The organism is uncultured Desulfosarcina sp. (assembly GCF_963664155.2).
Classification (GTDB): Bacteria; Desulfobacterota; Desulfobacteria; order Desulfobacterales; family Desulfosarcinaceae; genus Desulfosarcina.
On the sequence record NZ_CAXXXH010000001.1, the window covers coordinates 5,242,574 to 5,292,597 of the forward strand.

The 50,024-nt window shown below is 49.8% G+C and carries 45 protein-coding genes and 2 pseudogenes; 40 read left to right on the forward strand and 7 right to left on the reverse strand.

Going from position 1 to position 50,024, the window contains the following annotated elements:
• The first annotated feature begins 57 nt into the window (after window positions 1-57).
• The 6 genes from ACHZBS_RS23960 to ACHZBS_RS23985 all read left to right on the forward strand — a co-directional run bounded on the left by ACHZBS_RS23960 (window position 58) and on the right by ACHZBS_RS23985 (window position 5,150).
• Window positions 58-423: a four helix bundle protein gene (locus tag ACHZBS_RS23960; protein WP_319409011.1), complete on the forward strand. Its 366-nt coding sequence runs from the start codon at window positions 58-60 to the stop codon at window positions 421-423.
• Between the two features lie 246 nt (window positions 424-669).
• On the forward strand, window positions 670-1,215 hold the full coding sequence (gene rfbC, locus ACHZBS_RS23965) for a dTDP-4-dehydrorhamnose 3,5-epimerase (RefSeq protein ID WP_319409012.1): 546 nt from the start codon (window positions 670-672) through the stop codon (window positions 1,213-1,215).
• Window positions 1,212-2,099 carry a dTDP-4-dehydrorhamnose reductase gene (gene rfbD / locus ACHZBS_RS23970; protein ID WP_319409013.1) on the forward strand — a complete coding sequence of 296 codons (888 nt, stop codon included), beginning with the start codon at window positions 1,212-1,214 and terminating at the stop codon, window positions 2,097-2,099. The genes rfbC and rfbD overlap by 4 nt, the downstream gene beginning before the upstream one ends.
• Before the next feature lie 222 nt (window positions 2,100-2,321).
• Window positions 2,322-3,668 (forward strand): UDP-glucose/GDP-mannose dehydrogenase family protein, encoded by a 1,347-nt coding sequence (locus tag ACHZBS_RS23975; RefSeq protein WP_319409014.1) that lies wholly within the window; start codon window positions 2,322-2,324, stop codon window positions 3,666-3,668.
• An 844-nt stretch (window positions 3,669-4,512) separates the two neighbouring features.
• Window positions 4,513-4,743 (forward strand): type II toxin-antitoxin system VapB family antitoxin, encoded by a 231-nt coding sequence (locus tag ACHZBS_RS23980; protein WP_319409015.1) that lies wholly within the window; start codon window positions 4,513-4,515, stop codon window positions 4,741-4,743.
• Window positions 4,740-5,150 carry a type II toxin-antitoxin system VapC family toxin gene (locus tag ACHZBS_RS23985; RefSeq protein ID WP_319409016.1) on the forward strand — a complete coding sequence of 137 codons (411 nt, stop codon included), beginning with the start codon at window positions 4,740-4,742 and terminating at the stop codon, window positions 5,148-5,150. Before ACHZBS_RS23980 ends, ACHZBS_RS23985 begins: the two co-directional genes overlap by 4 nt.
• 300 nt (window positions 5,151-5,450) lie before the next feature.
• Here the strand turns inward: ACHZBS_RS23985 and ACHZBS_RS23990 are convergent, their stop codons facing one another.
• Entirely contained in the window at window positions 5,451-5,828 is a 378-nt protein-coding gene (locus ACHZBS_RS23990) for a PIN domain-containing protein (protein WP_319409017.1), read from the reverse strand.
• Window positions 5,825-6,022, reverse strand: coding sequence for a type II toxin-antitoxin system VapB family antitoxin (locus ACHZBS_RS23995; RefSeq protein WP_319409018.1), 198 nt, complete (start codon window positions 6,020-6,022; stop codon window positions 5,825-5,827). Before ACHZBS_RS23995 ends, ACHZBS_RS23990 begins: the two co-directional genes overlap by 4 nt.
• A gap of 255 nt (window positions 6,023-6,277) precedes the next feature.
• Between ACHZBS_RS23995 and ACHZBS_RS24000 the strand changes: the two genes are divergently transcribed.
• The 3 genes from ACHZBS_RS24000 (at window position 6,278) to ACHZBS_RS24010 (ending at window position 9,846) form a co-directional block, all read left to right on the forward strand.
• Window positions 6,278-7,600 (forward strand): MBL fold metallo-hydrolase, encoded by a 1,323-nt coding sequence (locus ACHZBS_RS24000; protein ID WP_319409019.1) that lies wholly within the window; start codon window positions 6,278-6,280, stop codon window positions 7,598-7,600.
• Window positions 7,601-7,842: 242 nt separating this feature from the next.
• On the forward strand, window positions 7,843-9,495 hold the full coding sequence (locus ACHZBS_RS24005) for a UDP binding domain-containing protein (protein WP_319409020.1): 1,653 nt from the start codon (window positions 7,843-7,845) through the stop codon (window positions 9,493-9,495).
• Window positions 9,496-9,633: 138 nt separating this feature from the next.
• Window positions 9,634-9,846: a four helix bundle protein gene (locus ACHZBS_RS24010; protein WP_319409021.1), complete on the forward strand. Its 213-nt coding sequence runs from the start codon at window positions 9,634-9,636 to the stop codon at window positions 9,844-9,846.
• Window positions 9,847-9,898: 52 nt separating this feature from the next.
• On the opposite strand, the gene ACHZBS_RS24015 is transcribed toward ACHZBS_RS24010, so the two are convergent.
• Entirely contained in the window at window positions 9,899-10,948 is a 1,050-nt protein-coding gene (locus tag ACHZBS_RS24015) for an IS481 family transposase (RefSeq protein WP_319408448.1), read from the reverse strand.
• A gap of 455 nt (window positions 10,949-11,403) precedes the next feature.
• Between ACHZBS_RS24015 and ACHZBS_RS24020 the strand changes: the two genes are divergently transcribed.
• From ACHZBS_RS24020 to ACHZBS_RS24125, 22 genes are all read left to right on the forward strand, one after another.
• Window positions 11,404-12,819, forward strand: a complete 1,416-nt coding sequence (locus ACHZBS_RS24020) for a sugar transferase (protein WP_319409022.1) — start codon at window positions 11,404-11,406, stop codon at window positions 12,817-12,819.
• A 238-nt stretch (window positions 12,820-13,057) separates the two neighbouring features.
• Entirely contained in the window at window positions 13,058-14,392 is a 1,335-nt protein-coding gene (locus tag ACHZBS_RS24025) for an IS5 family transposase (protein WP_319407203.1), read from the forward strand.
• Window positions 14,393-14,414: 22 nt separating this feature from the next.
• Window positions 14,415-14,804 carry a four helix bundle protein gene (locus tag ACHZBS_RS24030; RefSeq protein WP_319409023.1) on the forward strand — a complete coding sequence of 130 codons (390 nt, stop codon included), beginning with the start codon at window positions 14,415-14,417 and terminating at the stop codon, window positions 14,802-14,804.
• A gap of 123 nt (window positions 14,805-14,927) precedes the next feature.
• On the forward strand, window positions 14,928-15,233 hold the full coding sequence (locus ACHZBS_RS24035) for a transposase (protein WP_319409024.1): 306 nt from the start codon (window positions 14,928-14,930) through the stop codon (window positions 15,231-15,233).
• Window positions 15,230-16,087: an IS3 family transposase gene (locus ACHZBS_RS24040; RefSeq protein ID WP_319409115.1), complete on the forward strand. Its 858-nt coding sequence runs from the start codon at window positions 15,230-15,232 to the stop codon at window positions 16,085-16,087. The genes ACHZBS_RS24035 and ACHZBS_RS24040 overlap by 4 nt, the downstream gene beginning before the upstream one ends.
• Window positions 16,088-16,247: 160 nt before the next feature.
• Window positions 16,248-16,673, forward strand: coding sequence for a nucleotidyltransferase domain-containing protein (locus tag ACHZBS_RS24045; RefSeq protein ID WP_319409025.1), 426 nt, complete (start codon window positions 16,248-16,250; stop codon window positions 16,671-16,673).
• Window positions 16,663-17,091, forward strand: a complete 429-nt coding sequence (locus ACHZBS_RS24050; RefSeq protein WP_319409026.1) for a DUF86 domain-containing protein — start codon at window positions 16,663-16,665, stop codon at window positions 17,089-17,091. The genes ACHZBS_RS24045 and ACHZBS_RS24050 overlap by 11 nt, the downstream gene beginning before the upstream one ends.
• 236 nt (window positions 17,092-17,327) lie before the next feature.
• The gene (locus ACHZBS_RS24055) at window positions 17,328-18,020 is read left to right on the forward strand and encodes a WecB/TagA/CpsF family glycosyltransferase (protein ID WP_319409027.1); all 693 of its coding nucleotides are present in this window, start codon (window positions 17,328-17,330) and stop codon (window positions 18,018-18,020) included.
• Between the two features lie 61 nt (window positions 18,021-18,081).
• Complete coding sequence (locus ACHZBS_RS24060; protein ID WP_319409028.1) at window positions 18,082-19,503, forward strand: hypothetical protein; 1,422 nt, start codon at window positions 18,082-18,084, stop codon at window positions 19,501-19,503.
• The gene (locus tag ACHZBS_RS24065) at window positions 19,478-20,446 is read left to right on the forward strand and encodes a glycosyltransferase family 2 protein (protein WP_319409029.1); all 969 of its coding nucleotides are present in this window, start codon (window positions 19,478-19,480) and stop codon (window positions 20,444-20,446) included. Before ACHZBS_RS24060 ends, ACHZBS_RS24065 begins: the two co-directional genes overlap by 26 nt.
• Before the next feature lie 58 nt (window positions 20,447-20,504).
• Window positions 20,505-21,527, forward strand: a complete 1,023-nt coding sequence (locus ACHZBS_RS24070; protein ID WP_319409030.1) for a glycosyltransferase family A protein — start codon at window positions 20,505-20,507, stop codon at window positions 21,525-21,527.
• Entirely contained in the window at window positions 21,524-22,039 is a 516-nt protein-coding gene (locus ACHZBS_RS24075) for a hypothetical protein (RefSeq protein WP_319409031.1), read from the forward strand. Before ACHZBS_RS24070 ends, ACHZBS_RS24075 begins: the two co-directional genes overlap by 4 nt.
• A 130-nt stretch (window positions 22,040-22,169) precedes the next feature.
• Window positions 22,170-23,225 carry a hypothetical protein gene (locus tag ACHZBS_RS24080; protein ID WP_319409032.1) on the forward strand — a complete coding sequence of 352 codons (1,056 nt, stop codon included), beginning with the start codon at window positions 22,170-22,172 and terminating at the stop codon, window positions 23,223-23,225.
• A 623-nt stretch (window positions 23,226-23,848) separates the two neighbouring features.
• Window positions 23,849-24,070, forward strand: a complete 222-nt coding sequence (locus ACHZBS_RS24085) for a hypothetical protein (protein WP_394708054.1) — start codon at window positions 23,849-23,851, stop codon at window positions 24,068-24,070.
• Window positions 24,071-24,258: 188 nt separating this feature from the next.
• On the forward strand, window positions 24,259-25,221 hold the full coding sequence (locus tag ACHZBS_RS24090; RefSeq protein WP_319409033.1) for a hypothetical protein: 963 nt from the start codon (window positions 24,259-24,261) through the stop codon (window positions 25,219-25,221).
• Window positions 25,222-25,350: 129 nt separating this feature from the next.
• Complete coding sequence (locus tag ACHZBS_RS24095) at window positions 25,351-26,322, forward strand: UDP-glucuronic acid decarboxylase family protein (RefSeq protein WP_319409034.1); 972 nt, start codon at window positions 25,351-25,353, stop codon at window positions 26,320-26,322.
• Between the two features lie 254 nt (window positions 26,323-26,576).
• A complete protein-coding gene (asnB, locus tag ACHZBS_RS24100; RefSeq protein WP_319409035.1) occupies window positions 26,577-28,454 on the forward strand; it encodes an asparagine synthase (glutamine-hydrolyzing) in 1,878 nt (625 codons plus the stop codon).
• Entirely contained in the window at window positions 28,451-29,626 is a 1,176-nt protein-coding gene (locus ACHZBS_RS24105) for a glycosyltransferase family 4 protein (protein ID WP_319409036.1), read from the forward strand. The genes asnB and ACHZBS_RS24105 overlap by 4 nt, the downstream gene beginning before the upstream one ends.
• Window positions 29,623-31,167, forward strand: a complete 1,545-nt coding sequence (locus ACHZBS_RS24110) for an oligosaccharide flippase family protein (RefSeq protein WP_319409037.1) — start codon at window positions 29,623-29,625, stop codon at window positions 31,165-31,167. The genes ACHZBS_RS24105 and ACHZBS_RS24110 overlap by 4 nt, the downstream gene beginning before the upstream one ends.
• Entirely contained in the window at window positions 31,164-31,718 is a 555-nt protein-coding gene (locus ACHZBS_RS24115) for an acyltransferase (RefSeq protein WP_319409038.1), read from the forward strand. The genes ACHZBS_RS24110 and ACHZBS_RS24115 overlap by 4 nt, the downstream gene beginning before the upstream one ends.
• 158 nt (window positions 31,719-31,876) lie before the next feature.
• Window positions 31,877-33,010: a glycosyltransferase gene (locus tag ACHZBS_RS24120; protein ID WP_319409039.1), complete on the forward strand. Its 1,134-nt coding sequence runs from the start codon at window positions 31,877-31,879 to the stop codon at window positions 33,008-33,010.
• Complete coding sequence (locus tag ACHZBS_RS24125; RefSeq protein WP_394708024.1) at window positions 33,010-34,308, forward strand: glycosyltransferase family 4 protein; 1,299 nt, start codon at window positions 33,010-33,012, stop codon at window positions 34,306-34,308. The genes ACHZBS_RS24120 and ACHZBS_RS24125 overlap by 1 nt, the downstream gene beginning before the upstream one ends.
• A 168-nt stretch (window positions 34,309-34,476) precedes the next feature.
• On the opposite strand, the gene ACHZBS_RS24130 is transcribed toward ACHZBS_RS24125, so the two are convergent.
• A protein-coding gene (locus ACHZBS_RS24130; RefSeq protein ID WP_394708025.1) for an IS5 family transposase occupies window positions 34,477-35,314 on the reverse strand; the annotation gives its coding sequence in 2 pieces (ribosomal slippage) (window positions 34,477-34,903 and window positions 34,902-35,314; 840 coding nt in all).
• Window positions 35,315-35,668: 354 nt separating this feature from the next.
• Here ACHZBS_RS24130 and ACHZBS_RS24135 point away from each other — a divergent pair.
• Window positions 35,669-37,426: a hypothetical protein gene (locus ACHZBS_RS24135; RefSeq protein ID WP_319409042.1), complete on the forward strand. Its 1,758-nt coding sequence runs from the start codon at window positions 35,669-35,671 to the stop codon at window positions 37,424-37,426.
• 184 nt (window positions 37,427-37,610) lie between these two features.
• Here the strand turns inward: ACHZBS_RS24135 and ACHZBS_RS24140 are convergent.
• A protein-coding gene (locus ACHZBS_RS24140; RefSeq protein ID WP_319405970.1) for an IS3 family transposase occupies window positions 37,611-38,746 on the reverse strand; the annotation gives its coding sequence in 2 pieces (ribosomal slippage) (window positions 37,611-38,467 and window positions 38,467-38,746; 1,137 coding nt in all).
• A gap of 234 nt (window positions 38,747-38,980) precedes the next feature.
• Window positions 38,981-40,032 (reverse strand): annotated as a pseudogene (locus ACHZBS_RS24145) (IS481 family transposase).
• A 249-nt stretch (window positions 40,033-40,281) separates the two neighbouring features.
• Here ACHZBS_RS24145 and ACHZBS_RS24150 point away from each other — a divergent pair.
• The 7 genes from ACHZBS_RS24150 to ACHZBS_RS24180 all read left to right on the forward strand — a co-directional run bounded on the left by ACHZBS_RS24150 (window position 40,282) and on the right by ACHZBS_RS24180 (window position 48,008).
• Complete coding sequence (locus tag ACHZBS_RS24150; RefSeq protein WP_319409043.1) at window positions 40,282-41,232, forward strand: glycosyltransferase family A protein; 951 nt, start codon at window positions 40,282-40,284, stop codon at window positions 41,230-41,232.
• The gene (locus ACHZBS_RS24155) at window positions 41,229-42,476 is read left to right on the forward strand and encodes a glycosyltransferase family 4 protein (protein WP_319409044.1); all 1,248 of its coding nucleotides are present in this window, start codon (window positions 41,229-41,231) and stop codon (window positions 42,474-42,476) included. The genes ACHZBS_RS24150 and ACHZBS_RS24155 overlap by 4 nt, the downstream gene beginning before the upstream one ends.
• A 143-nt stretch (window positions 42,477-42,619) precedes the next feature.
• Window positions 42,620-43,755 (forward strand): IS3 family transposase gene (locus ACHZBS_RS24160; protein ID WP_319405970.1). Its coding sequence is split into 2 segments (ribosomal slippage): window positions 42,620-42,899 and window positions 42,899-43,755, totalling 1,137 coding nucleotides; the frame shifts between segments, so codons are not numbered across the junction.
• A 191-nt stretch (window positions 43,756-43,946) separates the two neighbouring features.
• Complete coding sequence (locus ACHZBS_RS24165) at window positions 43,947-44,918, forward strand: acyltransferase (protein WP_319409045.1); 972 nt, start codon at window positions 43,947-43,949, stop codon at window positions 44,916-44,918.
• 95 nt (window positions 44,919-45,013) lie between these two features.
• Window positions 45,014-46,264, forward strand: a complete 1,251-nt coding sequence (locus ACHZBS_RS24170; protein WP_319407407.1) for an IS256 family transposase — start codon at window positions 45,014-45,016, stop codon at window positions 46,262-46,264.
• A gap of 263 nt (window positions 46,265-46,527) precedes the next feature.
• Window positions 46,528-47,385, forward strand: a complete 858-nt coding sequence (locus ACHZBS_RS24175; RefSeq protein ID WP_319409046.1) for an exosortase/archaeosortase family protein — start codon at window positions 46,528-46,530, stop codon at window positions 47,383-47,385.
• Window positions 47,358-48,008: an exosortase C-terminal domain/associated protein EpsI gene (locus ACHZBS_RS24180; protein ID WP_319409047.1), complete on the forward strand. Its 651-nt coding sequence runs from the start codon at window positions 47,358-47,360 to the stop codon at window positions 48,006-48,008. The genes ACHZBS_RS24175 and ACHZBS_RS24180 overlap by 28 nt, the downstream gene beginning before the upstream one ends.
• A 256-nt stretch (window positions 48,009-48,264) precedes the next feature.
• On the opposite strand, the pseudogene ACHZBS_RS24185 reads toward ACHZBS_RS24180, so the two are convergent.
• A pseudogene (locus ACHZBS_RS24185) lies at window positions 48,265-48,780 on the reverse strand (integrase core domain-containing protein); the annotation flags it as partial.
• Between the two features lie 71 nt (window positions 48,781-48,851).
• On the opposite strand from ACHZBS_RS24185, the gene ACHZBS_RS24190 reads away from it, so the two are divergent.
• Window positions 48,852-49,987 (forward strand): IS3 family transposase gene (locus ACHZBS_RS24190; protein ID WP_319405970.1). Its coding sequence is split into 2 segments (ribosomal slippage): window positions 48,852-49,131 and window positions 49,131-49,987, totalling 1,137 coding nucleotides; the frame shifts between segments, so codons are not numbered across the junction.
• The last annotated feature ends 37 nt before the right edge of the window (window positions 49,988-50,024 follow it).

A 50,024-nucleotide genomic window follows, 5' to 3' on the forward strand; every position in this document is an offset into this window, starting at 1 on the left:
TAAAAAAGATGAACGTCGAACATCGAACGTCCAACGTCGAATGGTGAATGTTAAAAGATGAAGAAGCCGGCATATGATCTGGAGGAAAGACTTCTCGAATATTCGGTGAAAATAATAAAGATCGTTGAACAACTCCCAAAAACCAGGACTGGCAACCATGTCGCCGGGCAATTGTTAAGATCGGGAACGTCGGCCTATCCAAACCATGGAGAGGCCCAGGCCGCCGAGTCACCCAAAGATTTTATCCATAAACTGCGTATCTCATTAAAGGAACTTCGGGAAACCCAAAGGTGGTTGAGATTGGTCCAGCGTGTGCCGCTGATTAAAAATCCTGAATTTTCAGTTGGAATTGTTATGGAAACAGAGGAATTGATAAAGATTTTTGTAGCCAGCATCAAAACAGCCGAGATGAAAAAGAAATAGCAGTTGTGTTGAGCGGTTTTTTTATTTGGTGTTCGCTTTTTAATTGGTCCTTGATTCGATTTTCCATGTTGGAAGTTCATCATTTTCAAGCGGTTGCTCTTTCATTCGATGTTCGATGTTGGACGTTCGATGTTCGACGTTCGTCTTTACTAAAACGTTCGATGTTCGATGTTCGATGCTCTTCCTACATTCCACAGCCTAACCCCCCACAGCCAAACTAATCGAACCAACCAAACTAACGACGCTATGAAAATCACACCCACAGCGATTCCGGATGTCCTCCTCATCGAGCCAACCGTCTTCGGTGACAGCCGGGGCTTTTTTTTCGAAAGCTACAATCAAAAAAAGTTTGTGGAGATGACCGGATTGCCGGTCGCTTTTGTTCAGGACAATCATTCACGATCCCAAAAGCACGTGCTTCGCGGCCTTCACTATCAGATCCGGCAGCCCCAGGGAAAACTGGTGCGCGTCATCAGCGGCGAAGTCTTCGATGTGGCCGTCGATATCCGCCGGTCATCGCCGACCTTCGGAATATGGGTCGGCGACTATTTGACGGCTGAAAACAAAAAACAGATGTGGGTGCCCCATGGATTCGCCCACGGGTTTCTCGTTTTAAGTGATGTGGCCGAGTTTTTATATAAAACCACGGATTACTGGGCGCCTGAGCACGAACGGTGCATTCGCTGGAACGATTCCGCGTTGAACGTCCGGTGGCCGCTAAAAGGCAGCCCGCTGGTTTCCGAAAAGGATGCGAATGGGGTTTTATTCCAGGATGCCGAGGTATTCCCATGAAGGCACTGATCATCGGTGGTAAAGGGCAGTTGGGCACCACCCTCACGCAAACGGTTCCCCAATCCATTGCCTGCCGGTCGCTCGATCTGCCGGAAATTGACATTACGGATGCGAACGCGGTCGAGGCCGTCGTCACAGACGAAAAACCCGATGTGATCATCAACGCCTCGGCCTATACGGCCGTGGACCGGGCAGAAGAAGAGGTTGACCTTGCCTTTGCCGTCAATGCGACCGGGCCTAAAAACATTGCCCGGGCGGCCAGGCAAACCGGCGCTCGCCTGATTCATGTGTCCACGGATTACGTGTTCGACGGGACCGCCTGCACCCCCTACCCGCCGGAGGCGCCCTGCAGCCCGCTAGGCGTTTACGGCAAATCCAAACACCAGGGCGAGATCGCCGTCCTGGATGTCATCGACGATCCCGTTATTATCCGGACATCCTGGCTTTACAGCCGATACGGAAATAATTTTGTTCTCACCATGCTCCGCTTCATGAACGATCGGGACGAACTGCGGGTGGTGGCCGACCAGGTCGGCGCCCCGACCTGGGCCTCGACCCTGGCTGAGGCCATCTGGGCAGCGGTCGGTAAGGAGAATTTAAAAGGAATTTTTCATTGGTCGGACGCGGGTGTGACAAGCTGGTACGATTTTGCCGTTGCCATCCAGGAGGAGGCGCTGGCCCGCGGAATGGTGAACCGCAGCATCCCCATCCATCCCATCACGACCGCCGACTATCCCACGCTGACCACGCGACCGCCATACAGCGTGCTGAATTGCACCGCCTCGTGGCGTGACTTTGATGTCGCCCCGCTGCAATGGCGCGTCGCCCTGCGGCAGATGCTGGATCAGGGGGTTGGACTGAAGGCTTTAGGCTGTGGGCGATGATGAAGGGACGAACATTGAACATCGAACGTCCAACGTCGAATGGTGAACGGGAAAAACCGATGACAATGGGCGAGGGGAAAAAACTTGTTTAGTTGGTTCGATTTGTTTTGTTGGTTTTATTGGTTGGAACAGATGATTTCACCGAACCAACCAAACCAACAAAACTAATTCAACCAATCTAACTAATCAAACCAATCCAACCAACCAACAAAGGAACTAATTTTGAACATTTGCATTATCGGAACCGGATACGTCGGCCTCGTGGCCGCCGCCTGCCTGGCGGAAATGGGCAACGATGTCGTCTGCATCGATGTCAACCCAAAGATCATCGACCGGCTCAAAGCGGGCAAGGTGCACATCTTCGAACCGGGCCTGGAATCGCTGGTCACCCGCAACATCGCCGAAGGCCGCCTGACTTTCAGCACCGATCTGGCCGAAGGCATGCAGGACGCCTTGTTCGTCTTCAGCTGCGTGGGCACGCCGTCGCTGCCGGACGGGTCGTGCGACCTCTCCTATGTGGACCAAGTGGCCGCTCAGATCGGCCGAATCATCGACGACTACAAGATCATCGTCAACAAGTCCACCGTCCCCGTGGGTACGGCCGATCGGGTCAAGGGGATCATCGCCGAGGAGCTAAAGGCAAGGGGCGTGTCGGTGGAGTTCGACGTGGTTTCCAACCCGGAATTTCTCAAGGAGGGCGACGCGGTCAACGATTTTCTGAAGCCCGACCGCGTGATCGTGGGCACGGACAACGTGCGCACGGCCAAACTGCTGGAAACCCTCTACGCTCCCTTTGCCCGCAGCCGGGACAAGATGATCGTCATGGGGGTTCGCAGCGCTGAGATGACCAAGTATGCGGCCAACTGCATGCTGGCCACCAAGATATCCTTCATGAACGAAGTGGCCAATATCTGCGAGACGGTGGGCGCGGACGTGCGCGAAGTCCGGGCCGGCATCGGTTCCGACCGGCGCATCGGCTATCACTTCATTTACCCGGGAGTGGGCTACGGCGGGTCGTGCTTTCCCAAGGATGTGCGCGCACTGATCAACACGGCCCGGGAATACGGCTGCACCCCCACTCTCGTGGAGGCCGTGGACGCGGTCAACAACCGCCAGAAAGGCATGCTGGCGGAAAAGATCAAGCGATACTTCAAGGAGAAGGGCGGCATCCAAGGCAGGACGCTGGCCCTGTGGGGTCTGGCCTTCAAGGCCAACACCGATGACATGCGCGAATCCGCGGCCCTGGACACGATCCGGTCGCTCACCGACGCCGGCATGACCGTCCGGGCCTATGACCCCGTGGCCGGTGACAATGCCCGGAGCATTCTGCGGGACAACGCGTCGGTCACGGTGATGGACAACCAGTACGACCCCGTCGACGGCGCCGACGCCCTGGCCGTGGTCACCGACTGGAACCAGTTCCGCAACCCGGACTTCACCCGCATCAAAAAGATGCTGCGCCACGCGGTGGTCTTCGACGGCCGGAATCTCTTCTCCCGGTCCTTCATGAAGGAGATGGGCTTTTCCTACATCAGTGTGGGGCGGCAGCCGATCATCGCTGAGAGCTGACAGCGATGAAAATTATAAATTTTGAATTGTTAATTTTGATGGACCCGCGAAAAGTCGAATTCTTCTCTTTAGGGTCATCCCCGCGCAGGCGGGGATCCACAAGTTTTAGGTAAATACAGACTCCCGCCTTCGCGGGAGTGGCACGGATTGAGACTTGTTACTGGACCATCAATTTTAATTTGCCACCCAGAATTAAAAAATCAGACAGCACTTTAACCCATTCAGGTCATTTTTCTGACATAATGAATAACCCCGAACAGCAAAATCACCGATAAAAAATCTTAACCTTACATAAACACAAGGTATTTAAATATATTAAAAACGGCACACCACATGCAGTCAGCATCTTCGAACACGGAAAAACCTCACCCTTTAAAGCCCTTGTACTTGGCAATGCGGAGCTATGGGTTATAGGCGATGGGCGAGGGGCGAGGGGAAGCTGCGAAGAGCGGCAGTCGGGAAGCGATGAACATCGGGTTAGGAACAGAAGTCAGAAGTCAGGAGTCAGAAGCCAGAATGAAAAAACGAACGCCGAATGATGTGTTCGCTCCGCTCCGCCTGAAAATACTTTAAAATATTTAACTACCTTAATTAACAATTTAAAATTCAACATTTTTAACCAGTGAAATTTCTGAAAGGAAGAAGCATAGCGAATTTCACCAGGTCAAAATTACTTTTCAGTCTCTCGCAGAGTCGCAGAGAACGCAGAGAGACCCATGTTTGACGGGCTTCGCCCGGGAACTGGCAATAAACACGGTTAAGCATCCCCTTTAAGTTGACAATAAAAATAAAATATATACATATATGTATATACATAAACGATATGCAATCATGTGAGGAACATATGGATACCGCAAAAATATTTAAGAGCGGCAATTCCCAAGCGGTGCGATTGCCCAAGGCCTATCAGTTTGATACGACGGAGGTACAGATTTTCCGCCGGGGTGATGAAATCATTTTAAAACGCAAGCCTCAGAATTTGGCAAAAGCCTTCGAACTGTTGACCGGAATGTCTGACGATTTCATGCAGGGTGGTCGCTGCCAGCCATCTATCCAGGACCGGGAACCGCTATGACGGTCATGCTGGACACGGATATCTGCATCTATACAATCAAGCGCAAGCCGATCCGTGTGTTGAAACGGCTAGAAACCTACCAACCCGGCATGGTGGTCATGTCCGTCATCACGTTTGCTGAATTAATTAATGGAGCTAAAAAAAGCCAGTACGTGGAAGAAAACCTCAGGCGGCTAAACGCATTGAGCGATCTTATCGACGTTCTTCCTTTTGAAAAGGATGCGGCCATGGCATACGGTGATATCCGTTCAGACTTGGAGAAGCGGGGGCTGATAATTGGTGGCAATGATCTGCTCATAGCCGCCCATGCACTGAGCTTGAACATCACGCTGGTGACCAACAACCTAAAGGAGTTCGGCCGGGTGAATGGATTAATGATTGAAAATTGGGCGGAAGGGGAAGGGTGAAAAAAACGAACGTCGAACATCGAACGTCCAATGTCGAATGATGGGATCGCTTGGCTTCATCGTTTGATAAAAAACAATCTCTCGCAGAGCCGCAGAGAACGCAGAGAGGAAGATCAGGGTATAGTGGGCTTCGCCCAATAATGAGGAACAAATCGTTTAAATATCTTTCATTTGATTTCCCTCTCAGAAACCAAACCCCTCCGCGTCTCTGTGTTCTCGAGCGCAGCGGGCGTGAGAAAAAACATTGACCGATGGTGGACGTTTGACGCTTGCTTCAACCCACAACATACACTCCACGACCTAATACAGTTTGATGTGGACGATTTTCTGGATCAACGCAAAATGGCGATCCAGTGAATAAAGCAGGCAGCGGCGCTGCACTGCATTTTGGGCGATGATTAAATCCGGGATGCCGATACCATTCAGGCCTTGCTTCAAGCATTGGTATTGCCAATCGATGAGTTGATCCCAATGAATTGTCAATTCGGTTCTCTCAATGGCATTGAGCAGCTCAATAATTCTGGATTGATTGCGCAATTTAAGGAAGGGGACGAGTTCGCAAAGGATCGGATCGTTGATCACGACGATGTTTTCATCGATCAACCCGTCTAGCCTGTCATCGTCCCTTCCTGTTCGAAAATAGTCTATCCAAACCGAAGAATCGACCAAAACCTTCATGAACGGCCTCTTAACACGTCCAGATCAATATCCAGATCATCCACGGTACCTTTGAACTGTTTTAATTCGACGATTTTCGATTTGCGAATCAATTCCTCCAAAGCAGTAATGATGACCTTGGTCTTGGTGCGGATATGGGTCACTTTCATGGCCTCGGTTACTAAGTCTTCGGGTAAATCAAGGGTTGTCCTCATGATGGCCTCCTTTTATGCATTATTCTAACAATCGATGCATAAATATGTCAAGCGCAGCCCCGCAATGCGGGATAAGCTGGGCGAGAGAGAAGGGCAATGTTAAATGGTGAATGGTGAATTTTGAATAAATGGTCTGAAATCGTTCTAAATTAAGAATTTAAAACTAAAAATTCAAAATTATTCTTTTTTGTCCGTGAATGTTCGTGTGCGTCTGTGGCTAATTCAAAAATTAATAATCATTACAAAATAACCCACTTGGGTGCCGAAAACAGCGTCACCGGTTCCTGCCATTTGCTGCAGGCCGGTGGGCTGACCATCATGGTCGACTGCGGTCTGGCCCAGGGGGGCGACACCGTTGCGGCCATGGACGACTGGCCGGTATCGCCGCCCACGATCGATTACCTGTTTTTGACCCATGCCCACATCGACCACATCGGGCGTGTGCCCGAACTGATCCGGAAGGGCTTCAACGGTGAGATCATCTGCTCGCACCCGACCAAGGCCCTGCTGGTTCCCATGCTGGCCGATGCCATGAAATTTTCGGGTCTGCCCAAACCGGAGGCCGCCCGCCTCCAGAAGCAGGTCGACGATCTCTCCTGGGGCTTTGAATTCGGCCAGTCCTTCGATCTGCAAAAGGGCGTATCCTTCAAGATGGGACGGGCAGGGCACATTTTAGGATCGGCCTTCGTGCGCTTCGAGGACGCCGGCAGCGGCGCGTCGGTACTTTTTTCCGGGGATCTCGGCGCGGCGGACACGCCCATCCTCCGTGATCCCGAGGCACCGGACACGGCCGACCTGGTGGTCATGGAATCGACCTACGGCGACCGGCTTCACGATCCCAGGGACCAGCGGATCCGGCAGCTGGGAGAAATTCTCACCCGCGCCCTGGCCGACAACGGCAAGGTGTTCATTCCGGCCTTTTCTCTGGGACGCACCCAGGAGCTGATCTATGAAATCGACCGCATCTTTTCCGATCCCGGCTATCGCGGCATGTTTCCTCGTCTTCAGGGCAACAAGCGCCCGCCGGTCTTCGTCGATTCGCCGTTGGGGTTGACGATCACCCGGATTTATGCCGGCCTGTCCGCATACTGGGACCAAGAGGCCCGCGCCTTGAATGAACGCGGCGACCACCCCCTCGACTTCAAGGGGTTGATTGCGATGGAGGACCACCGTGATCACCTGAAGGTTTGCGATATGAACGGCCCGGCCATTATCCTGGCCGGCAGCGGCATGTGCACCGGCGGCCGCATTGTCGACCACCTGCAAAAGGGCATCGACGATCCCAGGAACGACGTTCTCTTCGTCGGCTACCAGGCCCAGGGTACGCCCGGCCGGGCCATCCAGAAATATTGCCGGCGTCCCGGCGGTTATATCGATCTTGACGGTGTGCGCAAAACCATCAAGGCCCGGGTCCACACCCTGTCCGGCTACTCCGCCCACGCCGACCAACAGGGCCTGGTCGATTGGATCGAATCCATGCCTGCCAAGCCCGGCGCCGTCAAGCTGGTGCATGGGGAAACAACCGCGCGAACCACGTTGGCAGAGATTCTGGAAAAAAGGGGATACGAGGTAGGGTAGGCTATGGGCTATAGGCTGTGGGAGGAGATTTGGGGGATCATTCGTAATTGAAAGCGTTTACACTGGCAGAAATAGACATGAAATTTTATGACAAGTCGACTAAGTCACCAAAAGACCACAGCCTGTAGCCTAAACAACCTGAATCAGCGCTTCTGAAAGATTAAGTTCCAACGCCCGGCAATCAACCCACGACAACCGACGACCATTTTCCGATTCACTCTTTTCTTAAAAAGGAACCCTTTATGTCTGAAGCCACCGAAAACTATTCACACAGCCCGAACGGCGAGTCCTTTTTACTTCCATCTCCAGCGGATTACGAACAGGAGTGGTCGAGGCTCAAACAGCTTGCCCAAATCCATCGGGAACGTGGCAGGGAAATCGTAGTGGTTATGGGGGTCGGGTTTGTAGGGGCGGTGATGGCAGGTGTCGTTGCTGACTCGACGAACGAAACAGGCAGCCCGGGAAAGTTCGTCATCGGCATGCAACGCCCATCGACGCGATCGTATTGGAAGATCCCCTATCTTAACCGGGGAGTGGCCCCGGTGGAGGCCGAAGATCCCGAAGTGGCCCCGATGATCAAGCGCTGCGTCCTCGATAAAAAGACGCTGACCGCCACATTCAGCTACGATGCCTTGTCCCTGGCCGATGTCGTCGTGGTGGACGTTCAATGCGATTATCATAAAGAGACCCTCGGTGATGTGAGAAAAGGGCATGCGGCCATTGGTGCCCTGGAAAAGAGCCTGAAGGTGATCGGAGAAAAGATCGATCCCCGTTGCCTGGTCCTGATCGAAACCACCGTGCCCCCGGGCACCACGGAATACGTTGCTTTTCCCATCGTTAAAAAAGCCTTTGAGCAACGGGGCCTCGATGATGCAGAGCCGCTGCTCGCCCATTCATTTGAACGGGTGATGCCGGGGCGCAACTATGTCTCTTCCATCAGGGATTTCTGGCGCGTTTGCAGCGGGATAAACGATGTCGCCCGTGATAAAGTGGTCAAATTTCTCTCCGAGATCCTGAATGTTAAAAAATTTCCACTGACCGTCCTCGACCGGCCCATCGAGAGCGAAACCTGCAAGATCGTCGAGAATTCCTACCGTGCCGCCACATTGGCCTTTCTGGACGAGTGGAGCGTTTTCGCCGAACGCAACGGCGTCGACATCACCAAGGTGGTCGAGGCCATCAAGATCCGGCCGACGCATTCCAACATGATTTTTCCCGGACCGGGTATCGGGGGCTATTGTCTGCCCAAAGATGGCGGACTTGGCGTGTGGGCCTACCAGACACTCATGGGCTTCGATGACGACCTGTTCAAAATCACCCCCATGTCCATTGACATCAATGACACGCGGGCGCTGCGGCCGCCCCAGTTGGTCCGGGACGCCCTGCGCAACATGGGCAAAATCGTTCCGGTGTCCAGGATCGCCGTCCTGGGGGTATCCTACCGCCAGGATGTCGGCGACACGCGCTACTCCGGGTCGGAGATCATCGTGCGTAAACTGGTTGAAATGGGCGGAGAAGTTGTCGTCCACGACCCCTATGTCAAGCACTGGTGGGAATTCGAGAAGCAGGACACCTATCCTGCCCCGGGACACTCCTGGAAGCGTTTTTTCAGGAACCAGGACGATCTCGTCGACCTGCGCGTCGAAACCGATCTTGCCGTTGCCCTGGAGGCAGTGGATGCGGTGGTGCTGGCGGTCAGGCACAGCGCTTACCTGAATTTGAACCCGGACGAGGTCGTCGGGATGACCGGTCGGCCGGTGGCCGTCATCGACTGTTTCGGTATTCTCAACGACGACCAGATCAGCCGTTATTTCGAACTGGGTTGTGAGGTCAAGGGGCTTGGCCGCGGGCATGTGAAGAGGCTGAAAGATAAGGTCAGGTCACAGGTTAAGTGAAGCGAAAGGCGAGGGGCGAGGGGCGATAGGCTATGGGCTGTAGGCTATGGGCGATGGGCGAGAGAATGGTAGATAGAATTCAGGAGCCAGGAGCCAGGAGTCAGAATTAAAAGGCAGCCAGCGAGATGCTTTCAAGACTTGATCGTATGGCAGAAGGCGCATCAATTCGTCTTGTCGGTGTATCGCTATACGGCCGCCTTTCCTAAAACAGAAATATATGGGCTCACGTCACAATTTCGAAGAGCTGCGGTTTCAATCCCTGCAAATATAGCAGAGGGGTTTAAGAAAAGAACAAAACCCGACAAAGCCAAGTTTCTTAACATTGCCCAAGGATCCAATGAAGTGTCCTGAACGGAACTTGAGTTGACAGTGGTCAGAAACCTTCTGGATGTGTCAACGACAGTTATGCAGCATTTATTTTTTCCAGATTCTTTTCTTTATATCGCTGCTTGCCTTCAATGAATGTTTCCATTGGCGTACGACCTTTGCAGCGTTTTCCCTGATGGGTTCGTTTTGTATTATACTCGTCCATATACTCATCCAGGTCGATCTGTAAAGTCTCAAGATCACGATACAGCTTCTTTCGAAATGCCACACGGTAGAACTCATTCAGCACGGTTTGGTGGAAACGCTCGCAAATACCATTGGTTTGAGGGCTTCTGACCTTAGTTTTGGTATGGTCGATTTCGTTGAGTTGCAGGAACAACTCGTAAGGGTGTTTATCCAGGCTGCCACAAAACTCGGTTCCCCGATCCGTCAATACCCGCAATACAGGGACATTGTGTTCCTCAAAGAAAGGCAACACACGGTCATTGAGCGTATCGGCAGCGGTGACGGGGATCTTGGCCGTATACAGCTTGGCAAAGGCCACCGACGAATAGGTATCGACCACCGTTTGCTGATAGATCCGGCCGACACCTTTCAGATACCCGACATAAAAGGTATCCTGGCTGATCAGATAACCCGAATGTTGGGTTTCGATTTCATCCGGGTGAGATTCCCGACTGCGCTTGGCTGTTTCCAACGCCGTCAATTGGGCCTCGGTGTAAACAATGCCTTCTTTGGCTGCCCGCTCTTCAAGCGATGCCAGACGTTTTTTGAAAGTTTCCAGATCGTGCCGAATCCAGATGCTTCGAACACCGCCGGATGACACCAGAATGCCCTCTTTACGCAGTTCATTGGCAGCTCGTGCCTGACCATAAGCCGGATATTCAAATGCCATTTTGATCACGGCCGCTTCAATTTCAGGAGCAACCCGATTTTTGATACACGGCTTGCGCCGGCTTTTATCCTTGAGGCCTTCAAGGCCGTGCTCTTCATACGCTTTTTTAATGTCGTAGAAATGTTGGCGGGAAACGCCGTTGATGCGGCAGGCCTGGGAAACATTCTTGAGGTATTCGGCCAGTTCCAGTATGCTGAGTTTAGCTCTTGCGATTTTGTCTTGGGTGGTCATGATGTGCCTCCTGTTTTAGATTGTTTGGCGACAATCCAGAAGGTATCTGACCACCCATTTTTTAGCAAGGTGTCAAGTCAAGTCCGTCCTCATACAAATGAAGAATGTCGGTATTACCTAATCCTTTCAAATGATTTAGCATATGGTGATAGTTCGCCTTTAATTAAACAACACGAAGAAGTCAGCAAGCTGCTCGAATCGTACTTATCTTCGCTCCTGAATTCTGACTCCTGAATTCTGACTCCTGACTCCTGAATTCTGGCTCCTGACTCCTGAATTCTGGCTCCTGACTCCTGAATTCTGGCTCCTGGCTCCTGACTCCTGCATTCTGACTCCTGACTCCTGAATTCTGGCTCCTGACTCCTGACCTCAATAACATTTTTTCTTTAAAACTATCCCCAATCTGAACAGCTAAGTTCGCATAGCATCATTTCTGATTAATGAGGAAAACCCCCATGTACGACGACAGAACAGTAGAACTCGGTCGCACACTCTTTCTACTCGACATCCTGTTGACCACCGGTGCCTTCATCATGGCGGTCTGGATTCGCGTGTACTGGATGGCGGACGGAGGAGACGTTGACTTCTATTCGCACCTCTATTTCATCCCGCTGCTGCTGGCCCTGGTAGTCGGCTTTTTGTCCTATTTCGACGCCTATAAGGGGCCGTCGGAAATGCGGGCCTTGAAATACATCTGGGCGGTGTTCCGCGGGGTGGCCCTGTCCATCGGCGTGCTGCTGGCCCTTTTGTTTTTACTGCGTATCCACTACGTCAGCCGGGCCGTCATCATCGGTTTCTCCGGGTTGGCCTTCGTGGCTCTGGCCGGTGTGCGTGTCGTTGTGCGGCGCTACTTCGTTCGATCCATCAAATCCGGGGCCACCTCCATCCGGGCCATCATCATCGGTACCGGCGAACGGGCCAAAGAGCTTTCGCTGAAGCTGCGCGAACAGGCCGAGTGGGGCATCAAGATCATTGGGCACCTGGACCCGGATCCGCAGCGGGTGGGCTGGGAGATCCTGGGTGCGCCGGTGATCGGCACTATCGACGACATCCACCGGATCCTCAAAGAGCATGTGGTCGATGAGATCATCATCGCCATTCCCCGCTCCCTGCTGGCCGATGCCGAGCCCATCGCCTATGCCTGCGAAGAGGAGGGCATCAAGCTGCGTTTCATGGCCGACGTGTTCAGCCTGAACGTGGCCCGTGTGCGCCTGACCCAGGCCGGCGACCTGCCGCTGCTGAACCTGGAACCCGTGGCCCAGGACGAGGGGGCCCTGTTGTTCAAGCGTTGCTTCGACTTGGTCGTTACCTTATTGTCCATGCCGGTCGTGCTGCCGATCATGGGGATCGTCGCCCTGGCCATCAAGTTGGATTCCCCGGGTCCGGTTTTGTTCATCCAGCAGCGCGTCGGCCTGAAGAAACGCCTTTTTCCCATGATGAAGTTCCGCTCCATGTGCGACCGGGCCGAGGACAAGCTGTGCGAGATCGAGCATCTGAACCAGGCCGAGGGGCCCATCTTCAAGATCACCGATGATCCGCGCATCACCCGCGTGGGCCGTTTCATCCGCAAGACCAGCCTGGACGAACTGCCCCAGCTGTTCAACGTCATCCGCGGCGAGATGAGCCTGGTCGGCCCGCGGCCCATGTCCATCCGCGATGTGGACCTGTTCGACAAGGGCATCCAGCGCAAACGCTTTTCCGTCAAACCCGGTCTGACCTGCATCTGGCAGATCTCCGGGCGCAGCAACCTGCCCTTTGACAAGTGGCTGGAGCTGGACCTCCAATACATTGAAACCTGGTGCCTATGGCTGGATTTCAAGATTCTCTTCAAGACCATCCCGGCGGTGCTGTTTCCAAAGGGGGCGTGGTGACAAGCAACTGAAGGTTGCTTGTCCGTTGGTTGAGTTAATTGAGTTCGTTGTGTTCCTTGAGTTCATCGGATTGACAACCCAACAAACCCAAATAGCCCAAGAAACCCGATAAACCCTATATAGTCGGTCCTGAAAAAGCATTTATCCACCAGAAAACATTAGAAAAATTACCTATTTTGTGCTATGTTATTTGCAAGATTACAATCCTTTATCCACTCTTTTCTTGCAAATTTCTGCCATGAAACCCAAGCAATCTGCACACAAAAACAGGCAAAGGGATCTGTTCCGACCTGAGCTCACGAAAATCATCGATCCCGGACATGGGCTAGTAAAACTAGCAAAAGTGGTCAATTGGGATCGCATGGACGAGGTGTTCGGACAAACCTACTGCCCGGACAACGGTCGGCCAGGTGTCAGCACCCGGTTGATGGTATCGTTGCACTACCTGAAGTTCTCATACAACCTCAGTGACGACGATGTCGTTTCCGGATGGGTAGAAAACCCCTACTGGCAGTATCTGAGCGGCATGCAGTTTTTCGAGCACGATCCGCCGATCGATCCGTCCAGCATGTCCCGATGGCGCAAACGCATCGGCGAAGCAGGAGCCGAAGAACTGCTCAAAGAGACCATTGCCGCCGGGTTAAAGATCAAAGCGGTCAAGCCCCACCAGCTCAAACGGGTCAACGTGGACACGACCGTGCAGGAAAAAGATATTCGTTTTCCCACCGACGCCCGCCTGTATGATCGCGCCAGACAAAAATTGGTTGATGCCGCCAAGCAGCGTGGCATTGCGCTTCGCCAAAACTACAATCGCAACGCCAAGCAGTTTTTAGCCCAGCAAAGCCGCTATGCGCATGCCCGCCAGATGAAACGGGCCAGACGGTGTACCCGGAAACTAAAAACCTATCTGGGCCGGGTGATCAGAGACATTGAAAGAAAATCCCAGCATCCGGATGAAGCGTTAAAATCACTGCTTACCATCGGCACCCGCATTTTCCACCAGCAGCGCAAAGACAAGAATAAGATCTACAGTGTTCATGAGCCGGCGGTAGAATGCATTAGCAAAGGTAAAGCGCACAAGCGCTACGAGTTCGGCTGCAAAATCAGTGTAGCGGCCACCAGCCGTGGCGGTTGGTTCGTCGGTGCCAAGGCGGTTCACGGCAATCCTTATGACGGCCACACGTTAAAAGATGCCCTCAAGCAGGTCGAACAGATTGCCCACCCCCCCGAGCATGTGTTCGTGGACATGGGCTACCGCGGTCACGGATACTCAGGCAAGGTTGATGTGCATGTCGACAAACGACGACGAGGAAGAACAGCCAAGAGCCTGTGGCGCTGGATGAAGCGTCGGGCGGCCGTTGAGCCTGGCATTGGACACCTGAAACAAGAACATCGAATGGATCGATGTCGCCTGAAAGGAACCCTTGGCGACTGCATCAATGCGATCTTAAGCGCAGCCGGAATGAACTTTAGGAAACTGCTGCGCTGGGCAGCAGATTTTTTGTACCAGTTTTACTTCCGACTTCTATTTTATCAAAGATCAGATACCTTAACCGGTATAGTCATAAAATGACTTTTTCAAGATCGACTATATAATGAAAATCAACCGTTTTGAAGATATTGATGCCTGGAAGGAATCAAGAAAGCTGGTTAATAGTGTCTACGAAGCCATTAACCATAGTCCCCGGTTCAATAAAGATTTCAGGCTAACCAATCAGATTCAAGGCGCAGCAGTTTCCGTCATGAGCAATATAGCCGAGGGCTTCTCCCGCAGGAGTAATAAGGAGTTCATACAATTTCTATTCATTTCAAAAAGTTCGGCGGCTGAAGTCCAAAGCCAAATATACGTTGCATTGGACCAGAATTACATAACCCAGGATGTCTTCGACAAAATATACAATCAAGCCGAACTGATCTCAAAAATGGAATCAGGGTTCATTAAATATCTGTATAGCCAATTCAAAAAACCCAAAAAGTCAAAGTAACCCAACAAACCCAACAAACTCCATGAACCCAACGAACCCAACGAACCCAACAAACTGGCTCTTCTCAAAATAGTGGACACACCGAACAGCCAAGTTGTATGAGGCTACAGGAGGTGTTCCACCATGGGGAAAAAACGTATCGATAAAGAATTCAAAATTGAAGCTGTAAGACTGGCGTCGGAACCGGGCAACACGCAGTCTGGAATCGAACGTGATCTGGGCATCAGCCAGGGAATCATAAGCCGCTGGAAGCGTGAGCTGTTTAGAGACGGGGACCAGGCCTTTCCGGGAAAAGGCCGCCTGAAACCCGATGACGATGAGCTACGGCGTCTCAAGCGTGAAAATGAACGGCTTCGCAGGGAGCGTGATATCTTAAAAAAAGCCGTGGCCATCTTCTCGGAAGATCCGAACAGGTATTCGGATTCATAGACGAGCACCGCACGCGATGGCGTGTGGAGGAGATGTGCCGGGTCTTTGCTGTGTCTCGCAGTGGCTACTACCGGTGGCACGGTCGTCCCGAAAGCCGCCGGTCGATCGAAAACAGACGTCTGGATGCCCACATCAAGGCGATCTACATGAAAAGCAAGCGGCGCTATGGCAGCCCAAAGATCACGGATGATCTCAACGAAATGGGATTCCCGGTCAGCAAGAATCGTGTCGCCCGAAGGATGAAAGCCGCTGGTCTTCGCTCTATCGTTCGGCGCAAGTACCGGGCGACCACCGATTCGAAGCATTCCCATCCGGTCGCGGACAACCTTTTGCGGCGGAATTTTACGACCGATGGACCGGACAAGGTGTGGGTGTCGGACATCACGTACTTGGCCACAGCTCGCGGCTGGCTTTACCTGACGGTCTTTATCGACTTGTTCTCGCGCATGGTGGTCGGCTGGGCGCTGAGCGGTTCGTTGAGCACCGAAATGGTGCTTACGGCCCTTAAGCGAGGCCTCCGTAGCCGTCGCCCGGGTGCCGGGCTGGTCATCCACTCGGATCGCGGTGTTCAGTATGCCAGCAGGGATTTTCGAAAGGTATTGAAGAAGCATCATTTTGTTCAAAGTATGAGCCGTAAGGGTGACTGCTGGGATAATGCCGTAGCCGAATCGTTTTTCGGAATCATCAAATCGGAACTGATTAACCACGAGCGTTTCAAGGGCCCTCAGGACACCCTGAAGGCGATATTCGAGTACATCGAGATCTTTTACAATCGAAAACGCAAACATTCGACCTTGGGCTACAAAACGCCTGCCGGATTTGAACAGGCTAAGAAGTCAGCAGTTTGCTTTTAACCGTGTCTACTTTTTTGGGGAAAATTCAAACTCAACAAACTCAACAAACTCAACAAACTCAACAAACTCAACAAACCCAACAAACCCAACAAACTCCATGACCCCAACAAACCCAACGAACCCAACGAACCCAACAAACCCAACGAACCCAACGAACTCCATGACCCCAACAAACCCAACAACAACCATCGGCAACTATTTCAAAGACCGCAAGGAGGTCGTGGCAGCCTATCTTTTCGGATCCCATGCGGCGGGAAAGGAGCGGCCGTTCAGCGACGTGGATGTCGGCGTTGTGCTAACCCATCAGGATCAAGCTGAAGCCTTTCAGCTGCAAAGCCAATACACGGTTGCGATGGGAAGGAAGCTTCGCAAGGACATTCATGTGGTGGTCATGAATACGGCCGGTGAAACCCTGCTTAAACAGATCTTTCAAAAGGGCGTCTGTGTTTGCGTGAACAATCCATCCGTTCTTGCCCGGTTCAAGATGATCCGTTTTTCGATGATCGGCGAGTTCGGCTACTACCTGGACATGACCCAGGCCGGTTTCCGTCGAAAATTGATAGGAGGAAAGTCGCATGGTCGATAGAGATTTGATCATGGCCAAGGCCGGTTCAGTCAGGCGGCATTGCCAGAGAATTCGTGATAAAGCCAATGTCGATATCGAGGTGTTCAATACTGACCTCGAACGGCAGGAAAGCATCATGTTCAACCTTCAGATGGCCGTCCGGAATTGCATTGACCTTGCCGCGCACATCGTCAGTGAAGAGGGGTATGGCGTGCCCGGAAGCAGCAATGAGATGTTTTACATGCTGGAAGAAAATCACCTGATCGATCGCCCGTTAACCGAAAAAATGGTCAAGGCGGTGGGCCTGCGCAATCTGATGGTTCATGAATACGCCAAGATCGATTTGAATAAGATTTTTCATGTCGTCCAAACGGAAATCAACGATCTGGAGGAATACATCAAAGAACTTATCGTGAAGACCGCTTCCAGTCCGCACTGAGCTGCTTTAACTCAACAAACTCAACAAACTCAACAAACTTTAGCCAGTGAAACTTTTTATCCCGTGAAATCGCGCAGCGAGCATCAGCATTTCACCTGGGACCCGAAGGTGACAGCGCAGCGAATTTCACCGGGCCAACAAACTCCATGAACCCAACGAACTCAACAAACCTATTTAACCCCCTAACCCAAAAACCCCGTTACCCCCTCTTCGATCTTCCCGTGGACGACCTCACCATGGAAGAGACAAAGCAGTTGATCCGTAATAGGGCAGGGGAAAAGCGCAGCCTGGTGATGTCGACGATCAACGTCAATTGGGTGGTTGAAGCCTCGCGTAATCCATCGTTTCGTCAAGCCATTTTAAATAGCGACATCGTCGTTTTGGATGGCAAGCCACTGCTTTGGTTGTCGAAGCGGAAAGGCCATCCGATAAAGGAGGTTGTGGCTGGTTCTTCCCTGATTCAAGAGCTACTTGTGGACAAAAATACGAAAAACCCTTTGACGATATTCTTATTTGGCGGGGAGGGTGACATAGCCCAACAGGCCATGGATCGTATTAACAGCATACATGGCGGATTTAGGGCTGTGGGTGCCTTGAATCCTGGTTATGGTTCGGTTGAGAAAATGTGTTCGGATGAAATTATTGATGCCATTAACCAAACAGAACCGGACATCCTTCTGGTGGCCTTGGGGGCCAAAAAAGGCACCCAGTGGATCGAGCACAACCGGCAACGATTGAATGCCGGGGTTGTCAGTCATCTCGGCGCCACGATTAATTTTATGGCCGGAACAGTTCAGCGTGCCCCTTTTTTAATGAGAAAGTTGAGCATGGAGTGGGTCTGGCGAATATTTCAGGAGCCAAAGTTGTTTAGTCGGTATGCGGGGGATGGGTTGATTTTATTGCGGTTGTTGATTGGGCGGTCATATTGATGGCATCCTATGATTTTATATTTTTAGTAGGATCGAACATCGATAGGGGCCCAATCGACAAATGAATACGACGATGCTCGTTCCCTTGATGCTGTTTGGATGGGTCCCTTTTACAATTTTCCTTTTTTTTCGCTTGGAACCACATCGTGCTGTTCTTTTTTCGGTGATCGGCGGATGGTTGTTTCTGCCAACGACCGGGTACGACCTTCAAGGCTTGCCCGCCTATTCAAAAAGCATGGCCATTGCACTGGGGCTTGTGCTTGGCGGGCGGCTGTCCGGCCAACGCCGTGTTGCCTCATTTAAATGGACGATCTACGATCTTCCCATGATTCTTTGGTGCCTTTGCCCGATTCCATCATCGTTGACCAATCAGCTTGGTTTATACGATGGATTATCAGGAGTGCTCAACCACATTATCGTTTGGGGCGTACCTTATTTTGCAGGGCGAATCTACTTTAACAATATGGATACCTTGAAGGACCTGTGTTTGGGGATCGTCATTGGCGGCCTGCTGTATGTGCCGTTGTGCCTTTACGAAATCAGGATGAGCCCGCAGTTGAACAATATATTTTATGGTTTTTTCCAGCACGAATGGGTGCAGCACAAAAGATACGGCGGATGGCGGCCCATCGTATTCATGCAACATGGACTGATGGTGTCTCTTTGGATGGCGATTTCATCCACTGCAGCTTTTTGGCTGGGACGAATCGGGGTAGTCAAACACATCAAAGGAATTTCAATCACAGTCTTGTCGATTGCACTGATTATCACGACGATCCTGTGTAAATCAGCCAACGGTTGGGCCATGTTGGTCCTTGGCTGTGGCGGCTATTTAGCATTCTTACATTTTAAATCCGGAAAGCCATTTCAAATATTTCTTCTACTGGTGCCGCTTTACATTTTCCTTCGGATTTCAGGTGGTGTCAGCGGCGCGCAGGTTCTTTCTCTGGTAGATCCCGTTTTTGACTTGGACCGTACCAGTTCTCTTGGAATACGCTTGGTTCAGGAGGATCTGTTTGTCGACAAAACCATGGAACACCCCCTGTTCGGTTGGGGGCGGATGGGGAGAGGCTGGCCAAGGATCGAGTGGTCCGGCAGCAAAGCGGTAAAAATGATCGATGCCCTCTGGCTTATCGTATTCAATTTAAATGGTTTCGTCGGTATTCTCTCATGGATCTCGATGATGCTGATCGGCCCCTGGATGGTTTTACATGCTTTCAGGAAACAACAGTTCGACACAGCTTTTTCTCATTCGGGGCCAATTCTGCTCAGCCTCATCTCCATCATGTTTATGATAGACAGTCTGGCGAACGGGATGATTAATCCGGTTTACATGATTGCTTCCGGGGGGCTTCTGGGATCGTATCTGAATCAAGGCCTTTTTCATGAGACCAGAAGGATCAAACCCACCAATCGAGTCCCAAAGAACAAAGAAAAGTGCATTTCAGGTGATATAAGTGGGTTTGGCCGTCATAATCGTTAATTATCGTACGCCAAAGCTGGTTCGCGATTGCCTTGAAAGTATAATGGATGAAATAGAAGATCTTCAGGGTGTTGCGGTGGTTGTGGATAATAACTCCGGAGATGGGTCGGCCGAATACCTGTCGGAAACTATAAAAAAAAATCGTTGGGAGAAACGTGCGACTCTGTTACCCCAGGAAAGAAACCTTGGTTTTGCTGCCGGCAACAATGCCGCCATAAGGCATCTTTCTGCCATCGGTAAGTTACCCGATCACTTGATGCTTTTGAACCCTGACACTGTTGTTCAAGAGGGTGCAATCAATAAATTGGTCCGTTTTCTCAACAAAAAACCCAAAGTGGGTATCGTCGGTGCCCAATTGGAAAACAATAACCGGGTACCTGAATCCTCTGCACGCCGGTTCCCGTCAGTATGGAGCGAACTGGAAAGCGGGGCGCGACTTGGGGTGTTGTCCCAATTGTTGACAAATTATAGAGTCGCTCTTCCTATCATGGGCTGGCCTTTTCGCTGTGATTGGGTTTCCGGGGCCGCTATGGTTGTTCGTCGGCAGGTTTTTGAGAGAATCGGTCTAATGGATGAAGGCTTTTTCCTTTATTTTGAAGAACTCGATTTTTGCCATCGGGCTCACAATGCAGGATGGCAAATTTGGCTTGAACCTGTATCAAGAATTGTCCACCTGGAAGGGCAGGCCACCGGCATCCAAAAAAAACGCAGCCGCCGGGGTAAGTATTGGTATGATTCTCGTCGGCGCTATTGGATGAAACATCACGGATTGTTGATCCTAATCTTGGCTGATTTGTTGTGGGGAATAGGCCGCCTAAGTTTGTTGATGCGTGTAAAGCTTGGCTTGGGTGGGGATGTCTCGTGTGACCCACTTCATTTTTTTCGAGACCTTATTGTCGGTGATGTGCGAGCGCTTATGAATGGTACTGGTAGAACAATATGAAATCCGGCTCTGGGGATTTTAATCCATTCGCCGGATTACACTAAACAGGCTTAGAAACGTGGAATCGACAGGGATTGTAATCATTGGGCGCAATGAGGGTGAGCGACTCAGACGCTGCCTTCTTTCGGTTGTTAACCGGAAGGGCCTCATGGTGTATGTTGACTCCGGGTCTACTGACGGCAGTGCGCGATTGGCAAAAGAGATCGGTATTAATGTTGTCGAGCTTGATGATCGTGCGCCGTTTACCGCCGCCAGGGGACGCAATAAAGGTTTTGCATACTTAATGACGGTTTCACCAGATATTGAATATGTTCAGTTTATTGATGGTGATTGCGAGTTGATAAACGGTTGGCTTGAATCCGCCCAAGAATTTTTAGAACAGAACAAAAATCACGCTATAGTTTGCGGACGTTTACAAGAACAACACCCCGAAAAATCCGTTTATAATCGCCTGTGCGATATGGAATGGAACGGGCCGGTTGGTGACATTGGCCATTGTGGCGGTATTTTCATGATAAGAAAAGATGCTTTCCAAGGTTCGGGAGGGTTTAACACAGAGCTAATTTCTGGTGAAGAGCCCGAGCTATGCTACAGGCTAAGAGCTGAAGGATGGAAAATACATAGATTAGAAAAGTTAATGGCCTTGCATGATTCCGCAATCATGAACTTCTCTCAATGGTGGAAGCGGATGATACGTGGAGGCTATGGTGCCATCGATGTTGTCCACCGTTTGAAACAGTCCGGTAATTTAAAAGAAAGAATTCCATTTGCCCGTCAAACCCAAAGTGCAAGAATATGGACATGGGGTTGGCTTGCCGCATCATTTTTTTTGATATTATCTGGAATTATGCTCGCCGGTATGGTGGGAGGTATGATCGGCATGGCGGCAGGAATTGGACTCTGGTTATGTCAGTGCGTTCGCACAGCGCGCAGACCTCGCGCACTGGGGGCATCTTGGCCAGATGCGCTGCTTTATGGAGTGCTTACCATGGTCGCAAAGTGGCCGCAAATAATTGGACATCGGCACTATTTTCATAACGTGAAAAATAAAGCTAAGAGTGAGAATATCGAATACAAATGAATCCCGCTTCTCCTATTTCAAACTTCAGAGCAGATCGTGACCGGTACCCAATACATGCTTTTTTAAGAGAACAGTCAATTTGGGCTATCGCTATTTATCGATTCGGCCGATGGAGCGATGCACGAACAGGCGGTCCGATCCGCTGGATGTATAACCGGATCTATTGGTTTCTCTATCGTATCGTGGAAACGCTCACTGGGATAAGCTTCATAAAAACTTGCGAGATCGGCCCTGGTTTGCGCATTCACCATTTTGGGAACATTTTCATTCATCCTGATGTAAAAATCGGCGCCCAATGTACACTTAGACACGGTGTTACCATAGGAAACCGAATCGAAGGCGGCCCTGTACCGGTGATTGGTGATTCCGTGGATATTGGCGCCTACGCTCAAATATTAGGAGGCATCAAAATTGGGAGTGGTGCGAAAATTGGAGCCATGAGTGTTGTTTTAAACGATGTCCCGGCGAAGGCCACTGCTGTAGGCATTCCAGCACGAATTTTGCGCAAGTGATTATTCTGATGGATAATTCAAAGTATCAAGCGATAGGGAATATTTAGCCGACTTATTACTTCATCCACGAAACAGGAATAGGCATAAAAATATTGGCGTCCTCTCTTCGGATATACTTTAAGGATAAAAAATGAGGTCCAAAAAAGATATTTTGCGTAACCTAATCGGCCGTGAAAGCATCAAATTGCTCCTACGGCCGATGCTCAGATGGAAATCTCTCGATGACCCCATTGAAGGATACTCCATAATGTTGGGTGTGCCGTGGGCATTGCGGCACTTGCTCAAGGTGAATTTGGATTTTATATCCCGCACCGATTTAACTCATTGCCATCGAATTTGCATTGCTTTCGATCGAAGGAGGCAACCCGGGTATCTTGAAATTATCAGTGAAACTCGGAATGCCTTTCCGGAGTTGCCACTATCATTCAATCATTATGCCGCATTGCCTGGATTTGTAGTGGAGAAGGTCAACGTTTCAACGTTTTACAATTCGTTGAATTGTGCCACTTTATTGCCAAATATTGAGACCCGCTATGCAATTCTGCATGATTTTGACCTTTATCCGATTGTCCCGGAATACTTTGAATCCGTTTATCGTAGTATCAGGACACACCAGTGGCATTTTTGCGGATTAGAAAAAACAAGATTCGACGGTTTAACCGATCAGGATAATGTGTTTGGTACCTGGTGCTTAGGAATGGATGTAAAATGGTTAAGGTCAAAATTCCATCCCATCGACATATTCCATAGGGTAAAGGACTTAGAGGGGAGACAGATTTCACTCGATCCATTTTCCGCCATAGAATTAGGCACATCTCGGCGAGGCCCGATAGATCATCTGGATGGGGGAGCTTGCTGTCATGTCAAAAATCTTTGCAGCACTTATTTGCGGTTTACCACCGGAAGACCTGCGGTTATTGTTTGGCGCCTTCATTATCTATGGTATCTCGAATTTCTCAGCGGTGAACCCCAAAACCTTTTATCTGCAATTGAGGCAATGGAGAACGCAAAGTCATCGCTGCTTCAAATAGGTGATTATCGCGCTGATTTTTCAGATGCTGATCCAACTTGTGCTAATGTGCTCCGCAATGAATTGATGCATATGGAGACCGCATTGCACGGCGCCATGAGACCTGAAATCAATCGATATATTGTTGCTTTTGAAAAATTTTTAAATAATAGCTGAAAATGATTGGCATGGCGGCACGACTAATGTGGTCCGCTCCCTTTGGGGGAAGGGCCTTGTCCCCTTTGGAGGGAATAAAGCCGCGAGTTGCGCTCTTAGGATGCGGATTCTTTTATTTTCCAGGATCAGGCACAGACCAACTGTTGGCTCGCGCCGAATTTTCATTGGTCGAGCATGGGTTGGATGACTCGAAGGTGTAGCAGTAATTGACTTTCAACATAAGGAAAACAGAGATGAGTCGCCACGCGGAATTGATAACTGAGCATGCTCCAGGTTCTGCTCCTGTTACAGGCTCAACAAACCGCAACCCTCCAGAACTGTCCCTTTGGTCACTGCTGTTAGAGGATTTGCGCACACATGATAACAATCCATTTGAACAAGGATTTTGGGCCATAGCCTTGCACCGGCTTTGCAACTGGCGTATGAACATTCGACCAAAAATTCTGCGAGCTCCATTTTCACTGCTTTACCGCATCGCTTTCAAGTGGGTCGAATGGACCTGCGGGATCAGTCTATCTTACACGGTAAAGTTGGGGCGTCGAGTTCGGATCTGGCACCATAGTGGCATTATTGTCAATACCAAATCGATTGGAAATGATGTACATATAAGACAAAACACGACTATGGGCGTTACCAGTCGCCATCGGCTTGGCGTCCTACCGACAATAGGAGACCGCGTCGATATCGGATGCAATGTATGTATATTGGGACCCGTTACGATTGGGCCGGACGCAATCATCGGGGCTGGAGCGGTTGCTATCCAAGATGTCCCTGCCGGCGCAACAGTCGTCGGCTTTCCCGCTCATGTCGTTGGTCAGCCTTCCGCTCCTTCCTCGCATAATTAAACATAGCAACCATAACCTAAAATTCCTTTCACTCATGATAGGCATGATATCAGATGAAACGATTCCCCTTCGTTAATTCAGGCAACAGCGACGTAGCGGATAATCCATCTCGCCCCCCTATATACTTCGTGGCCCACCATCTCCGCCGTCGTTGGCCGGAATTGAAAAGCCCGACTTCTTGGATGAGAATGGAAGATGTCCCGGCACCGCGATGGGCACCTCTTGAAAATATCTGGATAGTTTCTACATACCTGAGACTGCGAAAAGCAGGTCAGGATGTCCGAATCATTGACCGGCCTGTTGCGGACGCTATCAACGTCTGTTGTGACGAGAAGGCTGGAGTCCAAGATAGGACAGGTCGGGCGTTTCTGGTTCTAACACAGGGTGATCGCGATCCATTGCCATGGGCGGATTATCGCTTCATCCAAAGCCCTGAGCAACAGATGGATGGTAATTCTAAATTAATCAAACATTGGCCCCAACCGGGATTGTTGGGGCGGGATTCCAATCGGGGCAATCGCCTTGACCGGGTGGGATACATCGGACCTGTAGAAAATCTTGCTGGTCCTTTTCGGACCGAGGCTTTCCGGGACCAACTGCGAAATCTTGGTGTGGAATTCGTAATTAGGGACAAACCTGCCCACTGGCATGATTTCACCGACTTTGACGCTTACCTTGCAGTAAGGGATTGGCCATGGCGTCTGATCCGCACTAAACCGTGCACAAAATTAGTTCATGCGTGGTTGACCGGGGTCGTAGGATTAATGGGGCCTGAGCCAAGCTATCAGTACTGGGGCCGTGATGGGGAAGACTTTTTTCAAGTGAAATCTCCTGATCAGGCAGTCGCAGTGATCCGTCACTTAAAGAGTGATCCTGAACTTTATGCCGCGGTTCAAAAGCGTGGTTTTATCAAGGGTCAGGATCACAACGAGCATGCAGTAATCCAGCAATGGATTGAGGTCTTGAATGGCCCAGTGCGAGAGGCTTTTGCGCAATGGCAAAAGGTGGGACCCTGTGCCTGGCAAGCACGACGGATAAAACGGCAATGGCATCGTTTGATGGCACCACTGGACCAGAAGATTTTCACCCTCAAGAGCCGTGGAATGCGGGCGGTCGAACGAAAACTTGGTTTGGGCCAGGCGGGACGGTAATCATTTTGCCATTGATCTCCAGCAATATAAGAAAAATTTATGGATCTGCCGGTCAGGAAGAAGCATGCGTATGTGCATAGCTACTAAGCACTATTGAAGGAACTAAAAAGTCAAAAAAGGAGCTCTTAATTGAAAAATCCTCTAAGAAAGCAAATCCTGATTACGGGCGGGGCTGGCTTTATCGGTTCTCATCTATGCGAACGGCTATTGGCTGATGGACATGACGTTATCTGTCTTGACAACTTCTTTACCGGTGCAAAGGACAACATCGTCCATCTGCTTGACAACCCCCATTTTGAGCTGTTGCGTCACGATATCACCTTCCCGCTTTATATCGAGGTGGACCAAATTTTCAATCTTGCCTGCCCCGCCTCACCCATTCATTATCAGTTCGATCCGGTTCAGACCACGAAAACCAGTGTCCATGGCGCCATCAACATGCTGGGGCTGGCCAAGCGGGTCAAAGCCAGGATTTTTCAGGCTTCAACTAGCGAGGTGTATGGCGACCCTCAAGTCCATCCCCAGCCGGAAAGCTACTGTGGCCATGTGAACCCCATCGGCCCGCGCTCCTGCTATGATGAAGGCAAACGCTGCGCCGAAACGCTCTTTTTCGATTATCATCGCCAGCACCAGTTGGAAATCAAGGTGGCTCGCATTTTCAACACGTACGGGCCGCGAATGCATCCCAATGACGGACGGGTTGTTTCAAACTTCGTCGTCCAGGCACTGTTAGGAAAACCGATTACCATTTACGGTGATGGCAGCCAGACTCGCTCTTTCTGCTATGTGGATGACCTGGTGGAAGGTTTTGTCAGGCTGATGAACAGTCCAGCGGATCTCACCGGTCCCGTTAACCTGGGTAATCCCGGAGAATTCACAATCCGCGAATTGGCCGAAAAGGTGGTGGCGATGACCGGATCCAAATCCGAACTGATTTTCCAACCATTACCGATGGATGATCCGAAACAGCGCCGACCGGATATCGGCCTGGCTCAGCAGGCCTTGGGGTGGAAGCCGCAAATAGCGCTGGACGAGGGCTTACAAAAAACAATAGCCTACTTTGCCGACCTTTTAGAAAGAGGAATAATCAGGTCCTTTTAATTAATACCATGTTTTTTCACACCCCGAAAAGCTATTACTTATCACTACCGCGTGTCGAGCCAATTTTTAGGTCAAGATGGATAATATTGGGAAGATTAGATACATAGACAAGCTGATACACAGCTACCGGGGAAGCAGAGTTGTCACCCCGACAATCTGGAGTTCTTTTCCGGAGAAACCGAACGGTCATAGGACATCGACCGGATTATATACCACCGTCTATAATAACGCGAAAATCGAAAGAATCATTGCTTATGTGCGGTATCTGTGGATTTACTTGGCGAGATGATGAGAAACTGAATTCCATGGTTGCGACGCTTCGTCACCGTGGACCGGACGAAACAGGAACGTTTGTCGATGAGGAGGTGTCCATTGGGCATGCACGGCTAAGTATCATCGATTTGACAAAAACCGGATGTCAGCCGATGGCGAGTGATGACGGGAATATGATCCTTTCCTACAATGGTGAGATCTATAACTTTAAGGATCTACGGCATGAGTTGAAATCCCTCGGGCACAAGTTTTCTGGTACATCTGACTCAGAGGTATTCCTTTACAGTTACCTTGAGTGGGGTGTAGGTGCATTCAACCGCTTCAATGGGATGTGGGCAGCATGTATTTACGACATGCGCGAGAACTGTCTAATTTTGTCCCGCGATCGAATCGGGGTAAAGCCTTTATATTATTGCCTAACCCAAGAAGGCTTACTTTTTGCGAGTGAGCTGAAGGCTCTTCTACGTCATAACTTACGATTGTCTTACAACAGGGATGCTGTAGATATTCTATTATCGACTCAATTTATTCCTAGCCCTTTGACGATTTTTGAGGGAATCTTCAAAGTAGAACCACGTCAGTTCCTCCGGTGGGATATAAAGAAATGCACGCTCACGAAAGACTACTATTACAATGTCCCAAAATATGATCCGCTCCATGATTATAATCGGCTGATCGAGATGGGACGAGATCTTCTCGACGACGCGATTCAGATTCGAACTGTTGCCGATGTGCCAGTAGGTGCGTTTCTTTCAGGAGGTATTGATAGCTCCGTGGTGGTATCGCGGATGCGCGAGAGGATCACCGGTGACAGGCTTCATACCGTCTCGGTTGGCTTCGATCTACCCGGCCTGGATGAGAGCGAATACATAAACCTCGCAAAGGATACATACGAAACAAACCACCACCATGTACAGTTCAAATGTTGCGACATTGACAATTTGGGAGATTTGGTTGCGTCGATTTATGATGAACCTGTGGCTGATCCATCAACGTTTCCAACGCTTTGTCTTTGCCAAGAGACGCGGCGGTGGATGACTGTGGCATTAAGCGGAGATGGAGGAGATGAGGTATTTGGCGGCTATGACGGGCGACGGATAGTTGCGCAGTTTGTTGCTCTTCGTCGTATTCCACGAATAATCAGAGCTTTTTTGCACGGCATGCTCAAGGGCCTGCATGGTTACCGCATAACCAAATTAGGTCGTCTTGCCGAAGCTTTACGTGTGAGTTTACTTGACCCATCGGAGTATTGTGCTGAGATTGGTGCAACGCTCGTATATCGACCTACAGCATTCAAAAAGTGGGCGCGTGAAAAACTGAGAGAGCTATTGCCATTATCCCGTGGGAATCTGGTCGAGGCGGTAATGAAATTTGACATTTTCTACAATCGGTTAGGTGACAATTATGCCGCAAAAGTAGATCGGATATCGATGTCTCAGTCGCTCGAAGTGCGATCGCCGTTTTTGGACTACCGATTTATGGAGTATGCATCGCGGATCCCAGTGGAGTGGAAGGTTACGGCACGACGTAACCGTGTCCTGATGAAAGATCTGCTTCGGGGCTGGATTCCTGATCGAATTATCGATCGAAAAAAACATGGGTTTGCCGCCCCACTGGGACCTTGGGTTGAATCGCACGAAGACGAGTTGCGCGAAGCCGTTGACGAGCTTTTCGAAGCCGGCGTGCTGGATGCGAAGTGGGTCCAGTTCTTTAAGACGCGTGTTTTCGAACATAATCATACGATATATCGTGAATATAAGAAGCGATTATACTTCCTATGGAAATGGTATCGTGTATGGGGGAGCGTCATCCCGCAGAGGGGTGCGGGTGCCTGTGTGTCGGAAGAGGCGCTTGTATGAGGACAAGCGGTTCCAACTTGTATTTCGCTGAGATCATTGGCAACTTTAACCAGGGTGGAGACGGGCGAGTAGCGAATCATCTTGCATGTGGGCTTGAGCACGCTGGCGCACGAGCGACTTGTATATCCCTACGTCGGGGAGGTAACGCAAGGAACGAAGACGGCCCTCAGGAGTCATTAGACTTGGGATCGCGGCGAAGAATAGTCGGGAGTTTAATCGCATTTGGACGATTAGTTCGTTTCATTCGGCGAGCCCGGCCATCGGTTTTACACGTTCACGGGCAACAAAGTCTCGTTGTCGCTGCGCTCGCGATCATTGGCTTACGGAACAGACCGCAGTTCTGGTTCACCTGGCACAATTCCGAAGGCGTGTTTGACGCAATGGGGTTACGAGGCTGGCTGATGCGGTGGGCGGTGCGGCGTTGCGATATGATCTTTGGTGCCTCGCGGAGTATCGTCGATCGTATGCGAGCGACGCTGGGCAATTTTCCTCGGATCGAGGTCTTCCGCAACGGGGTTCCAGTCATGGAGCCGACAACAGGCATGCAGGCGGATGAGCCGGTAATCTGTTGGTGCGGTCGCATCGTCCCGTCTAAGGATCCCCGGGCGTTTATTCGGGCGGCAGCTGTGCTCAATCGTGAAGGCTTGCGGTTTCATGCGGTGCTGGCGGGCGATTCGCCGGCGCATCTTGGCTGGTTCATGGATGAGACCCGGGCGCTGGCGGCGGAGCTCGGTTTGGCGGATATCGTGGAATTTCCCGGGTGGGTGGATGATGTGGCGGCTTTGATCAGGCGCAGCGCCATTGGCGTGCAGACCTCGCATACCGAAGGGTTGAGTATGACGCTGTTGGAGCAAATGATGGCCGGTTTGGCGGTGGTGGCGACGGATGTGGGGGATACCTCTATAGCGGTGGAGGACGGCAAGAGCGGGTATGTGATACCAGCAAAAGACGACACGGCACTTGTGGATCGGCTGCGGAGGCTTCTCGAGGATCCACGACATCGAACGCAAATTGGCGCCGCAGCGCGGCAACGGGCGATCGCCGAGTTCAGCCTCGCGAGCATGGCGCGGCAGGCGAGGGAGGCTTACCAAGTGATAGCGGTACAACGGAAACAGGCGGGCGAGGCGCAGCCGCCGGGGCCAGGGCAGCACGTGGCGGGGGAGCAAGGGTGAGCGCAATCGAGCCGGCGGTCGAACCATCGGTCAAACCACCGATCGGGCAGGCCGGGCAAACAGCGCCGGGTGATTCGTTGCGCAAGCGGGCGCTTCGGGCCTCGGTATGGATGCTGGCCGCCAGGCCCGTGGGCATGAGCGTTCAGCTCGTGCGCAGCCTGATTCTTACGCGGTTACTGTTTCCCGAGGCATTCGGTCTGATGGCGATTGTCGGAGCGGTGACCCAGGCGGTAAACATGTGCTCGGATATGGGGTTGGGCCCGAGCATCATCCAGAACCCGCGGGGGAAGGAAGAGCGATTCTTATGCACCGCCTGGACGATCCAGGTCCTTCGCGGCGTAGTGCTCTGGCTGTTATGCGTGACGCTGGCGTGGCCGCTATCGTGGATTTACGGCGAACCGATGCTCAAGTGGCTTCTGCCGGTGGCGGGACTGTCGGTATTCATTGGCGGTTTCAATACGACGGCCTGGCAGACGGCCAATCGAGATCTGGCCATCGGCCGAGTGACGTTACTGGCGCACGGCATCGATATCACGACCACGGCGATTTTGATCGGCATCGCATGGTGGTTGCGCAGCGTCTGGGCGCTGGTGATCTCCTCGCTGGTTTCCGGGCTTCTGCATGTCGTCCTCGGCCATCTGATTCTGCCGGGTGTGCGGCATCGCTTCGCATGGGATCGGGCGGCCGCGCGCGAACTGGTGGGCTTCGGCAAATGGGTGTTTGTGAGCACACTGCTTACTTTGCTGGCCATGCAGAGCGACAAGTTGATGCTCGGCGGGCTGATTACTACGAAGGTGCTCGGCATCTACAGTATTGCCCTGGTTCTCGCTGCTCTGCCGCGGACGTTGGTGCAGCAGTTCAGCGGCACGGTTCTTTTCCCCGCCCTTTCCGAGCGCTATCGCCAGGATCCGCGGCGAATGCACGTGCAGGTCAAGCGGGCCCGCGGCGTGCTGCTGCGCATCGGACTGTTGTTGACTCTGGGTGCGGCGGCAATAGGCCCTGCCTTTTTCCACTATCTCTACGACCCGCGGTATTGGGCCGCGGGTTGGATGGTGCAATTTCTGGCATTTTCTATGTGGATGACCATGCTAAATACCACCACGGGCTACAGCTTGCTATCGTTGGGCGACAGTCGGGGGGTGGCGATAGGCAACGCGGTAAACGTCGTGGTTACGGTGGCAGCGGCGCTGCTGGGTCATTTCTGGTTCGGCTTGTCCGGCTTCATTGTGGGGTACGGGCTGGGCACGGGCGCCGGCGAGGTTTACCAGGGGGTGGTGTTGCGTCGCCGAGGTATAGGCGTGTTGCGGCAGGACCTGAAATTTACCTGCGTGGCCGCCGCCGGCGGGGCGGGTCTGTTGGCGGTGTATCTGGCCGAGCGCGGTGAGAACTGGACGAGCATGCCGTGGGTTAGCGGTGTGCTCGGGTTGGCGGTATGGGCGGTTGTGGCTGGGGTGTTCTGGCCGAGCCTGCGCCGTGAACTGCCGGAAAGAATGCACTTATCCAAGTGGCTTGGGGGGCGAAGGAAGGTTGCTTCCGCATGAAGACGGCCAATCGCTTGCAGCGCTGGTATGCCTGGCAACTGTGGAAGCGGCGCTTTGGGTGGTACGCTCGATCGGCTTATTTCGAGCGGCCCGACCTGGTGGTGAATCCGCAAGGCATCCATCTGGATTGGGGCGCTTTGATTCGAGCGCATGCCCGCCTGGAATGTGTGAAGCATGAAGGCCAGTTCGGCCAGATTGAGATCGGTGAGGGCAGCAGTGCCCAGTTTTACTTTCACTGTGCCGCTGCTAAGCGGGTCAGCATCGGTCAACACGTCCTGATCGCCGGACGCGTGTATATCACGGATCACGATCACCAGATGCCCTGGCGCGAGGGGGGCATGGTCGTCAGGCCGGTGATGATCGGGGACGGTTGCTGGCTGGGTGAAGGCTGCGCGATTCTGAAAGGCGTCGAACTCGGGCCGGGCTGCGTGGTGGGGGCTAACACAGTGGTAACGAAAAGTTTTGAGGCCGGATCAGTAATCGGCGGAGTGCCTGCACGGGTGATCAAGGATGGCGCGTACAAACCAGCAATGTCCGTGACACAAAGATAAACGTAACACATCGAGATCACATAACAGGTTGTTACACCTGAAACTGATTATCGGTTCTCTCCGAAAAACCATCCCTACATATGACAAAACAGCTATCGTTGGAAGCTGATAAAAATCGGAATCCCATACGGCGTTTCGCAGTAGTACAGCATGGGGATATGCGCGAAGCTAAGGCGATTATTTCATCCGGCGAGCCTGAACCCTACTTTGGCATGGGATATACCTTATCGGTTCTGGACAAGTTTTTTGGTCAAAATGAACGCCTTGTCATCAGCCTGAATGCCCCCGCGTATGACATAAAAAACGGTAGGGAGCGATTACTATCCATTCCGCTCCCCAACCTCCCCACGTTTGTACCTGGCAGGTTGATTTCTGATATTAGAACCGCTCAGATAATCCGTGTAATTAAAAAATTCAGACCGACCCATCTTTTAGTAAGAAGCGGTGGACGAATCGCCTATCGAATATTAAGCGGGCTTAAGCATTACCACCTAAACACATTAGTTGTATGTGCAAACGTCTTTCAATCAAAGTCTAAGGCCGAAAAAAAATTTCACAGTCTCCTCATTAATGAACTGAATGAAAATCATGTTCGTCTTGTTGGCAATCATCGTTGGCCAGCCACCCAATCAATGATCGATGTCGGGTTGGCCCCTAAAAAAGCGGTCGCTTGGGACTGGCCGGGGCAGAAAAAGGCCGAAGATTTTCCTGTCCGCTATTTTCCTGAAAATAACCGCTTTGAAATATTATACGTCGGTGCCATCATCAAAGAGAAAGGCGTGGATGATTTAATTGAGGCTATTGAGATAATAAGAAAAACAGATCAGCGGTTCATGCTTAAAATTATCGGTGATGGGGCTGATTTCCATAAACACATGGCCAATTTCAGGGATTCCCATTCAATTGCTTTTCTGGGACGCCTTTCAAACGACCAGGTTTTCGAACAAATGTGCAAGACAACCCTGATCGTTGTTCCTTCAAGACATAGTTTTTCAGAGGGATTTCCCCTCACCTTAACTGAGGCGCTTGCATCAAGGACCCCTGTAATCGTCTCGGACCATCCAGTTATGCTTAGATCTCTTATAGACAGAGAGGGCGTGCGTTTTTTTCGAGCAGCAGATCCCTCGCATTTGGCTCAAGTTATAAAAGAAGTTATGGCTAATCCGGGTCATTACAATCTTCTATCAGAAACTACTGCAAATGCATTATCAAGGGTAGAATGCAAGTATTACTTCGGAGATTTGCTAAATGCCTGGAAAGCAAGTTTTGACTATGAACCTAAGGTGTCATGATGGCAGATAAAAAATATCATGTTCTTGCAATAGCTGAAGCGGCTAACCCAGAATGGGTAAGTGTGCCATTAGTTGGCTGGTCACACGTTGCAGCCTTGCGTAAAATCACCCGGTGCCACCTCGTTACCCAAATTCGCAATGCTCAAGCAATTATAAGGGCAGGGCTCTCTGAATCTGAATTTACAGCGATCGACTCTGAAAAAATCGCCAAAGCTATTTACAATCTTGGAACCCGTCTTCGTGGGGGAAGTAATAAAGGATGGACGACCATCACTGCTCTTAGCTCGCTATCTTACTATTATTTTGAATATCTTGTCTGGAAACAATTTGGCGAATCAATTCGAAATGGTCATTTTGATATAGTCCATCGTATCACGCCGCTTAGCCCAACGATACCAAGCATATTGGCAAAGAAATGTGCAAAAGCCGGTGTGCCATTTGTAATCGGCCCTCTCAATGGTGGCGCACCTTGGCCAAAGACTTTTGATAAACTAAGAAGAAAAGAAAGAGAGTGGCTCTCCTATATGCGGTTTGCATATAAGCTTCTTCCTGGGTATCGCGCCACCCGAAAATATGCCAGCAAAATTATCATCGGCTCTCAATTTACTTGGCAGCAGATGCCCCATAAATTCCGGCATAAGTGCATTTATATGCCAGAAAATGCAATTGATCCAAGCCGGTTTAATGTCCAGCGTGCCCGTCATGCCGAATTACCGATCCAAGTTATATTCATTGGGCGACTTGTGCCATATAAAGGGGCAGATATGCTGGTAGAAGCTGCCACCCCCCTAATTCAAACCGGCGTAATTCAGCTAACAATAATAGGAGACGGGCCTCAACATTCCGAGCTTCGTAATTTGATTGAACACCACAAAATTGCCCATGGTGTTAAAATGGCCGGGTGGGTTGAACACAAAAAGATACAATCGTATCTCTCAAAGGCAGATCTGTTTGCGTTTCCAAGCATCCGGGAGTTTGGGGGGGGAGCCGTTTTGGAGGCCATGGCGGTTGGGGTGAGCCCGATTGTCATGAATTATGGCGGCCCGGCAGAGCTGGTGACCCCTGAGACCGGATACTTAGTTGAAATGAGTGATCGCGTCCATATTATCGAGAGTTTCCGGGCCTTATTGGGTGAAATAGCCAACGCCCCAGAAGAACTCGAAAAAAAGTGTAGGCTTGCCCGAGAGCGCGTGAATCACCTATACACTTGGGATGCAAAAGCTAAGAAAACGGCTGAAGTATATGAATGGGTGCTAAAGCGACAATTCGTAGATGAACTGACCGGAACAAAGAACTAATTTACTGTTATTTAAGGGTAAAACAATAAAAAAATTACTTTCAAAAAATCAAATACACATTTATAGTTGCTTTCCTCCAATAGTGTACAGTTTATCCGATAGTTATCATTAATGAATAGAAAAGTAGATACCGCAGAACATGCAAAAGGGGTCATAATTACTAAGTGCTTATCCGTAAATAATGCCTGCCTTTCGGTAGGCGATAATAGCCGCGGCCATATGCAGCAGCGCCAAATAGGTATCCGTAAGCTTTTCGTAGCGGACCAATATCTTTCGAAAGCGATTAAACCATGAGTGGCTCACTTCAACCACCCAGCGTCTGGCTTTCCATCCTGGATTCTTCTTTTTTTCCTGAATCTTTTCCCCGCGTCTTTTCACGTGGGGTATGTAGCACTTCGAAACGATCACTTCCAATGCTGGTTGGCCGTCGTATCCTCTATCGGCGCAAAGATGCTGTTCGATGTCCTGGGGGCGCTCGATGATGATCTCCTCCAACACCAGCGCTAATTGGGAAGCATCATGTCGATTGGCTCCGGTCACGACGAGTGACAACGGGACACCACGGCCGTCTACCAACAGATGCCGCTTGGTCCCTTTTTTTCCCCCTGTCGGTCGGATTCCGACCAACCGCTTCTTGCGCCAAAGGCGCTTTGACCATGGCTCCGTCTATGCTCTGCCATTTCCAGGCGATTCCCTCCATCTCGTCATATTCGGCAAGTCCGGATCGCCAAAGGGCCACGAAGAAACCAGCACGCATCCAGCGCATGAAATGGGTATGAATCGCACTGGGGCTTCCGAAACGTTCCTTGGGCAGAGCCTTCCATTGGCAACCCGTTCGCAAGACGTACATGATGCCTTCAAATATCTGACGCGGAGGCATTGGCTTTCTACCCCCTCCAGCATTGCGCTTGTATTCTTTCTTAGGATCGCGCTCCGGCTTTGGTATGAGGGGCTCAACCTTTTCCCAAAACGAATTCGATACCTCCCAAGACTGGATTTTTGGCATCTACCCTCCATGATTAAACGGTTTCTCATGGAGAACATGATAGCATTTTTTGGAAGAAAAACATACTTTATTTACGGATAAGTACTAAGTCCTTTGGCATATGTATAAAAGAACCTATGGTTTATCGCCCAACATATATCCTTAAAAAACTGGCCCGAAAATTGCTATAAATAAACCCCAGTTTGACCTCTAATTGCTATACAGTTCTTCGTAGAGTCAACTAAATACATTTATTTAATCCATGATGGTTATTTTTGAAAAAAAGAGTTGAACAGTTTGGCAACAAATCATCTGATTTTCCATTGGTTAGACACTTTTCGGGGAAATCTTCTTTTTGGGGCAGAGGTAAAATTGATGAAAAAAGATTTAACAAAAAACATGCTATTGGTTGCCATTTCAATATTATTTTTTATTGGGTCTGCTATTGCGGCACAAACAAATTTGCCAAAAAATGCACAGGGCTGGACAATTTTTACGCCATCCTCCGATAGCCGCATTATGTACGTTTCCGCATCAGGCAATGATTCTACAGGCCAAATTTATAACAGCACATCTTTTTCAGATTCATTCAACCCGAGTGATGAGGCAGCTTTTGCTACCTATGCTGCTGCATACGCTAACGCTCGCAACGGTTATCCAGACTGGATATTATTTAAGCGGGGAGAGACTTTCACACAAGATATTAATGGTTCTATCCGAAATGGGCGTAGTTCCACCGAACCGTTTGTAATCGGAGCCTATGGAGCATCCGGTAATTCTCCGACCATAAAAACATCGGCCAAAACCACCGCCTTAAACTCATGGCTCAGAAGCAATGTTGCCGTTTTTGGTTTGGATTTTTACTCCTACACCCGAAATCCAATGGACTTTGGGTATATTAGCGGCAGCAACGTCAGCGGAGTTTCCTTTCTAACAATGACTTCAAACGCTGTTTTAAAAAATATCCTGCTTGAAGGGTGCAAGTTCCGCTTTTATGCAGACGGGCTCAACATTCAGGCATATGATGGCACGATAGAAAATTTAAAAGTACGCAGATGTATCCTTCTGGATAATTATTCTGGCGGGGCATCGCATGCCCAAGGAGCTTTTGTACGAGGCTTCGATATCTATTTCGAAGGATGCGTTTTCGATCATAACGGTTGGTATTCTCAGGCGGGTAGTGGTGGTATCGGAGAAGCTACTGTTTTTAATCATAATATTTATGCCGCCGATTTTCCAAGCGGCATTTTCAGAAACAACATTTTAATGAGGGCCTCCAGCATAGGCTCACTAATCAAATCTAATTCCACAAAAGGTGGGGTTGGTGTAGAAGTCGATAATAATTTGTATTTAGATAATGAAGTGGGGCTCTCCCTGACTACCGAATCTAATCCAGGTGACTGGCAGTGGGAAAATGTAAGTATTATTAACAACGTCTTTAGCAATATCGGCAGAAGCCAGCAGACAAACAGAACGCTGTCGTGGTATCTAGATTATGGTGGCGTTGATACAGGAATCATCGCAAACAACCTTCTTATCAACCAGGAGAACAGTTCTTTAAGTGGGCACGGGATTAATCTGTTTGATTATCAAAAGGACGTTACCGTCAGTGGCAATGTTATTTACAATTTGCAAAACTGCGAAGGTTTAAATTTTGATGATGCTAAGGGGGTAAATATATCCGGAGTAACCTTCCAAAATAATAAAATTCAGATACCAACCAACAGCGGTTATACAGTGAATGCTGAATACGATCTTGGCGACACTGTCTTTTCGGGAAATCAATTCTACAGTAGCAAATCCGATGGTACTCGATTTCGTTTGATAGGTGTTAACAAAACCGATTCAGAATGGGCATCGGCAACAAGTGATGATTCGAATATTACGCAGGTTTCATTTCCAGATAACACCCGCGATGTCGATACATACATGGGAAGTATCGGTGGAACTGCGACGATTGAGGGTTTTATCACCGCTATGCGGGCGCAAGATAGATTTAGTTGGGATCCTCGGCTTGAGGCCGATGCGGTCAATGCCTGGATCAGAGCAGGATTTTATGAAAATCCATCACTGGCAAATCCGATAGAGAACTCTATAATTAACGCACCTGCCAATTTAACAGTAGTCAATTAAATTAAGCAAGCGTTATACTTGGGAAGTATTTTGAGAGATAAGACTGAACGATTTTATAATAGCGGTGTAACAATACGCCATCGCGAATAAACTTTAAAATAATCGGAGGTGGACCCCATCGGCTGGACAGCCTGAGGGGTAGAATAAGCTATGAGCCGAGAGCTTTTTAAAAGATAAAAAGGCATCAGGCAGCCTCGGCGAAAGGATGGGGCAGACCGTAATAAACCTCATCCGGGGTTCTGTCGTCAAGGGCCGAATGGCCCCGTTCGTGATTGTAATAATCGAGCCACCGGCCCAGACCCTGCCGCAGCGCCTTACCGGTGTCGAATGCGTGCAAGTAAATGTATTGGTGTTTGAGGGTCCACCACAGCCGCTCGACGAATATATTGTCCTGGCAACGACCCCGACCATCCATACTGATGGCGACCTTGTTATCGATGAGAACCTTGGTGAACGCGTTGCTGGTAAATTGAGCCCCTTGGTCGGTATTGAAGATTTCCGGTGGCTCATAGCGGCTCAACGCCTCTTTAAGGGCATCGATACAAAAGGCGCTGTCCAGGGTGTTGGATATCCGCCAGGCGAGCACCTTGCGGCTGTGCCAGTCCATGATCGCCACCAGATACATGTACCCACTGGCCATGGGGATGAAAGTGATGTCGCTGGCCCAAACCTGATTGGTGCGACTGATGGTCATACCCCTTAGCAGATAAGGATATACCTTATGCTGGGGATGGGGGCGGCTGGTCCGCGGTTTGGGATACACCGCCTCGATACCCATTAATCGCATCAGCCGCTGAACCCGTTTGCGATTGGCTGTTATGCCCTGACGATCCAGCTGGCGGCTGATCGTTCGGCTGCCCGAGGATGGATTGGTAAGATACAGTTCGTCGATCTTGCGCATCAGTTCCAGCTCTTCTTGGCTTATGGGTATGGGTTGGTAGTAATAGGATGACCGGCTAAGATCGATTAGTTCACACTGCCGGGAAACGCTCAGCTGCCGATCCAACGGATCGATCATGGATTTACGCTGTTTGCGATTCAGCTGCTGAGCTTGCGTGCTAAAAAATCGTTTTCCACCTTGAGTTGACCGATCTGGCGGTACAGTTCGGCGGTTTGGGCATCGGCCTGTTTTCTGGATCGGTGGCTTTTATCGAAGATATCGGCTGCACCGTCGAGCATCTGCCGCTTCCAGGTGGAAATCATGGTGGGGTGAACACCAAATCGACTGGCCAACTGTGCTGCGGTTTCTTCGTTCTGAATGGCAGCCAGAGCGACCTTGGCTTTGAACTGTGGACTGTGTGATTTGCGCTTGTTACCCATCGTCAGATCCTCCTCATTTTTGGTCTGACTCATAGCTTAGCACATTGTCCAGTTTTTGGGGTCCACCGCCATCTGCCTGAAATTAATTGCCAGCCAATATAGGAGCGGGATAGCAAAACTACACTATACAGCTCCAAATTTAAAAAATACAATAAGTTAGCATATGTGTTCAGTTGTCCTGAACGGAACTTGAGTTGACAGTGGTCAGAAACCTTCTGGATGTGTCAACGACAGTTATGCAGCATTTATTTTTTCCAGATTCTTTTCTTTATATCGCTGCTTGCCTTCAATGAATGTTTCCATTGGCGTACGACCTTTGCAGCGTTTTCCCTGATGGGTTCGTTTTGTATTATACTCGTCCATATACTCATCCAGGTCGATCTGTAAAGTCTCAAGATCACGATACAGCTTCTTTCGAAATGCCACACGGTAGAACTCATTCAGCACGGTTTGGTGGAAACGCTCGCAAATACCATTAGTTTGAGGGCTTCTGACCTTAGTTTTGGTATGGTCGATTTCGTTGAGTTGCAGGAACAACTCGTAAGGGTGTTTATCCAGGCTGCCACAAAACTCGGTTCCCCGATCCGTCAATACCCGCACAATACAGGGACATTGTGTTCCTCAAAGAAAGGCAACACACGGTCATTGAGCGTATCGGCAGCGGTGACGGGGATCTTGGCCGTATACAGCTTGGCAAAGGCCACCGACGAATAGGTATCGACCACCGTTTGCTGATAGATCCGGCCGACACCTTTCAGATACCCGACATAAAAGGTATCCTGGCTGATCAGATAACCCGAATGTTGGGTTTCGATTTCATCCGGGTGAGATTCCCGACTGCGCTTGGCTGTTTCCAACGCCGTCAATTGGGCCTCGGTGTAAACAATGCCTTCTTTGGCTGCCCGCTCTTCAAGCGATGCCAGACGTTTTTTGAAAGTTTCCAGATCGTGCCGAATCCAGATGCTTCGAACACCGCCGGATGACACCAGAATGCCCTCTTTACGCAGTTCATTGGCAGCTCGTGCCTGACCATAAGCCGGATATTCAAATGCCATTTTGATCACGGCCGCTTCAATTTCAGGAGCAACCCGATTTTTGATACACGGCTTGCGCCGGCTTTTATCCTTGAGGCCTTCAAGGCCGTGCTCTTCATACGCTTTTTTAATGTCGTAGAAATGTTGGCGGGAAACGCCGTTGATGCGGCAGGCCTGGGAAACATTCTTGAGGTATTCGGCCAGTTCCAGTATGCTGAGTTTAGCTCTTGCGATTTTGTCTTGGGTGGTCATGATGTGCCTCCTGTTTTAGATTGTTTGGCGACAATCCAGAAGGTATCTGACCACCCATTTTTTAGCAAGGTGTCAAGTCAAGTCCGTCCTCATACAGTTCAGTGTTGTCAGTTTTGTGCATATTTCAGGAAAACAAACCGCTTTAACGGTATCTGTCGATAAGATGGATTGATCTTTTTGAGTTTGCTGATTAAATCCACCTAATATCGGATTGATCATAATCCACTCTACCCATTCCTCTACTTTTCCATGAAAAATAATAGTTATGTTATAGTATCACCCTGCCGCAACGAGGCGGAATTCATGCGGCATACGCTGGATAGCGTCATTGCGCAATCAGTGAGACCTACGTTATGGGTTATTGTTGATGATGGGTCCACCGATGATACTCCCCGGATATTATCCGAATATGCCAACCGTCATAGCTTTATCAAGATTGTCAGGCGTGATGACCGGGGGCATCGCAGCGTTGGGCCAGGTGTCATCGAGGCTTTTTACGAAGGTTATCGAGCCATAAATGCAGACAAATTCGATTTTATCTGCAAGCTTGACCTGGACCTTGAATTGCCTCCCAACTATTTCAAGACTCTTATTCAGCGGATGGCGGAAAATCCTCGCCTTGGTACATGCAGTGGTAAGCCCTATTACGTAGACTCAGGCAGCGGAAAACTTGTCAGTGAAAAATGCGGTGATGAAAATGCCATCGGGGCCAGCAAATTTTACCGTGTTGAATGTTTTAAACAAATAGGCGGTTTTGTCCGCGAGGTCATGTGGGATGGAATCGACGGACACCGTTGCCGAATATTAGGTTGGATCGCTTGCAGTTGGGATGAGCCTGAGTTGCGCTTTATTCATTTGCGGCCCATGGGATCAAGTCAAAAAAATATTGTTAGCGGAAGAATGCGTCATGGATATGGGCAGTACTATATGGGGACGGATTTCGTGTACATGACGGCATCTGCGCTGTATCGGATGACCCGCCCCCCTTTGATCATTGGTGGCTTGGCAATGTGGTTGGGATATATTCAAAGCTATCTATGCCGAAAAGAACGAATGAAAGATAAAGAATTCAGGATATTTCTTCGCAAATATCAATGGTCCTGCCTGTTAAACGGGAAAAAGCGTGCCACCGTCACTCTTAATCAAGATGGGGCTGCTCGCTGGGATCCTTCGGCACCTCCGAAATTTTCAGAAATATGACTAAACGGCCTGTTCCAATCCTATATATGTCCGGGACTCTTCCCGTACTTTCCGAAACCTTTGTTTATCGAGAGATTATAGCGCTGCGCGAGCTGGGTCTTGATATCCATACCGCTTCGGTGCATCCACCCGTTCATGGGTTGGATAATGGTGGTGTGTTAGATCAAATTGCACAGTCAACCAATTGCATCTATACAAAAAAAGTTTTTGTCCTTCTAAAGGATGCTATTGCCGAGGTGATGGCTTTTCCAATCAAATCAATAACGACAATGGCTATATGCACGTTCTGTTCGTTATTTTCAGCGGAAGTCCCCGTGCGTCGCAAACACAAAGTAATCTATCAGGGATTGGCAGCATTAGCGCTGGTGAGGCGCATTCGCCATTTAAATATCGGCCACATCCATTCCCATATGGCACATGTGCCGACAACCATTGCAATGTTTGCTGCGCAACAGCTTGGAATCCGTTTCAGCTTCACAGGACATGCGGTGGATATTTTTCCAGAACGGACCTTGCTCAAGGAGAAACTCAAAAGAGCACTATTTATCAACTGTATCAGCTATTGGCACAGGGATTTCTATAGATCAATTGTTAAAAGGCCAGACACGGATTATCCTATCATCCGTTGTGGTATCGACACCAGAAAATACAAAGCCGCTTTTCCACCGCTTAAGAAGCATCTTCATGTGCTGAGTGTATGTCGTTTGGTCGAGAAGAAAGGAATCGATATCCTCATTTCCGCCGCAGAAAAAATAGGAAAATGCGGAGGTCCTCCAATGAAGTACACAATCGTTGGTGATGGGCCGGAGAAGGATAAATTGCTGGCGATGACAAATGGCCTGTCACCGGCTACAAAGGTCGAGTTGACAGGCAGTATCGACAATGATGCTGTAATGAAACTTATTGAACAGTCGGATGTATTTGCACTACCCTGTCGTATCACCCACTCAGGCGATCGAGATGGCATCCCGGTTGCGCTGATGGAGGCCATGGCCCTTGGCCGCTGTGTAATTTCTGGGGATCTTGAACCGATCAGAGAACTCATCGAACACAATCACTCCGGCATCATGATTCCCCCCGGCGACGAAAATGCGCTGGCCAAAGAATTGATAGATTTGGCGAATAACAGATCACGAATGGAAAACTTAGGAAGAGCTGCTCGAAAACGTATCGAAAATGAATTCGATCTTATGCTAAATGCTAATCGTATAAAAAGAACAATGCATGATCATGAGTTGATCTAACTTGAGCTAAAATGAGTGTTTTAAAGCCTAACCCGGAAAGTTGAGTTATTCAATTCACGCCTTCTATCCGCAGGGCGGTGGACCCCAAAAACTGGACAATGTGCTAAGCTATGAGTCAGACCAAAAATGAGGAGGATCTGACGATGGGTAACAAGCGCAAATCACACAGTCCACAGTTCAAAGCCAAGGTCGCTCTGGCTGCCATTCAGAACGAAGAAACCGCAGCACAGTTGGCCAGTCGATTTGGTGTTCACCCCACCATGATTTCCACCTGGAAGCGGCAGATGCTCGACGGTGCAGCCGATATCTTCGATAAAAGCCACCGATCCAGAAAACAGGCCGATGCCCAAACCGCCGAACTGTACCGCCAGATCGGTCAACTCAAGGTGGAAAACGATTTTTTAGCACGCAAGCTCAGCAGCTGAATCGCAAACAGCGTAAATCCATGATCGATCCGTTGGATCGGCAGCTGAGCGTTTCCCGGCAGTGTGAACTAATCGATCTTAGCCGGTCATCCTATTACTACCAACCCATACCCATAAGCCAAGAAGAGCTGGAACTGATGCGCAAGATCGACGAACTGTATCTTACCAATCCATCCTCGGGCAGCCGAACGATCAGCCGCCAGCTGGATCGTCAGGGCATAACAGCCAATCGCAAACGGGTTCAGCGGCTGATGCGATTAATGGGTATCGAGGCGGTGTATCCCAAACCGCGGACCAGCCGCCCCCATCCCCAGCATAAGGTATATCCTTATCTGCTAAGGGGTATGACCATCAGTCGCACCAATCAGGTTTGGGCCAGCGACATCACTTTCATCCCCATGGCCAGTGGGTACATGTATCTGGTGGCGATCATGGACTGGCACAGCCGCAAGGTGCTCGCCTGGCGGATATCCAACACCCTGGACAGCGCCTTTTGTATCGATGCCCTTAAAGAGGCGTTGAGCCGCTATGAGCCACCGGAAATCTTCAATACCGACCAAGGGGCTCAATTTACCAGCAACGCGTTCACCAAGGTTCTCATCGATAACAAGGTCGCCATCAGTATGGATGGTCGGGGTCGTTGCCAGGACAATATATTCGTCGAGCGGCTGTGGTGGACCCTCAAACACCAATACATTTACTTGCACGCATTCGACACCGGTAAGGCGCTGCGGCAGGGTCTGGGCCGGTGGCTCGATTATTACAATCACGAACGGGGCCATTCGGCCCTTGACGACAGAACCCCGGATGAGGTTTATTACGGTCTGCCCCATCCTTTCGCCGAGGCTGCCTGATGCCTTTTTATCTTTTAAAAAGCTCTCGGCTCATAGCTTATTCTACCCCTCAGGCTGTCCAGCCGATGGGGTCCACCTCCCAGTTCGTCGAGTCCGTAAAAGCAGAAAAAAACATTTTAAAAATTGGTATACCGATTTGGGTAATAACGGAGTTTTAAACATTTGTTAAAAAGATATATATCAATAGACTTATGAGTGAAAGATTCCAAGTTTTAGATGGCTGGCGTGGCATTAGCATCTCTTTTGTATTAGCTGGCCATTTGCTTCCATTAGGGCCAAAAATTTGGCAAATGAATGGGGCCATCGCGACTACTGGTATGGCCTTATTTTTTATATTGTCAGGTTTTTTGATCGCTAACATCTTAATTAAAAACCAGGATGTAATAAGTTTTTTGGTAAGACGTATCATGCGTATTTTTCCATTAGCTTGGCTGGTTATAGGAATTACTTTCATTTTTAAAGGTGCCACTACCCATCAATGGTTCTCAAATTTATTTTTTTATGCCAACTGGCCACCAATGGGAATAGTGGAAATAACATCCCACTTTTGGAGCTTATGCGTTGAAGTACAATTTTATTTATTCATTGCAATATTAGTTAGTCTTATTAAAAAAAGAGCGTTCTATCTTATACCAATTCTTTGCCTATTTATAACATTATTTCGGATCTATCATAATATTGAAATAGCCATAAATACATATTATAGAATTGATGAAATACTCGCCGGTTGCATATTAGCTCAAATCTATCATAGTAGACATAGAAATTTAAGAAAAATAATTGGATTTTGGAATCCTTTACTACTTTTAGCACTTTTACTACTTTCAGCACATCCAAAGTTTGGTATGATTAGATTTTTCCGGCCATATTTTGCAATGTTATTAGTTGGGTCAACTCTTTTTACAAATAAAAAGGGCAAATTTGAGGTTCTATTAAAAAGTTCGCCATTGTATTACATAGCAAGTATTTCTTACGCTCTATACATATTTCACGGTGTCTTAGCAGACACATGGTTTGGTGAAGGGGACAGGTTGATAAAATATTTAAAGAGGCCTCTACTATTTGGAGTAACCTTTATTTTAGCGCATTTTTCAACTAAATATTTTGAAAAATATTGGCAAGATATTGGAAAAAGAATCACCGTTGCACGAAGTGAGCTATAATCAAAAGTTGTGTTTAGGAAAGTAGGTGGTGTATCCCCCGGTTGACTGTTTACGAGGCATTCAACCGGCCAACAATTGGAAAGGATACACACACCATGAGTAAAGATAACTTAATCAAGCTGAAAAAACCAGATGTCTTTGTGGATGACCCGATCACCGATATTTTGCGTCAGGGAGCCAGAAAGTTGTTAACCCAGGCGCTGGAGGCCGAGATCGAAATTTTTGTTCATCAATACAAAGACCTGGTTGACGAACTGGGCAGGCAACGGGTTGTTCGAAACGGCTATTTGCCAAAACGGGAGATTCAAACCGGGATCGGCCCGGTTCCGGTTAAAGCCCCACGGGTTCGGGATCGATCGGGTCAGTCCTCAGACAGGGTTTATTTCAACTCGTCCATCTTGCCGCCCTATCTTCGTAAAACGAAAAGCCTTGAGCAACTGATTCCCTGGCTTTACCTGAAAGGGATTTCCACGGGTGATTTTACCGAAGCACTGGCAGCTTTGGTTGGAAAAGGTGCCCCAGGGTTGTCCGCGCCGACCATCAGCCGTTTGAAAACGGGCTGGGAGAAGGATTTCCAGGATTGGCAAAAGCGCAACTTGTCAGGCAAGGATTACGTTTACTTTTGGGTCGATGGTATCCACTGCAACGTACGCATGGATGACAAACAGTGCCTACTGGTTATTATCGGTGCCACCCGTGACGGCAAAAAAGAACTGGTGGCCATCGATGGAGGTTTCCGGGAAAGTGAACTGTCGTGGACACAGCTATTAATGGATATCAAATCCAGAGGGCTTGAGATCGGCCCTAAGCTATGTGTAGGCGATGGTGCCCTTGGCTTCTGGAAAGCCATTTCCCAAGTATATCCTGACAGCCGCTGGCAGCGATGCTGGGTTCACAAGACGGCCAATGTTCTCAACAAAATACCAAAGAGCATCCAGCCCAAGGCCAAAGAGAAACTTCATGAGATCTGGCATGCTGACACCAAAGATGACGCCGAACGTCACTTTGACAACTTTGTTCAGGTATACGAGGCGAAGTATCCGAAAGCCGTACAGTGTTTAAGAAAGGACCGGGAGGCCCTGTTAACCTTTTATGAATTTCCTGCCGAGCATTGGCGGCACATTCGAACGACCAACCCCATCGAATCGACGTTCGCAACTGTCCGATTAAGAACGGCAAAGGTCAGGGGATGTTTTTCTGCCACCACTGTCACCACGATGGCGTTTAAGCTTTGTCAATGTGCAGAGGGAAGATGGATAAAGCTGCACCATCCTGAACGTTTGGCAGAAGTAATAAAAGGAGTCAGATTTGTGAATGGAATAGAAGAGAATCGGATCGCCGCCTAATTTTTCCATACACAACTATTGACCATAACTCGCACGAAGTATGAGAATGGTAACTGCCCAAATGATAGTAAACAAAGATCGAGGGTACGAGGCACGGTGATGAAATTCCGGTTCAGTAAATATTATAAATGGGCCGGGGTATTGATGTGCCGGGATGTATCGATGCGGGTTGGTGACGGTGTGCCGAGGTCAACCTAACGCCACAACGCCTCCCAAAACCCCCTATATCATTTTGAATGCTAAACACGGATCAAATCACCTCTATGAGAATCTCCACTGATATCATCAAACGAAAGTCGACCCTATTGGCGTTGATTGCCCTGACCCTCTTTGTTGCCGGCTATGCACCGATTTTTGAGATCTTGGGGAAAGTATGGCTGGAGTCGGATGAATATGCCCACGCCTTATTGGTCCTGCCGATCATTGGATATATGGTTTGGACCCAGCGTGCTGCGCTGGTCGATAATCCGGTTCGATTTTCGTCTATAGGATTATTGATCCTTGCCGTTTCGACACCCCTGTTCATGTTCGCCCTGTTAACACAGGTCCGAACGGTTATTGCCCTGTCCATGCTGATGACCGTGATCGGCACAATCATTTACCTTGCAGGGGTAGGTGCCGTAAAGGTGTTGTTCACGCCGCTTATTCTTCTTGCCATGCTCATTCCGGTGCCGGAGCAATTGTATATTCAGCTTACCTTTCCCCTTCAGCTTAAGGTCTCTCAAATCAGCGAGGTGGTTATCCGGTTGCTCGGTGTGCCCATATTCAGGGAGGGCAACGTCATGACCATCCCGCAAAAGACCTTCGAGGTGGTGGAGGCCTGCAGCGGACTGCGTTCCATGATCGCCCTGCTGACATTAAGTGTGATCATGGGCTATTTTATCCTCAGGCGGCCGGTTTCAAAAATGGTATTGGTTGCCGCCAGCGTGCCGACGGCCATTTTAGTGAATATCATCCGCGTGGTATCCATGATTCTCCTGTTTCACTTTTTTAAGCTGGACCTTACCGAAGGAACCTTGCACACGGTGATGGGGCTGGCAATTTTCACCATCGCCCTGTTGATTCTATTTCTACTACAGAAAGCATTGGAACTGTGGGAAACAAGATCGAATTTAAGCTGACTGTCCTGATCGGTTTTTTCCTGGCCACCTGCATTTTTGTCTACGGGTTTAACCAGCCCACGGAAATTAAGGAAAAACCGCCGCTCACAGAATATTTCAGGCATGTTGACGGTTATGAAAACCTGGGCTTTGTGTGGATGGCGGACAATCACGTGAAGATGCTGCAACTGGACGACTACGTGTTTGCCAACTTTAAGCGCGACGGCAATAAACCCAACCTCTATATCGGTTACTATTATTCGGCAGACAAAGCCTACAGGGCGCATTCTCCTCTGGTTTGCTACCCTGCCCAGGGGTGGAAAGTTGACAGCAAGCCGGTCATCGCGACCCTGGAAACAGGTCCTTACACAATCAACTATGAAGAGATCGTCACTTCATTTGGGCGTGAGAGAGAGTTGGTTCTCTACTGGTACCAGTCCCACCTGCTTACCAACACGCAGGTCTACAAAAACAAAATCGACATGGCCTACAACAAGCTGGTCAACAATGACGAGCAGCATGCCTTTGTGCGCGTGGCTGTGCCATTTGAGGATTCACCGTACGCGGATGTGAAAAAATCAGCCGTGGATTTCATCAATGCTTTTTATCCCCGCTTTGTGGAATTTATCAAGGCAGAGGGGTAACAACTTTAGGCTATGGGCTATGGGCTATGGACTATAGGCTGTGGGCGATAGACGATAGACGATAGGAAACGCGGAAGTTGTGAAGTTTACAGATGAACGTCGAACATCGAACGTCGAATGGGGAAGGGCAGGAGAAAGGAGTCAGAATTAAGGAGTCAGGAGCGAATTTGGGAAGAGAGGAAGCTGGGAGATGAAGTGTCCTGAACGGAACTTGAGTTGACAGTGGTCAGAAACCTTCTGGATGTGTCAACGACAGTTATGCAGCATTTATTTTTTCCAGATTCTTTTCTTTATATCGCTGCTTGCCTTCAATGAATGTTTCCATTGGCGTACGACCTTTGCAGCGTTTTCCCTGATGGGTTCGTTTTGTATTATACTCGTCCATATACTCATCCAGGTCGATCTGTAAAGTCTCAAGATCACGATACAGCTTCTTTCGAAATGCCACACGGTAGAACTCATTCAGCACGGTTTGGTGGAAACGCTCGCAAATACCATTGGTTTGAGGGCTTCTGACCTTAGTTTTGGTATGGTCGATTTCGTTGAGTTGCAGGAACAACTCGTAAGGGTGTTTATCCAGGCTGCCACAAAACTCGGTTCCCCGATCCGTCAATACCCGCAATACAGGGACATTGTGTTCCTCAAAGAAAGGCAACACACGGTCATTGAGCGTATCGGCAGCGGTGACGGGGATCTTGGCCGTATACAGCTTGGCAAAGGCCACCGACGAATAGGTATCGACCACCGTTTGCTGATAGATCCGGCCGACACCTGGCGGTGGACCCCAAAAACTGGACAATGTGCTAAGCTATGAGTCAGACCAAAAATGAGGAGGATCTGACGATGGGTAACAAGCGCAAATCACACAGTCCACAGTTCAAAGCCAAGGTCGCTCTGGCTGCCATTCAGAACGAAGAAACCGCAGCACAGTTGGCCAGTCGATTTGGTGTTCACCCCACCATGATTTCCACCTGGAAGCGGCAGATGCTCGACGGTGCAGCCGATATCTTCGATAAAAGCCACCGATCCAGAAAACAGGCCGATGCCCAAACCGCCGAACTGTACCGCCAGATCGGTCAACTCAAGGTGGAAAACGATTTTTTAGCACGCAAGCTCAGCAGCTGAATCGCAAACAGCGTAAATCCATGATCGATCCGTTGGATCGGCAGCTGAGCGTTTCCCGGCAGTGTGAACTAATCGATCTTAGCCGGTCATCCTATTACTACCAACCCATACCCATAAGCCAAGAAGAGCTGGAACTGATGCGCAAGATCGACGAACTGTATCTTACCAATCCATCCTCGGGCAGCCGAACGATCAGCCGCCAGCTGGATCGTCAGGGCATAACAGCCAATCGCAAACGGGTTCAGCGGCTGATGCGATTAATGGGTATCGAGGCGGTGTATCCCAAACCGCGGACCAGCCGCCCCCATCCCCAGCATAAGGTATATCCTTATCTGCTAAGGGGTATGACCATCAGTCGCACCAATCAGGTTTGGGCCAGCGACATCACTTTCATCCCCATGGCCAGTGGGTACATGTATCTGGTGGCGATCATGGACTGGCACAGCCGCAAGGTGCTCGCCTGGCGGATATCCAACACCCTGGACAGCGCCTTTTGTATCGATGCCCTTAAAGAGGCGTTGAGCCGCTATGAGCCACCGGAAATCTTCAATACCGACCAAGGGGCTCAATTTACCAGCAACGCGTTCACCAAGGTTCTCATCGATAACAAGGTCGCCATCAGTATGGATGGTCGGGGTCGTTGCCAGGACAATATATTCGTCGAGCGGCTGTGGTGGACCCTCAAACACCAATACATTTACTTGCACGCATTCGACACCGGTAAGGCGCTGCGGCAGGGTCTGGGCCGGTGGCTCGATTATTACAATCACGAACGGGGCCATTCGGCTCTTGACGACAGAACCCCGGATGAGGTTTATTACGGTCTGCCCCATCCTTTCGCCGAGGCTGCCTGATGCCTTTTTATCTTTTAAAAAGCTCTCGGCTCATAGC

What these genes read in the sequence shown, in the direction of transcription:
- ACHZBS_RS24125 (WP_394708024.1), top strand. Translation starts at nt 33,010, where the DNA reads ATGGCAGATAAAAAATATCATGTTCTTGCAATAGCTGAAGCGGCTAAC.
- ACHZBS_RS24025 (WP_319407203.1), top strand. Translation starts at nt 13,058, where the DNA reads ATGAAACCCAAGCAATCTGCACACAAAAACAGGCAAAGGGATCTGTTC.
- ACHZBS_RS23985 (WP_319409016.1), top strand. Translation starts at nt 4,740, where the DNA reads ATGACGGTCATGCTGGACACGGATATCTGCATCTATACAATCAAGCGC.
- ACHZBS_RS24135 (WP_319409042.1), top strand. Translation starts at nt 35,669, where the DNA reads ATGAAAAAAGATTTAACAAAAAACATGCTATTGGTTGCCATTTCAATA.
- asnB (WP_319409035.1), top strand. Translation starts at nt 26,577, where the DNA reads ATGTGCGGTATCTGTGGATTTACTTGGCGAGATGATGAGAAACTGAAT.
- ACHZBS_RS24085 (WP_394708054.1), top strand. Translation starts at nt 23,849, where the DNA reads ATGGGCGTTACCAGTCGCCATCGGCTTGGCGTCCTACCGACAATAGGA.
- ACHZBS_RS23995 (WP_319409018.1), bottom strand. Translation starts at nt 6,022, where the DNA reads ATGAGGACAACCCTTGATTTACCCGAAGACTTAGTAACCGAGGCCATG.
- ACHZBS_RS23960 (WP_319409011.1), top strand. Translation starts at nt 58, where the DNA reads ATGAAGAAGCCGGCATATGATCTGGAGGAAAGACTTCTCGAATATTCG.
- ACHZBS_RS24120 (WP_319409039.1), top strand. Translation starts at nt 31,877, where the DNA reads ATGCGCGAAGCTAAGGCGATTATTTCATCCGGCGAGCCTGAACCCTAC.
- ACHZBS_RS24155 (WP_319409044.1), top strand. Translation starts at nt 41,229, where the DNA reads ATGACTAAACGGCCTGTTCCAATCCTATATATGTCCGGGACTCTTCCC.
- ACHZBS_RS23980 (WP_319409015.1), top strand. Translation starts at nt 4,513, where the DNA reads ATGGATACCGCAAAAATATTTAAGAGCGGCAATTCCCAAGCGGTGCGA.
- ACHZBS_RS24165 (WP_319409045.1), top strand. Translation starts at nt 43,947, where the DNA reads ATGAGTGAAAGATTCCAAGTTTTAGATGGCTGGCGTGGCATTAGCATC.
- ACHZBS_RS24030 (WP_319409023.1), top strand. Translation starts at nt 14,415, where the DNA reads ATGAAAATCAACCGTTTTGAAGATATTGATGCCTGGAAGGAATCAAGA.
- ACHZBS_RS24055 (WP_319409027.1), top strand. Translation starts at nt 17,328, where the DNA reads ATGGAAGAGACAAAGCAGTTGATCCGTAATAGGGCAGGGGAAAAGCGC.
- ACHZBS_RS24080 (WP_319409032.1), top strand. Translation starts at nt 22,170, where the DNA reads ATGAGGTCCAAAAAAGATATTTTGCGTAACCTAATCGGCCGTGAAAGC.
- rfbC (WP_319409012.1), top strand. Translation starts at nt 670, where the DNA reads ATGAAAATCACACCCACAGCGATTCCGGATGTCCTCCTCATCGAGCCA.
- ACHZBS_RS24005 (WP_319409020.1), top strand. Translation starts at nt 7,843, where the DNA reads ATGTCTGAAGCCACCGAAAACTATTCACACAGCCCGAACGGCGAGTCC.
- ACHZBS_RS24150 (WP_319409043.1), top strand. Translation starts at nt 40,282, where the DNA reads ATGAAAAATAATAGTTATGTTATAGTATCACCCTGCCGCAACGAGGCG.
- ACHZBS_RS24020 (WP_319409022.1), top strand. Translation starts at nt 11,404, where the DNA reads ATGTACGACGACAGAACAGTAGAACTCGGTCGCACACTCTTTCTACTC.
- ACHZBS_RS24035 (WP_319409024.1), top strand. Translation starts at nt 14,928, where the DNA reads ATGGGGAAAAAACGTATCGATAAAGAATTCAAAATTGAAGCTGTAAGA.
- ACHZBS_RS24050 (WP_319409026.1), top strand. Translation starts at nt 16,663, where the DNA reads ATGGTCGATAGAGATTTGATCATGGCCAAGGCCGGTTCAGTCAGGCGG.
- rfbD (WP_319409013.1), top strand. Translation starts at nt 1,212, where the DNA reads ATGAAGGCACTGATCATCGGTGGTAAAGGGCAGTTGGGCACCACCCTC.
- ACHZBS_RS24175 (WP_319409046.1), top strand. Translation starts at nt 46,528, where the DNA reads ATGAGAATCTCCACTGATATCATCAAACGAAAGTCGACCCTATTGGCG.
- ACHZBS_RS24045 (WP_319409025.1), top strand. Translation starts at nt 16,248, where the DNA reads ATGACCCCAACAAACCCAACAACAACCATCGGCAACTATTTCAAAGAC.
- ACHZBS_RS24115 (WP_319409038.1), top strand. Translation starts at nt 31,164, where the DNA reads ATGAAGACGGCCAATCGCTTGCAGCGCTGGTATGCCTGGCAACTGTGG.
- ACHZBS_RS24170 (WP_319407407.1), top strand. Translation starts at nt 45,014, where the DNA reads ATGAGTAAAGATAACTTAATCAAGCTGAAAAAACCAGATGTCTTTGTG.
- ACHZBS_RS24060 (WP_319409028.1), top strand. Translation starts at nt 18,082, where the DNA reads ATGAATACGACGATGCTCGTTCCCTTGATGCTGTTTGGATGGGTCCCT.
- ACHZBS_RS24015 (WP_319408448.1), bottom strand. Translation starts at nt 10,948, where the DNA reads ATGACCACCCAAGACAAAATCGCAAGAGCTAAACTCAGCATACTGGAA.
- ACHZBS_RS23990 (WP_319409017.1), bottom strand. Translation starts at nt 5,828, where the DNA reads ATGAAGGTTTTGGTCGATTCTTCGGTTTGGATAGACTATTTTCGAACA.
- ACHZBS_RS24105 (WP_319409036.1), top strand. Translation starts at nt 28,451, where the DNA reads ATGAGGACAAGCGGTTCCAACTTGTATTTCGCTGAGATCATTGGCAAC.
- ACHZBS_RS24075 (WP_319409031.1), top strand. Translation starts at nt 21,524, where the DNA reads ATGAATCCCGCTTCTCCTATTTCAAACTTCAGAGCAGATCGTGACCGG.
- ACHZBS_RS24090 (WP_319409033.1), top strand. Translation starts at nt 24,259, where the DNA reads ATGGAAGATGTCCCGGCACCGCGATGGGCACCTCTTGAAAATATCTGG.